The sequence below is a fragment of the Actinocrinis sp. genome, from assembly GCF_035938995.1.
Taxonomy (GTDB): domain Bacteria; phylum Actinomycetota; class Actinomycetes; order Streptomycetales; family Catenulisporaceae; genus DASZGI01.
This window is the reverse complement of the sequence record NZ_DASZGI010000041.1, coordinates 1-46179: the sequence shown is the minus strand read 5'-3', so window position 1 is coordinate 46179 and position 46179 is coordinate 1. Positions and strand designations below refer to the sequence as shown.

Genomic DNA, 46179 nt, shown 5'->3' with positions numbered 1-46179 from the left:
GGCGCTGGCTCGTCCGGCGGAGGGAAGCCCTCCGCGACAGCGACGCCTTCGCGCGCGGGGCACCTTGCCGTGACCGGCGCCGGCCCGCTGTTGCCTGCCGCTGCCGGTGCGGGCCTGTTCCTCTTCGGTGGCGCTGTATTGGCGATCGGCAGGCGTGCACGGCGACACTGAACCGTGTGAAGAATGTCGGGCCCGGGGCGGCCGAACCTCCGTCGCCCCGGGCCCGATGACACTCCAAGGCGGGATCCCCACCGGCCGGTCACGCCTGACAGCGATCAGAATATTGCGATTACAGGCGCCGCCGGCAGACGATGGCGCAGCCGAGGGTGAGGAATGCCTGGCAATGCGGCGGGTTTTGCCGTCACTCCTGTGCCGTCGAGGTACTTCGAACACGATCGTGCTCGATGACGGCGGTGTCGCCGACCCTGATGTCGGTCGTCTTCGATGGAGGCGGCTCAGGTGTCGAGTAGCTCCGCGCCGTGGTTCTGGAACATTTGGCGCGTCGCTTGGGGGCTGCGGTCCTCAACGGCGTGGATCGCCTGGATCGGGGCGCACGCGTGGCCCCATCGCCAGCAGGTAGCGGCCGGTTCGGGCAGGGGATTCCAGAACGCACGCGCGGTGCCGCTCGGCACGATGACCGCTCAGCCGAAACCCGATCGAGTTCTCCGGACGTCGCGCTGTAGGTGCGTGAGCTGAAACGAGGCAGCGAAGACGGTGGGCCACGCACGCAGTACGGGCTCTCGTTGTCGACGTGGGCACAGATCCGGATCGCGGCCGCCTACTACCGCGCGTCCGTTCGTTGCTGCTCAGCTTCGTCCTGGCCGAGGCCACCTCGGCGTATCAGCAGGCCATCACCGCGACAGACCCGTGCACCACCGGAGTCTTCACCTGGGCCGGCGTCTGCTACGCCGCGCAATAACCGGACGTGGACGTCACTTACCGAGGCATTGTCATCCATTCGGGTGGGCTTTGACGAAGTCTGGGGCGGTGGGTACGGCGAGACGTTAGTAATGACCGGGAAACGCGGATGCGAGCAGGCGGTGTGCCGCGAGGAGGGGGCCTGCGCCGATGGACCGGGAACGCACCGCGCGCGGCACCGGGACGGCTCGGAAGGCGGACGTCTACCCACCGGACGCCGTGCTGATCGGGCTGGTGCGCGCTGGGGACCCGGAGGCGTTCGACTCGCTCTATCGGCGGCACGCGGCCCGTGCGCTGAGGCGCGCACACTACTTAGCGCGCACCTGGGCCGGGGCCGAGGATCTTCGCGCCGAAGCCTTCACCCGGGTGCTGTCGGCCATCCGCCACGGCAGCGGCCCGACCACGGCGATGCTGCCGTACCTGGGCACTGTGATGCGGCACATCGCAGACGACTGGCAGCGCGGCGAGCGGCAGGTGTACCTGGCGGCGCGCACCGCGGACGTGACTGCGTCGGCGCAGCAGGGCGACCCGGTGCTCGCGGCCCAGGAGCGGTCCATGGCCGCAGTCGCGTTCGCGGCGCTGCCCGAGCGGTGGCAGAGCGTGCTGTGGCACACCGAGGTCGAGGGGCAGCGGCCGGGGCAGCTGGTCGGTGTGCTGGGCATCGAGGCCGGCGCGGTCGCGGCGCTGGCCAGCCGTGCCCGCGAAGGACTTCGAGCGGCCTATCTGCAGGCGCACATCACCGAGATAGACAATGCGGCGTGTCGGCCGTACGCGCTGCGCCTGGGCGTGTACGCCCGCGGCCGAGTCGGGCGGCGCGAACACGCGAAGCTGCACGCCCACCTGCGCCAGTGCGCCACCTGCGCTCGCCTGTACGCCATGGTCAGGTACGTCAACGAACAGCTGGGCGCCTTGACGCGGCCCGTGACGGTTCACACCGGGGCGAGCCGGGGTGGTGCTGTGGCCGAGACGTTCATTCAGACGGTCGGCAGCCTGGTCGACGACTTCGACGAGATCGAGTTCCTGCACACCCTGGCCGGGCGTTGTGTGCGACTGCTGGACGTGCAGGCCGCCGGTCTGATGCTCACGGACCATCGTGGGATATTGTCCGCGGCGGCCGCCTCGAGCGAGAACGCGCGCCTGCTGGAGCTGTTCGCGCTGCAATCCGATGCCGGCCCGTGCGTCGATGTCTGCCGTAGCGGAGTCGCGGTGGTCAACGCCGACCTGCGCGCAAACCGGCGGCGTTGGCCTCGGTTCGCCGAAGCGGCCCAGGCGACCGGTTTCGCCGCGGTGCACGCCTTGCCGTTGCGACGCCGCGAAAACGTGATCGGGGCGCTGAGCCTGTTCTGCTCACGCCCCGGGAAACTGAGCCTGGCCGATGAGCGCATCGGCCAGGCCCTTGCCGATATGGCCACGATCGGGATCATGGCCCAGCGCAGGGCGCATCAATCCGAACTTATAGCCGCCCAGCTTCAGCGGGCGCTGACCAACCGGGTGATCATCGAGCAGGCCACGGGCATGCTGGCAGAACGCAACGGCATCACCGTCGAAGTGGCCTTCACCCAGCTGCGCGAGTACGCCCGCTGCCGCAACCTGCACCTGTCCGACCTCGCCCGCGACGTCACCGAGGGCGCGGGCGCCGCTGAACTGCTGCGCGGCCCTTGACCCGACGGACTGCCCTAGCGTCGAAGTCTGCGATAGACGAGAGCGCCGATGAGCAGGAGGAGGATCAAACCGCCGACGAGTCCCAGGATCCAGGGAAGGTCGGAGCCGGTGGACTGCGGTTTGACCAGTGGGCCCGTGCCGGCGGCGGGGAATGTCAGGGTGGCCGTGGCCTCGTGCTGGACCAGTCCGCTGGAAAGGGTCAGGCGCGCTGTCCACGGCCCGTCGGGCAGCCGCTTATCCAACGGTACGGTGACCCGCTCGGTGTCGTTGATTCCCAGCGTCGTGCCGAGCTTCGCGGCGAAGGGCCCCGCGCTGAGGGATCCCGGGCCGTCGGCGAGTGACAGGGAGCCGGTCATGTCGAGGGCGCGCCCGCCGGTGTTGTGGACGTCGGCGACGACCTCGGGTGTTCCGTCGGCGGTGCGCGCACCGGCCAAGTCCTTGATCTGGAAGTCGGACGGCGGTTCGCCGCCCGGACCGATGTCGAGGTAGATGCGCAGCCCGACCCTGTTGATCATCTGGACGGTGCCGCCCGGGCCCGCCGGGCTGGCGTCCTGCGCCCAGATGACGGCGTACCGTTCGCCCGATGAGGCGGTCCGGGGCACCGTGATGGTGGCCTCGACCGGCGCGCGGCCGCCCGCCGGGATGTCGCGGCTGGTGGGATCGAGACTGACCCAGCTGGTCAGCTCGTTCGGGGTGCGATCCGGGGCGACCGCGAACGTGCCGTCCGCGACCGCGGCCGCGGCCGCGTAGAGATCAAGGTGCTGCGTGGTACCTGAGGTGTTGACGACCTGGAACTTCCGGTGGATGACGGTTCCGGGTGCGAGGAAGTCGACGATGTACGTGTGCGCGCGCGGATCGTCTTTCCGGTTTGCGGGCCCTTCCAGCAGCTGGATGCCGATGCTGCCGGGGGAGGTGGACGTGGACGCGACCAACTGTTGTGCGTCGGCGGGTACGACGCCGGGGTTGTGAAGGAGTACGAGCGCTACGAGTGCCGCGCACAGGAGCCATGTTCGCCTAGGCCACAGAATGGGTCACCGTTCCCGTGTAGGTGCCGACCACCGCAGCGGCGGGCACCGAGACGATCAGCGTGGGGTTCCAGGTCGCGGAGTTGCTGCCGGACCCCGAGGTGAGGGTGAACGCGGTACGGGAGCTCGCGAGCGTGACCGCCGCCGCCGTGTTCGCCTGGCCGGGGGTGAATGTGCCGGACCCGCTGGTCGCGGTGGCTGCCCCTGACCAGTAGGAGACGGCGGAGTTGGAAACCGTCTCGGGGCCGGTACCGCCGCCGGTGGTGAAGCTGGTGGCCGCCACCGAGCCGGTCCACGCGGCCGCGAGCAGGGCTCGGGCGTCGGTGACCTGGACCGCGCCGAGCTGCGCGGTGATCTGGGTGCCAGGCGTCCCGCTGCCCAGGCTCACGGTGCTGGGCGGCACCGTGATCGAGAGGGCGCCGCCCGTCACCGCGAAGGTGGTGGTGGTGTTGCCGGTCGTCGCGGCGTAGGCGGAACCCGCGGCGGTGGAAAGCATGAGGCCGACCGAAGCAGCCAAGGCGCGCCCGATACGCACGATCGCTCGTCCTCCAGGTGGCACGGCACAACGGATAAGCCTGCTGATCAATAATTGGCCCTTGGCGTTGAGAGATATACACCGTCAACCCTGCGCGCGGAATCGCGTGCAGGGGCCGTGGAAGTCATCGCGAGCGCTCTCACCTGCAAGTTTGCCCCAGCGGCGGGCTCTGAGCGACTCACCGAAAGATCACTCGTATGGTGGGACGAGGCCCACACCGCCGCGTGTCGTATCACACCTCGTATATGAAACCGGCTGCGCTGTTCTGGTGAAGCCCGCCGCAGACCGGTTTCGGGGCACAGCCCCGCTCCGCCGCTGATGCGGCGGAGCCGGGAACTGAATTGCCAGAGTGCTTCCAGACGAGTTATTCATATCTCCGCCGGACAACGCTAGAACGTGACTTTGTGCCGGGATCGCATGGCGGAGATAGGAATAACTCGTCTAGCGGTGGCAACTGCGGATCACGACCGCTCTTAGCATTTCAGCAGCGCTGTGGGTGCCGACCGAGTCGGTCACCAGACCCATCCGCGCCGCTTGGCACAGGCATAGCAATATCCGCCGCCGGGAATCCCAATGCCGTTGTGGCAGTCCCGGCAGCGGTTCTCGTTGATATCGAACATGTCGGTCAGCCAGTTCTGGAAAACCACGTTCTGCCGATTCGTCGCGGCCATGATCTGGGTGGTGTTGAAGGCGACCGCTCCGCGCATGATCCCGGCCAAGTTGGCCTCGTGCTGAACCTGGTTGTTGTACATGGAGATGTACACGTCACGCGCTTTGTAGATCTCCTGAAGCCGGGTGTTCAATTGTTGCAGCGCCGCCGGATACCCCTGTTGCCACAGCCACCCGGCGAGCGGCCGCAACTGCTCGATGGGCCACACCATGGCGGGAAACCCGTTGAGCCACTGGCCCATGGCGCCCGAGGGCACGCCGTATCCGGTCGGAAACGTATTCGCGTAGGCGCGCCACCGCTGGTCCTGCCCGTTCAACGTCGCCAATACATTGTTCTGCACGACCTCAGGCGAAGGAGCGAAATTCATCGCAAGCCACCTCTATGCCTCTATGTGGGCCACGCTGCACCGACATGCCCGTCCGAAGACGGTTTCCGACCCTGAAGCCGCTACTGGCCGTCGTCACCCAGGATACTGCGCCGTAACCGGATTGGGTTGTCCCGCTCGACCCGACGATTCGGCGTTGGCCTGAGGCTTTAAAGTCACGGTCGCAGTAAGACCGCGAGCGGGACACCCGGACCAGGCCCAGAATCCGAACCCCTGCGCGAATAGGCGGAGGGTGTCAATGATCCGTTCGTGACGATAGATCTAGACACCCTCCTCATCGCACTGTACTTGAAAGTCGACGACGACCTGACCGGATTGCGCAGACCAGGGCGGCCGCCCCGGTTGACCCATGCCGAACTGGTCACTCTGGCCGTGGCGCAGGCTCTGCTCGGCTGCCACTCCGAAGCGCGCTGGCTGCGCACCTGCTACGGCAGGCTCGGCCACCTTGTTCCCGTAACTGTCTAAACAGCCCGGCTACAACAAACGCCTCAGACGTTCGTCGCCCCTGGTCAAACGCATCATCAGGGAGCTGGCCACGGACAGCGACTTCTGGTTCGACAACCACTGGATCGTGGACTCCACCCCGGTACCCCGCGGCATGACCTTCGAGCAGGACCTGGCCGAACTGGGCATCGAACTGCTGCGCCCCTCGCGTAAGCGGGAGAAGAAGCGCTACGGCGAACCGATGCTCAAGAAGGTGCGCCAACTGATCGAATCGGTCAACGACACCCTCAAGGGCCAACTCGACCTGGAAGAACACGGCGGGCGCACCATCGAGGGCGTCGCCATCCGCGTCGCCCAACGTGTCTTGGCGATGGCCGCCGCGCTCTGGCACAACAACCACACCGGCCAACCCGTCACCCGGTCACTGATCGCCTATGACCACTGACCGGGATCGGGAATAACTCGTCTAGGCAACCGAGTGGGTCACCGTTCCGGAATAGGTCCCGGCGACCGCGGCTGCGGGGACGTTGACCACCAGCGTGGGATTCCAGCTCGCGGAGTTGCTACCCGCGCCTCCGGTGAGCGACATCGCGGTCAAGGGGGTCGTGTTGTTCAGGGGCGCCTGGCCCCCCGAGAGGGGCTGGCCGGGGGTGAACGTGCCCGACCCGGCGGTCGCGGTCGTCGGCCCCGACCAGTAGTTGACATCAGTGGCGGGAATCGTGTCGGCGGTGACGGCCGCGTTGGTGAAGTCGGTGGACGTCACCGAGGCCGTCCACGCGGCCGGGTTCACGGCCCGGGAGTCCGTGACCTGGACTGAGCCGAGGTGCGCGGTGATCGTGCTGCCGGGTGCGCCGGTGCCCAGGGCCGCCGACGCCGGAACCGTGATGGCCAGCCCGGTGCCGGTGGCCGCAACCGTGAAGGTCGTGGTGGTGTTGCCGGTCGTCGCGGCGTTGACCGGTCCGACGACCGCAGCGGCCAGCACGAACGCCGCCGTCACGCCGAGTGCGTGTCGTATTCGCACAATCGCTCCTGATCTAGGGGACGTGGAGGACGACTTTCAGCTCCACTGACTCAAGCCTTGACGCGCCGCGATCAGATCCGCTTGGTTCACCTGCGGGCGGGGCAAGCGCGCCTCAGGCGCCCTGAAAGTCACGATGACGGCTCCCACCTGCGAGCCGGTCGACGAGACAGCCCACCGAAAAGATCACCCATGTAGGTGACGGCGGCGTGAGTAAGTCCTCAACCGAGTCGAGCAGCACGGCGATCTGCTTGACGGCTCGCTCGCCCCTGCATTGGCCGGCCGTTGCTGCAACACGAGCTGGTGATGTTTGTAGGGCTCGAATACGGGATGCGGAGCATTCGATCAAGTGGCGCCCGTGGGGGATCTGGTGCGTCAGGCCGCTCTGCGGCGAGCCGGTATTCGTGGGTGATTCCGCCGAGGATGGCGCAGCGGCGCACGCGGTGATTCGGCGAGGTTGATCGGCAGGTGTTCCTCGCCCAGGCTGAGGATCTTGTTGAATAGTTCGCGGCGCAGGGTGCCGACCTGCGTTCGCAGACAGTGTTCGCGCGGGGTGCCTGCAGCGGGCCGTGCGGGATCTCGATGCCCCCGGCTTCGACCATGTCGAACGTCACGGTGCACCAGCTCTCGCGGTCCTGGATCGATACGTGATCGGGCCGAAGCGCTCCTACGGGTTCATGAGCGCGTTGCGGCGGCTCACGCCGTCGACTGTCAGGTCCGCGAGCGGCAGCCGAGGCATTCCTCAGGTCGCTGAATGCTTCTCGCCGGCGGGCGATGACCCTCGCGCGCAAGCGGCAGTGATTTGATCACTCGTTCCAGTGAATCTACCCGACGGGTAGGGCTAGTTCGCCTCTGTATGCGAGCCACCGGCCCAGGATTCGGATGGTGATCGTTGACGGGTTTCGGCTGTGCGGAGCACCGCCGAAGCCTCCGGGTGTCGTGATGGCGCGGAGGCGTCCTGTATGAGGGTTTGTGATGTGAAAAGTTCGCGGGGTAAGGCCGGGCTGGTCGTGGTCCTGCTCGCGGTGTTGATGGCCGTGGGCTTTCCGGGGGTAGCGTGGGCAACCGTTCCGACAATCACCAGTGCGAACCACGCCACCTTCGTCGACGGTGTCGCGTCCACTTTCACGGTCACCGCAACCGGCTCGCCGACGCCCACCTTGACCCGGACCGGGACCCTGCCCACCGGGGTCACCTTCACGGACAACGGCAACGGTACGGCGACCCTGGCCGGAACACCCAGCACCCCGGGCACGTTCACGCTCACCCTCACCGCCCACAACACCAGTCCCCCCGACGCCGCCCAGACCTTCACCCTGACCGTCATGACGCCCGCGACGTTCGCGACGAAGGTCGACTACGCCACCGGCATCACACCCGACCAAGTGGCGGTGGGTGATTTCAACGGTGACGGACACCTCGATCTCGTCGTGGTCAACAGTAGTTCGAGCACGGTGTCGGTGCTGATGAACAACGGGAATGGCACGTTTGCCACGAAGGTCGACTACACCACCGGTTTCGGGCCGCACGGCGTGGCGGTGGGTGACTTCAACAGCGACGGACACCTCGACCTCGCCGTGGTCAACGACGGCGCGAACACAGTGTCGGTGCTGCTCAACAACGGGAACGGCACGTTCGCCACAAAGACCGACTTCGCCACCGGATTCACTCCCATTGAAGAGACGGTCGGTGACTTCAACGGCGACGGCCGCCCCGATCTCGCCGTGGTCAACGAGGGCGCGGATACGGTGTCGGTGCTGCTCAATACCACCGCAACCTCCGCGCCGGAGATCACCAGCGCAAACGCCACCTCGTTCACCGCCGACACGGCGGGCACCTTCACCGTCACCGCGACCGGCTCACCGACACCTGCCCTGACCGAGACCGGAACCCTGCCCAACGGGGTTACCTTCACGAACAACGGCAACGGTACGGCCACCCTGGCCGGAACACCCACCGTCGCGGGCACGTTCACGCTCACCCTTACCGCCCACAACACCTCCGGCACCGACGCCACTCAGACCTTCACCCTCACCGTCATCGCAGGCACCCTGTCCATCACCGTGCCCGGCACGGCCAGCATCGGCAGCGGCGCACCCGGCACCAGCATCACCGGCCATCTCGGCTCTGTCCAGGTCACCGACAACCGCGGCAGCGCCACCGCGGCCTGGACCGCTTCGGTCACGACCACAAGTTTCACCACCGGCGGCGCCACCACCCCCGAGACGGTGCCTATCGGCGATATCTCCTACTGGTCGGGGCCCTCGACGGCGAGCTACCTCCCGAGCACGACCGGGACGTTCAACCCCGGCCAGGCCAACGCCGCGGCGGCGCAAGTCCTGAGCAGTTCGCGCACCGCGTTCACGCTCACCTCAGGCGTCGGGGACAACTCCCTGACCTGGAACCCCACCCTCATCGCCGCGGTACCCGCCGGTGCCATCGGCGGCACCTATACCGGGACCGTGACCCACTCGGTGGCGTAAGCGGGAACCCGGAATCCGCGCTGTAACTCAAGGCCCGAACCCGGGTTCTGAAGGGATTGCGGGATGCGTGTCCCTTGTCCTCGGATCTTGCCGTGCGCAGGGCGCTGAACTGCACAGAAACAAGGGCGGTCGAGACGCCGTCGACCCTGTGCCGCACAAGGACTGATTCACCGCGTGAACCGCGCCTTCACGCCTAGGGGCCAGACTCTGAGATTCGAACCATGTCGATCCGTCGTGCTGGCTGGCCTCGGGGCCCCGGGCAGCCGACACCGCGTGGCGCAGCGAAGGGCCCGCGCGGTTCGCCGGGGATAGGCGTTCCGCACGGGCCCTCGATAAGGACCGGACGTGATTTATCCGAGCTTCCGGATCAGGTCTCGTCGATCGGGTTCGGTTGTTCAGACGGCCTCGGTCTGCTGGCCGCGGTTGCGGCGGCGCAGGTACACGACACCGCCGACAGCGGCCATGGCGACGGCGCCGGCGCCCACGGCCGAGCTGATCATCGGAGTGGCCTGTACGGGCGGGGCCCCGCCGCACTGGGCTTGGCCGACGATGACGTCGGCTCCGTTGCCGCTCAAGACCTTGATGTGGACCGCGTTGACCGTGAGCACGCCGTTCGCGTCGGTCGACTGCTCGTTCAGCGTGACCGTCACGACCCCCGGGATCCCGAGGACGGTGTTCGGCAACGCATTGGCGGTCAGCGCGAGGGCGGGCAGGCCGAGGGCGGTGATGCTGCCGGCCGTGATGATGCCGTTGCCGGTCGCACCCGACGGTGTGGCGTTGCAGGTGGCGTTGACACCGGTGAGCGAGGCGCTGAGGGCGGGCCCGAGGTTGACGCCCAGCTGCTCCACCGTGGCCGAGGCGGAGGCGGTTCCGTTGGTCGGATCGCCGGCCGTGGTCGACGTGAGCGTGGAGCTGGTGGCGAACGGTCCTACGGTGAGTCCGACGAGGGTCTGGGTGCCGCCGGGGGAGTAGGTCGAAAACGGAGTCGGGGCGACAGCGAGGAAGCTGCCAAAGGCGTTGGCCGATACGACGTAGGCCTCCGCCTGCGGCGAAGTCAGGGCTGCTTGGGCGGGCGTCGCGGCGCAGAGCAGGCCGCCGAGAACAGCAGCGCCGGCGGCGAGCCAACGCCGTGAACGTGTACTCATCGGGCAGTGTCCTTCTACTCGAAGTGCGTGGCAGCGGTCTGCCGCGGCTGACGATTCCTTGGCGATCCCGGCGGGACAAATACTCCGGGGGCGAGCCGCAATTATTCGTACAGAGAAATCAATCTATTGGCTCAATGCACCCCCAGCAGCACCGCGGTGGCAGCGGCCAGCGGAAGGGACAGCACTGCGAGCGAAAGCGCGACGCGCCGCAGCACGAAGAACCGCCGTCGCCTGGCCGCATGCGCTGTGGTCACAGGGCGCTCCGCTCCGGTGCAGGCTCTGGCTGCGCCGCGAGCCTCTGGTCGAGCGCCGCCACGGCCGCGACCATAAGCGGTCCGAGCAGCATCGTGCCGAAGAGCGCGAACACCATGTGCTTCTCGATGTCGCTGTCCCCCTCGCTGAGCATGACCGTCCAGAACTGCGCCACGGTCGCCGCGGCGATCCCCGCGAGGACCGCGCCGACACCGCGTGCTCGCGGCGGCACGGCTCGGCGCTTGCCGGCCAGCCAGATCCCGCCGGCCAGAGCCACCGCCCACAGCCCGGGGATCACCACCCAGCGCAACGGCTGAGACAGGGTGAACAGGGCGGGCGCGACGCACACCCGGCACTCCCGTGCATAGGGCGCGGCCCCGCTGGAGGCCAGGTAGTTGCCCAGATAGGAGGGCCGGGTCGCCGCCATCCCGACCAGCCCCCGATCGGCTACGCCGGGAAGCCGCCAGGGGTGCGTGATATAGAAGGCGAGCACCCTGCCGAAGGACTCCTGCTGCACGAAGCGCGGGTAGTCCGGCAGCTTTGCCGCGGAGTTCGGCGCGACGATCGATGATCCCGCCGCGCTCGCGAGGTCGGTCGGCAGCCCGAGCGCCCGCAGGTCGGCGTGTACATGCGAGCTATGCCCGAGCACGTCACGGAATACGTCGTCATACAAGACGATCTCGTTCAGCCACCGGGATTGGTGTTGCTCGAACAGCGCCGTACCGCCCACGAGCACCGCGCAGGCCGCGAGCGCGGGCAGGCGTGTGGCGACCGCACCCATTGCGCGCAGCAGCCGCTTGACCGCGCGTCGCCGGCCGCGGTCCGTCTGGGCCCAGACGACGCGTGCCCACGGACGTAGCAGAAGGACCGGCACCACCGCGATCAGGATGCTGGCCATCTGCGTCTTGGCGCCGATCGTCCAGGCGGCGATGACGGCCACGAGCGCGATATCGCGGGCGCGCACCCGCTCCCGGCTCAACAGCCGCAGTGTGGCGGGGATCAGCAGGAGCAGGCCCAGCAGCGCGGCGGGTTCGCTGAACGGCGAGATGTAGTACGGGGCGATGGCGCTGTCCACCGCGGCCAGGCCGATGCCGGAGGCGGCCAGGACTGCGGCCCACCGCGGACCGGGCAGCTCCCGTACCGTCCAGCCGACCGCGACCGCGATCCCGGCCGCGAAGATCGGTCCGAGCATCCGCAGGTCCAGCGCGCCGGACAGGCCGAACAGCTGGGTGAGCAGCTTGGCGAGCAGCAGCGGGAAGTACTCGGTCGACAGGTAGGGCTGGCCCGTGCCGCCCGCACTGCACGCCTCGCCGTACCAGGTGTACGCGTCGTATGTCGGCGTCACGAACGCCCACAGCGGTTGCCCGGCCGGAATCGGGCGCGGCGCGACCCCCAGCTGACACAGCAGTCGGTGGCCGTCGAAGTTGTCGGCCATGCCCACCGCGCCGCCCGCGAACAGCCGCGCGAGCGTGATCAGGCCCCACACCGCGCCAGTGCTGATCGCCGGGTGGGCGCGTACCCACGCGAGCGCGGCGCGCGACGCGGCGGCCACCGGATCGACCGGTACCCGAACGCCGAAGGCATCTTCCCAGCCCTCGGATGTCAGAAGCCTGTTCACGCCGCGCCGCCGGTTCCCGTGCGGCGAACACTGCCGGTGGTCGGAAGGCCGCTCTTCGGGCCGACCCAGCAGTGCCCGACCCGGCTGTCCGGGCTCGGGTAGTCGCCGGGCAGTTCCGGCTGGAGGGAGAGGTCCGCCCGGCGGTCCAGCGGCATGCCGAGGTAGGCGGCGACCAGGCCGGCGCAGGCCCGGCGGACCTTGTCGAGCTTGTAGGCGTGGTCGCGGGTCAGCTCGGCGTCGGTGAACTTCACGTACGGGTACACCAACTCCGCGGTGTGCAGGCCGTCGCAGGACAGTTCGGTATCGCCCAGGCGGCAGACCCGGAACCGGGCTGCGGCGGGCGTGCGCACGATGCCGCGCAGCGACTGGGAGATGGTGGCGACCGACTCGGTGGTGCGTGGTCCGATCAGCGCGTCGCAACGCACCCGCCGTACACCCGCCCGCCATTCCGGCACGCTCGGCACGATCTGCAGGACGACGATGTCGCGGGTGACGTCCGGCGGCTCGTCGCCGAGGAAGTCGGCCATCGCGCCCCAGTCGCAGGCCCCGCGCAACGCCGACTCCAGCCAAAGCGGGCTCGGACGCTCGGTCTGGCGGGCGACCGGCCCGGTGATCGGGACGTCGGCGTAGGTCTCACTCTCGTGCGGGCTGGTGCAGGGCACCGCCGGCGACGTATCGGAGGCATAGACCGGGTCGGTCTCTACCAACTGGTCGAGCCGGTGACAGGAGCCGATCGTCCACGTGGTGGTGTACGAGCCCACGCCCATGCCGACATGGTCCAAGTCCTGCACGGACAACACGGACACGCACAACACGCCCAGGCCCAGCACCGGGAGTGCGGAGCGGCGCAGCGCGGTAGTCCAGCGCGGTGTCATCAGTGCACCGCGGTCGCACGCACGGCAGGTTGAGCGGGAACGGCGTCGGGCGCGACGGATGCCGCCATCTCGGCGTTGCGCCGGGTCTTCGGCCAGGACGAGCGGCGGGTCACCAGCCGGCCTAACGCCCGCCACGCGATGACGTAGCTGAGCCACGCGTACACCGTCAGCCCGATCCCGATCGCGGCGGTGTGACGGCGGCTGAGGCCGGGCGCGCACCGACGCCGGTACACCCAGGCCCAGACCGCGAACTCGCCGATCCCGATCAGCAGGTACAGCCCGAGCATCGCGGCCCCGCCGTCGCGCAGGAACTGCACGGTGAACTGCGGATAGCGCGCGGCGTTCGCGAACAGCACGATCAGCGGCGCGGGATAGGCCAGCGTGCCCAGGATCTGAAGCCACGGCTGCGCCATGAAGTACGTCACCTCGAGCAGACCCGCGTTGCTGAAGTGCCGCGAGGCCCACACCCGCGGCAGATACCCGAGACACTGCATCGAGCCCTGAGCCCAGCGGGTGCGCTGCACCAGAAGGCTGCGCAGACTCCACAGCGCCTCCTGATCGACCCACGCGTCCGTGGTGTAGGCGATGCGGCGCCCCGCGAGCATGAGGCGCAGCCCGATCTCGTAGTCCTCCAAGAGCGCATTGCCCCACGGGCGGTCCGTTCCCGCCGCGACCTCGTTCAGCGCGGCGAGCCTGGCCACCTGACCGTTGCCGCCGAGGTTCACCGTCGCGCTACGGGCACGCAGCATCTGCATCGCCGAGATGGGGCAGCGGAACTCGACGTCCTGCAACCGGGCCAGCAACATCGCGGACGCGTTGGCCACCGGTCCGCGGCCGCGGAGCGGATCGCGCTGGTCCCGGTTCGACATACGCACCTCGACCTGGCCGGCCCCGATCCGCGGATTCCCGAAGACCTCCGGTCCGGCGCAGACCTCGAGCAGGTTCCGCGACGGGCGCCCGTCCGCGTCCACGACGCACAGCAGGACGCGCTCGCGGTCCGCGTCGGCCGGGAGCGAAGCGCAGATCGCCTGGTACCCGGCGTTGAGCGCGTCCCCCTTCCCGGTGCGCGCTTGAGGCACGACGCGGCGCACGACGTGCACGCGGACGTCGCTCCCGGCGGCGGCTTCGACTATGTCCGCCGTGCGGTCCGCTGAGGCATCGTCGATGACCCAAAGATGCGCGCAGGGAAACGCGTCGCGCAGGTATTCGAGGGTCGCACCGATGACGGCTTCCTCGTCCCGGCACGGGATCAACACGTGCCACTCGAACGCCGCCGGGTCTCCGGCCGTGCCGGGCCTGTGCCGCAGGAGCGCCGCCACAAGCGCGACCACGTAACAGAGGAATCCGAACCCGAATACCAGCGACAGGATGATGCAGACTTCCAGCACGTTCACAGGCTCGTCACCTCGACACTCTTTGTCCCTCAGGCCGCACGGGCCCCGCCGCGCCGTTCCCGGCCGACCGCGACGACGAAGACGCCGAGGGCCACGGCCATCCCGGCGAGGGTGAGCACCGAGCCGAACAGGGTGTGCCCCCAACCGAAGCCGGTTTCCACGCCCCACCAGTCCACCAGCACGGCGATCAACACCAGCCGCAGCGTGTTGACGAGCACGACCACGGCCGCCGCGACCAATGCGGCGAGCAGTACGCGCGGGGCCGAACTGTGCCCGAACAGCAGCAGCAGGCCGGTGAACAGCAGGACAGGGGCGAGCAGAAGGTCGCTGCTGCAACCGAGGGTGACCTGCAGGCCCAGCATGTGCGCGGGACCGGTGCCGTCGAACGCGAAGAACACGGTGCGAAGCGGGCGCGAGATCATCACCGGGAAGCCGAGCAGCCCGGACAGCGCGCGTCCGGCGAGCGCCGCCTCAACACCCCGGTACCAGCCTTCACTCAGCAGGAGCAGCACTGCGGCGGACAGGGCACCCACACCCGCGAACGTGCGCGGCCCGCCGCGGTCTGTCGTCTGTCGGCGTCCGGGGTCACGGACCGCGTCAGCGGCGGCATCGGGGTCTGTCATCGCGACGACTTGCGCAGCACCAACTCGCTGCGTACCAAGCACACGCCGACCACGGTGAAGCCGAGCGCGACCGCCAGGAATACGGCGATGTTGGGAGCGCCGGTCGTGGCCAACGCGCCGCCGAGACCGCCCGCCTTGCCGATACCGCGGTACATACGCCCGTCTCCCATCCGTATGTCTCTACTGATCGCACGGAACATAACGGGCTACCGTGTGCCGAACCGTTGCGACACACGCAGTTATGGTCAAGTAATGAATATTGATATCGCCTGATGGCATGACCAACTGCGCCATCCGGCTGAATCTCAGCGGACTCTTTCGCGCGCGCCGCCGTCGACGGTGGCATACCGAGCACGATCCGCAGGAGACCCATCCGCCGACCGCCCGAGGACCGCGCCCGGTGCCCCCACTGCCCCCACCCCCGCCGCCCTGCCCGGGACCCGCCACCATCGCGCTCGTCGTCGGCACCCGGCCCGAGATCATCAAGCTGGCGGTGCTGTCCAAGCACCTCGGCGAGCGCGGCTACCTCGTCCACTCCGGGCAGCATTTCGACGAGAACCTGTCCGAGGCCTTCTTCGCCGCTTTCGGCCTCGCTCCGCCGGAACTGCGCCTCGACGGGGTCGGCGGGGCGAGCCGCGCCGAACAGTTCAGCCGGGTGCTCGGCCAGCTCGGACGGCATTTCAGCGACCGCAGGCCCGACACGGTCGTGGTCCAGGGCGACACCAATACCGCGGCCGCCGCCGCGCAGGCCGCGCACTTCGCCGGGATTCGGGTGGTCCATGTCGAGGCCGGGCTGCGCTCGAACGACCGCGCCATGCCCGAGGAGATCAACCGGATGCTCGTCGGCGTCGTCGCCGACCTGCACTGCGCCCCTACCGATCTGGCCGCCGACAACCTGCGCCGCGCGGGCGTCGATTCGCACAGCGTCCACGTCACCGGCAACACCGTGGTCGAGGCGACGCTCGATCGCCTACCCGGGCCGGACGAGGCCGAGCGGGTGTTGACCGCGTACGGTGTCGAGCCGGATCGCTACGTCCTGGCCACCATCCATCGGCCGGAGAACGCCGACCACGCGGGGCGGCTCGACGCGATCCTGACCGAGCTGGCGAAGCTTCCGCTGCCGGTCGTCTTCCCGGCGCATCCGCGCACCCGGGCCGCAGCACGGAGGCTGGGCCTCTCGGCGGCGCTGGAACGCCTCGCGCCGGTCGCGCCGGTCGGCTACGGCGCGTTCCTCGCCCTGGCGCGGCACGCCAGGCTCCTGGTCTCGGATTCCGGGGGGATCCAGGAGGAGTGCACGGTACTCAAGAAGCCGCTGATCGTGGTGCGCGATTCGACCGAGCGGCCGGAGGCGGTCGAGTCCGGGTTCGCGCACCTCGTCCAGCCCGGCCCGGCGATCGCCGCGGCGGCCCTGCGGCTGCTGGACGACGGTGGCCTGGCCGCCCGCCTCGCCGCGACCCCCAGTCCGTATGGCGACGGCTTGGCGAGTCGGCGCATCGCCGAGCTCATCACGGCGTCGCGTGCCTAGGAGTCAGCCCAAGCTGAGGGTGCCGAAAACTCATCCGCGTTGGTGAGGGCATTTTGAAGCTTCTGGGCCGCAGGCGCGGTGGGCAGTCATCGAACGTGTTGAGAAAGATCAGAAGATCGACTGAACGTGTTCAACTCTGTGCGCGGCCGAATGATCGCTACACCAGCCTTTATGTCCACTGACCTGCACGGACGATTTGTCGGCACGTATACGATCGGGTTCGGCAACTACCGGGTCGTCGCAGGGTTCGTGGTCGATCTGCCTTTCCTGTCCAGACCCGTATGCCTGCCCGTGTTCGCCCGCCTGTGTTTCCTGTAGGGCACCGGGACGCGGCCCCGCCCCGAACGCGCACGTAAGACTCAGTCCTCTCAAAGAGAGTTTGAACGTGTCGTCATGGGTCACTGGGGAACAGCAGTGGTTTCACTGCCCTCAAAGGGGCTGCACCATGCCGTACGAACGTTCCTCCGGATCCAGTCCCACGGCACGCTACGGGCGGCAAACCCGACCGGGAACCGCTACATCCATGCAAGCCGGCACATCATTTGATAGGGAATCGCAGCTGTTTGCGGCAGGATGACGGGGTGGAGCTGGACACTTTCTTGGCCGCGGCTGTCGCCCTGCTTGCCGTGCCGTCCACTGCGGATCGGCCTGAGCAGCTTCGGAGTGCTGTGGAGTCTGTCCTCGACTTCGTCGGTCCGGGTTTTCTGGTGGAGCGATTCGAATCCAACGGCAAGCCGAGCGCGCTGGTCTACGCTGACGGCCACGACGGTGCGCCGCGACCGGAGTTTCGGGTGATCCTCAACGGGCACCTCGACGTGGTGCCCGGCGACCCGGAGCAGTTCCGGCCACGCCGCGAGGGCGACCGGCTCTACGCACGCGGCGCGCAGGACATGAAGGTGTCCGCGTTGGTGCAGGCCGAGGTGTTCCGCGAGTTGGCTTCCACGCTGCCGTATCCGCTCGCGCTGCAGCTTGTCGCGGATGAAGAGGTCGGCGGGCGTGACGGCACGCTCCACCAGCTCCAACAGGGCGTGACGGGAACGTTTGTCATCATCGGCGAGCACAGCCGCCTGAACCTCGTGGCCGACTCCAAGGGGCTCGCGCAGGCGAGGCTGCGGGCCGTCGGCCGCGGTGGCCACGGTGCATACCCGTGGCTGGGCGACAACGCCATGGTCAAGCTGATGAACACCGTGGCTCGGCTGTTGACCAGATATCCTGTACCCACCGAGGAGGTATGGCGCACGACGGCGAACCTCGCCAGAGTGGAGACGCCCAACCGGTCCTTCAACCAGATTCCCGCCCAAGCCGAGGCGTGGCTGGACATCCGATTCCCGGCCGAGGACGGCGACCTGAACGGCAGGACGCCGGAGCAGATCGCCGAGTATCTGCGTTCCTTCTGCGAACCCGGCGTCACGGTCGCCGTCGATCGTGTGGAATCGCCGCACCACGCCGACCACGACCGCTCCGAGGTCAAGGAGCTGCGACAGGCTGCGCAGCGTCAGGGCTATCCGGCCGAGTTCCTGTACAAGCACGGCGGCAGTGATGCGAGCTACTACTCCGGACGCGGCATCGCCGCCGTCGCCTTCGGGGTCGGCGGCGCAGGGCAGCACGGACCCGACGAATACGCCGAGATCACCACCATCGTCCCGTACTACCGAGCACTGAAGGAGTTCCTCGAAGGCTTGAGGTCGAACACTGATGACTAATGGGATCGAAACCTCGCAAGCGCACGAAGTTCCCGTGGACGTGCGGCGGATGCGGGTGGGGTGCGAGTTCGTACACATCGCCGCCGTCGACACCCCGACCGTCTTCCAGGTCGAAGCCCAGGATGCGCAGCCAATCAGCGTGATCAAGCAGGAGTGGTCGGTGGAGCCGCAGCTACGCGTTCGCCGCTACACCGACTTGTACGGCAACAGGTGCGCGCGCGTGGTGCTGCCCGCTGGGCGGTCGGTGCTGCGGTATGACGCTTTGCTGCTGGTGCCGGACGCGGCCGAGGACGCCGACGAGTCGGCACGGGAACTGCTTCCGGACGAACTGCCCGACGACGTCCTGCTCTACACGCTGCCCAGCCGTTACTGCCTGCCCGACATGCTCGGGGACGAGGCCTGGTCGCGCTTCGGCCCGATGCCAACCGGTTACCGTCGGGTCCAGGCGATCTGTGACCACGTCAACAGCCATCTGACGTTCCAGTACGGCAGCAGCGGTTCGTGGTCGACTGCGGTGGATGTGAACGCGTCCGGGTACGGGGTGTGCCGGGACTTCACGCACCTGGCGATCTCGTTCTGTCGGGCGCTGAACATTCCGGCCCGCTACGTCTTCGGCTACCTGCCCGACATGGACGTGCCGGCGGATCCGGCGCCCATGGACTTCGCCGCCTGGATGGAGGTATGGCTGGGGGACCGCTGGTGGACCTTCGATCCGCGCAACAACGCTCGGCGCAAGGGCCGGGCCGTGATAGGGCACGGACGGGACGCGTCCGACGTGGCGATGGTCACCACCTTCGGCGCGCCGCTGCTGGAATCGATGACGGTGCTCGCGCAGGAGGAACCGGCATGAGTACGGGCTGCCGGCCGTGGCCGCGGCTCGGTCAGCCCAGGCGGGTGACCTCGACGGCGACGTCGAAGTGTTCCGCCGCGGGGCCGGAGTAGATGCCGGAGATCGGCCGAACGTCTGCGTAGTCGCGGCCGCGGGCCAGCAGCACGTGCTGGCTGCCGACGTCGGCGAGGCTGGTCGGGTCGACCGCGACCCAGTCGCCGGCCCAGAACTCCACCCAGGCGTGGCTTTCGCCCGCGGTCGTCTCCCCGACCTCGGCGTTGGCCACCGGGTGTAGGTAGCCGGACACATAGCGCGCGGGCAGTCCGGCCGCGCGCAACAGGGCGAGGGTGACGTGCGCGAAGTCCTGGCACACTCCCTTGCCGGCGGCGCGGGACTCCGCCGACGAGGTGCGCACGTGCGTCGCGCCCCGCTCGTACTGAAGCGCCTCGTGGGTCCACTCGGCCGCGCGCAGCCCGGTCTGCATCGGCGTCGATCCGACCCGCAGGGACCGGGCGACCTCGGTGAGTTCCGGTTCCGCCGGAACGTACGCCGAGGCGGCGAGCAACTCGGCGAAGCGATCCATCACCGCCGGATTCGCCAGTTCGGGCCAGTCGGCCCCGGTCGGCAAAGGCCGTTGCGCGGCGGTCTCGACCATCGACGTCGCCAGCACGACCAGCTCGGTGTGCGGGACGTGGATGTCGAACGCGTCCACGGCCGTGCCCCAGTAGTCGACGTAACGCGTGGGGCGGATCGCAGGCGTGATGGTGACGGCAGCCTGGAGGGTGTGCTGCCCGTCGACGCTGGGCGGGGTCAGCCGCGCCTCGTTGTAAGACGCCCGCACTGGTTCGGCATACCTGAAGCCGGTGCGGTGTCGGATTGAGATCCGCCAGCTCATCCGAGGACCTCCTCGATGCTCCAGTGCAGCGGCGCCGAGCCTGCGAACAGTCGCCGGGTCACCTCTTCGCTGACCGTCGACACGGTCCGTTGCAGTCCGAGCAGCCGCTCCGGCAGGTCGTCGAGGAGGCTCGCGGCGGACAGGAACTCCAGATCGGTGCGGGCCCGGCCGATCGCCCGCCGGGCGGCCTCGTCCACCGTGGAGCGCCCGGACGCCGGATCGAGCCGGGCCAGCGCATCCTCCCCGGCGCGCAGCGCGTGGAAGATCGACCGGGGGAAGAGCCGGTCCACCAGCAGGAATTCCAGTACCCGGGAAGCCTCGACATTCTGCCGATAGGTGCGCACGTAGGCCTCCTGGGCGGAGCAGGCGCGCAGCGTGGAGGTCCAGCCATCGCCTCCCCGCCCGGTGCCGATCCGCGCCGCGAGCAGGCGCGCGGTCATGTCCACCCGCTCCAGGCTGCGGCCGAGGACGAGCACGTCGTAGCTCGCGTCCCGGCTCATGCCCGCCTCGACGTATCCCGCGAAATTGGCCGCGCGCTCGCGCACGTGTGAGAAGAACGGCGCGGGGCCGAAGTCGCGGGCGGCGGTCACCCGGCCCGGCAGGGAGTTGTGGGTCGAGTTCAGGGACTCCCAGATCTCCGCGGACAGCGCCTCCCGCGCGCTGCGGGCGTTCTGCCAGGCGCCGACCAGCGCGCCGACGATCGAGACGGACGTGCTCTCGTCGTAGCCCAGCAGTTCGAGCACGGCTCTGTTGTCCCGGTGCCGCCGCGCGATGTCGTCCGGGACTCCCATCACGGCCAGCAGAACGGCGTAGGCGCCCGCCTCGTCCACGCCCGGGTCTTCGAGCACCTCGTGGAAATGCACGTCGAGCAGCCGGGCGGTGTCCTCGGCCCGTTCGACGTACCGCCCGACCCAGAACAGGGCCTCTGCGACGCGGCTCAGCATCCCGGACCCCGTTCCTCGGTCGCGCTCATTGCTGCGGCTGGTCGTGGCGCGGACCGTGGTCGGGGGCGGTGCCCCGCACCGCCTGCGCCGGGAACGCCGGCGGCCCGTCCGTCTCCGACGCAGGCTCCGGCCGTGTGGTGAGCACCCAGGTGTCCTTGGATCCGCCGCCCTGGCTGGAGTTCACTATCAGGCTGCCCTCCCGCAGCGCCACCCGGGTAAGTCCGCCGGGCAGCACGCTGATCTGCTCGCCGTCGTTGACCGCGAACGGCCGCAGGTCGATGTGTCGGGGCACCAGCCGGTCGCCGAGCTGCGCCGGCGAGGTCGACAGCATGACGGTCTCCTGCGCGATCCACGCCCGCGGCTCGGACAGCACCCGCTCGCGCACGGCGGCCAGTTCCGCGTCGGAGGCGTGCGGCCCGATCACGATGCCGGCCCCTCCCGAGCCCTCCACCGGCTTGACGACGAGCTGGTCGAGCCGGGCCAGGCACGCGGACCGGACGTCCGGATCGTCGAGCCGGTAGCTGGTGACGTTGGGCAGCAGCGGCCGTTCGCCGAGGTAGTACTCGATCAGCGCCGGGACGTAGGTGTACGTCAATTTGTCGTCGGCCACGCCGTTGCCGACCGCGTTGGCGATCGCGACATTGCCGACGCGGGCCACGTTCAGGATGCCCGGACACCCCACCACGGAGTCGGACCTGAAGTGCACCGGGTCCAGGAAGTCGTCGTTCACGCGCCGGTAGACGACGTCCACTCGCTGGAGGCCTCCGAGGCTGCGCATGTACAGGACGTTCTCCCGGCAGAACAGGTCGCGGCCCTCGACCAGCTCGATGCCCATCTTGCGGGCCAGATAGGCGTGCTCGAAGTAGGCCGGATTGTGCACGCCGGGGGTGAGCATCACCACGGTGGGCTGCTCGACACCGGCCGGCGCCGAGGACCGCAACGCGTCGAGCAGCCGCCCCGGGTAGGAGGCGACCGGGCGGACCTGCTGCTCCAGGAACAAGCCGGGGAACACGCGCGCCATGGTCCGCCGGTTCTCCACCACGTAGGACATGCCCGACGGCACCCGCAGGTTGTCCTCGAGTACCCGCAGGACCCCCGCCTGGTCGCGCACGAGATCGATCCCGGCGAGGTGGATCCGCACGCCGTTCGGCGGCCGGATGCCGTGCGCCGAGCGGCAGAGTCCGGCCGAGGTGGTGAGCAGCGCGCGCGGCACCACCCCGTCCCGGACCACCTCGGCCGGACCGCAGACGTCGGCGAGGAACGCCTCCAGGGCGCGTACCCGCTGCACGACGCCCGCCTCGATGAGTTCCCATTCGGCCGCCGGGATCAGCCGCGGAATCAGGTCGAGCGGGAAGACCCACTCCTCGCCCGCGTGGGAGAAGGTGACTCCCTGATCCTGATAGCTGCGGTCGCGCGCAGCCGCCCGCCGCGCCAGATCATCGCCGGTGAGCGTCTGCAGGGCGTCATACAGCGCCCGCATGTGCGGATACGGCAGCCCGTCCGCCGCGAACATCTCGTCATAAGCCGGGCCTTGCCGATATCCATCGAGGAGCCCGTCCATACAGAATTCGTATCACCGATGTGTTGCTGTGACATGTCGTTACCGTTGGGAAACATTGAACGTCCAGCATGGCGCAACGGCAGCCGCGTCGCGGCAGGTCCGGGCGGGGCGTGAATTCCGGGAGCGGGGAGATCGTATGACGCAGTCGGCCGACACGCTCCCGCGCACTCCGCCGCGCGGCGAGTTCGAGGGCGCCGACCGGCTGACGTACGTGCTGCATCAGCGCTTTGAATACTGCTATGACGCACCGATACGGGACTTGAACCATCGACTCGTCGTGGTGCCGCCGAACCGGCACGGCGACCAGCGCCTGCGGCGACACTCGATCACCGTTTCCGCCGCCGACGCGCGCACCATCCGCCGCAAGGACTCCGTCGGGAACACGGTCATCCGGTCCCGCGTGCCCCTGGTGCCGGATCGGGTCGAGTTCGTGGTCGAGGCCGTCGTCGAGCGGGATCGCTCCGGCCCCGGCGTGCTCCTGCCGGCCGCCGCTCTCACCGACCCGCGGCTGCTCCGGCCGACCCGCCTGACCGCGCCCGACCCGGCGATCCGGGACCTGGCGGCGGCCATGGCCGGCTCGGATGGGCTCGCCGCCGCCGAACGGTTCTGCGCGTACGTGCACGAGGCGATCAGTTATGCGCATGGGGTGACCTCCATCGCCACCACCGCTGCCCAGGCGCTCGCCGGCGGACGCGGGGTCTGCCAGGACTCGGCTCATGTCATGATCGCGCTCTGCCGGGCTTCGGGGCTGCCGGCCCGCTACGTCTCCGGGCACCTGCTCGGCGAAGGCGGCACGCACGCCTGGGTCGAGGTGATCATCGCCGAGGCCGCCGGCGCTCGCGCCGTGGCATTCGACCCGTGTAACGGCCGCCGCGCGGGCATGGACTATCTGACTGTCGCCACCGGGCGTGACTACACGGACGTCGCTCCTACCTCCGGCACCTACCTCGGCACCGCCCGCGGTGTGCTGACCGCCACCAAGACGGTCGGCGTCGCCCCGGCCCATCCCGCCCGGTAATCCGACTCCGCAGATCCTGGTTGCGCTCCGTGGTCGTAGTCGCCGCGGGACTTCCCGTATGCCGCGCAGGGGCGCGTCGATTGATTACCTCAGGTCCTGATCTAGCTAGCTATCGCCCATGGGCTTCGGCGTGAATCAGGCCTCGGAGAGCGCGTTCGCGGGTAAGTTCGCTGAGTAGCCTCCGCAACAGGACGAGCGGGCGCGGCGGCTGGCGTTAGGTGCCGAGGCGCGGATGCCGGGGCACGGGGATCGGGGTGGTGGCGCGCCGCCGGGGTGCGCGGATAGCAGTGATCCGGAAGAGGTCGGAGGTTCATGTCCTCCTAGGTCCACCAGAGCAACTCACGGCCTGACTCCGAACTCATGGGGTCAGGCCTTTGTCGTCGACGGACGACATGAGGACGAAGGACGAACCACCAGCCGACAACTGGACCCTGACGGGTTCTCAGCCCCGTCGCGGTTTCGCTACAAGCACCAAGTGACGGGCCGAGTCCTGCGACGGTTGGCCGCACCACCTGAGCCCCGACTGTTATCCTCTCCGCACGGGCAGGTGCTTTTTGCGGGCCCGTTCGGAACTAGAGATGAGAGGCCCGGTAGCCATGAAGAAGCTGCTCTTGGTCGCTTTGGTCGCCGCGGGTGGCTACCTCGTCTACCGCCAGGTGCAGGCGGACAAAGCCGAGCACGACCTGTGGACCGAGGCGACCGACCCGGTGCCCGCAGCCGCCCAGCACTGACCCGCACGCAGCCGGGCGCCGAACCCGAGCGCATACGGGTGGCGCCGCGGCGGCCGCTACCCCTAGCATCGATCAAGGCACCTGCCGCGCGTGTCGCGGCAAGTCCGGGGGCCATAGCTCAATTGGCAGAGCACTGCCTTTGCAAGGCAGGGGTTAGGGGTTCAAGTCCCCTTGGCTCCACGGTAGATAAGCCCTCCAGCGGTCGCACTGGAGGGCTTCGTCGTGAGGTCTGATGGGGCGATCAATCGGTAGTGGGCTATGGTGGCCGCCGCTCTGGCCTAGGGCTGCGGGTGGGCGGGTTGGGGTGCGGCTGGTTGGCTGGCGGCGGTGGTGGTGGTCGCTGCTGCTGTCGGCGTCGTCGTGGTGAAGCCGCGGAGGACGAGGGTGAGCCAGCGGTGGAGGATCGCGGGCGGCTGGTCGAGGGGGGCGGTGGCGAGGAGCAGGATGAAGTCGTCGGCGGTGACGTCCGGGTTCATGTCGCCGTCGGCTTGGGCTGCCGCGATGAGGCGGGACATGGCCGCTTTGCCGCGCTCCTCGTGTTCTTGCATGGATTCCGTGGCGCCGAGTCGTTGCGCGGCGGCTTTGACCGCGTGGTCGCGGGCTGCGGCTTCGAGGGTGCGGGCGACGAGGGCTTTGAGCTCGTCTATGGGGCGGGTGCCCTTTTTGACGCGGGCGCAGGCGGCCTCCACGTCGTCGGCAATGCGTTCCGCGTGTTCTGCGAGGACGGCGCCGACCAGGGCTGTTTTGGTGGGGTAGTGGCGGTAGAGGGTGCCGACCGCCACCTCGGCCGCCTGGGCGATCACTTCCATGGGCACGTCCGGTCCGCGCATCGTGATGAGCTCGCGCGCGGCTTCGAGAATCTTCGTGCGGTTGCGGACGGCGTCGGCGCGCTGTGGGCGCGCGTCGGTCATCGGCTGCGGCGGCGCGTCATCCATTGTTCCTCCGCTCCTCTCCGCTGTGCCATCCCGAAAGCCTAGTTCACGTGGGTGTTACCGCTGATCGGGCTGGGTTGCGGTTGACTTGCGGGAAGGTGAACCGTGCTTCATGATGGGCGGCGGAGAAAGTGAAGCATGGTTCACTTTCGCGTTCAGGTTTACGTTCGCGTTCAGTCCACATTGTCGCTTCGCCGCGCGGCGCCGTCGCAAAGGAACTCCGGACATGCCCACGCCCCCGCCTACACCCACGTCCGCCAAGATCGCCCTCGTGACCGGCGCCTCCTCGGGGATCGGCGAGGCCACCGCGCTCAAGCTCCAATCGCTGGGCTACACCGTTTACGGCGCGGCTCGGCGGGTGGATCGCATGGCGCAGCTGGCCGAGCAGGGCGTCCGGGTGTTCTCCATGGACGTCACCGACGACGCGTCGATGGAGGCTGGTGTCGAGCGGATCATTTCGGAATCCGGCCGCATCGACGTCCTGGTCAACAACGCCGGGTATGGGTCGTACGGGGCTGTGGAGGATGTTCCTCTGGACGAAGCGCGCGCTCAGTTCGACGTCAACGTATTCGGCGCCGTCCGGCTTATCCAGCTTGTCTTGCCGCACATGCGGGCGCAGCGCAGCGGCACGATCATCAACATCTCGTCGATGGGCGGCAAGATATACACGCCCTTCGGCGGCTGGTACCACGGCACCAAGTTCGCACTCGAAGCCCTCAGCGACTGCCTGCGGCTGGAGGCGCAACCGTTCGGGATCTCCGTGGTCGTCGTCGAGCCCGGCGGCATCCAGACCGAGTGGGGCGGGATCGCCGCGGACAACCTGCGCAAGGTTTCCGGCCAGACCGCCTACGCCCGCCAGGCCCAGGCCATGGCGAACGCGCTGAACGACGAGTCCAGCTCGCGGCTTTCGGCGCCTTCCGTCATCGCGGACGTCATCGCCAAGGCCGTGACGGCACGCCGGCCCGCGACCCGCTACGCGGCCGGCTTCGGGGCCCGGCCGATGATCTTCCTTCGGTGGATCCTGCCCGACCGTGCCTTCGACGCGCTGATAAGAAGGGTGGTCAGGGTTCCTGCTCGGTAGCGCGGGTGGTTGGCAACGGCCATCCATTGGCGTGCTCAGTGGCGGGCGCGGGCGTGCTTACGTACTTAGTGGCGGGCGTGGTGTTCGGCGCGGGACTGGTCGGTGGCGTCGCCGCCGTCGGGGTCTGACGGGTCGTCGGAGTGCGAGGACGACGTGTCCGTGCTCAGGCCGTGCTCGCCGTGCTCGCGGTCGCCCTCGAGCGTGCTGTGCACGGCGTCGTCCTCGACCCAGTCGTGGCTGCGCGAACGCTGCCAGAGCACGAGGGCCACGCCTGCTGCGGCGCCCGTGACGGTGGCGCACAGCATGAACCAGAGCTTCTTGTGGCCGCTGCGGGCCTGGGCCTTGGCCATCTTCTCCGCGTACGCCTGGCCGCGCGCTGCGGCGAGGACGGCGTTCGCACGGTGCACCGCCTCGGCCCGCGCGGGTGCCGACTTGGTCATCGCCTTCGTGCCGATGCGCGACGACATCTCGGCCGCGGCGGGCAGCAGCTCCTCGCGCACCCGGTGGGTCGCATCGACGACGACCGGGACGACGACGGCTCGGGTCTGGTTCAAGCGCGGCGTGGCGCCATTGCGAAGCGCTGCATAGTGATCGCGGATCCAGGGCTGCATGGCGCCCATCCGGGACGACACGGTTGAGGTTTTAGCGGACACAGCTCGACCCTCCTCGTTCGGACTTTCCTGCGTCTTCCCCGAGTCGGGCCAACTATGCGGTTCTTGCGCTATTCGGACGATCGGACGATTCATCCGCGGTTCACGGATCGTTCGCCGGCGGCGGTCCCGTCACCGGACGGAAACAGTGCCGACCGCGCGGCACGATAAGCATCCGCGGCGTGGGAGGATGTCCGGGGCAGTCGGGACTGGGGTCGGGATCGGGCACCCGGCGGCAGCGCGGGGCGTTCAGGAAGTAACAGCCGAGTCGGAAGCGAGGGCCGTGATGGCCGAGGAGACCTACGCAGTCATCAAGACCAACCACGGGGACATCACCGTAAGGCTTCTGCCGAACCACGCGCCCAAGACGGTGCGCAACTTCGTGGAGTTGGCCGAAGGCACCCGTGAGTGGACTGACCCGCGCACCGGGCAAAAGACGAATGCGCGCCTCTACGACGGGACGGTCTTCCACCGGGTGATCTCCGGGTTCATGGTCCAGGGCGGCGACCCGCTCGGCCAGGGCGTCGGCGGCCCGGGCTACAAGTTCGACGACGAGATCCACCCGGACCTGGCCTTCACCAAGCCGTACCTGCTGGCCATGGCCAACGCCGGCAAGCAGGGCGGCCGGGGCACCAACGGCTCGCAGTTCTTCATCACCGTCGGCACCCCGACCTGGCTCAACGGCAACCACACCATCTTCGGCGAGGTCGAGGACGCCGCCAGCCGCAAGGTGGTCGACGCCATCGCCACCACGCCGACCGGCCCGAACGACCGCCCGCTGAGCGACGCGGTGATCGAGTCCGTCGTGATCGAGCGGCGCCAGTCCTAGAGGCGTCCGTTTCCCAGCCGGCGACGGCCTTCGCCACCGCCTCGCCCTGACCGCGGCCAGCCGCGATTCTCATTCCCGGGGATTGGATCGTGAAGATGCCGTCCGACGAGTCGCCCACGGCGGCGCCCGACACCGAAGGGGTGTCGGGCCCGCCGGTCTGTTTCCGCCATCCGCAGCGCGAGACGTATCTGCGCTGCGCACGGTGCGACAGGTCCATTTGCACCGACTGCATGGTGGCGGCATCGGTCGGCTTTCACTGCCCTGAATGCGTCCGGGACGGCAACCGGGTCGTCCGCCAGCCGCGCACGGTCGCCGGCGGGCGGGCGCAATCCCGCAACGGTGTCGTCACGGTGGTCCTGATCGCCATCTGCGTCGTCATCTTCGGGTTGCAGCAGATCATCGGGGCGGCGTTCACCAACCGCCTGGACCTGCAGGCGATGGCCCCGCACATCGAGTCCCTGCCGAGCAGCAGCGACATAGGCGTGGTCTACGGGGACTGGTACCGGCTGGTCAGCTCGATCTTCGTGCATGCCAACATCGCACACCTGGCGATGAACATGCTCTCGCTGTGGTTCATCGGCCTGCCGGTGGAGGCCAGGCTCGGCCGCACCCGCTATGCGCTGACCTTCTTGACCTGCGGGATCGCGGGGTCGGCGGCGTCCTTCCTCTCCCTGGGAGAGTACGGCAGCAGCCTGGGCGCGTCCGGGGCGATCTTCGGCCTGCTCGGCGTGCTGGCGGTGCTGGCGTTCCGGGAGAAGCTGGACCTTCAGCCGATCATCACCGTGATCATCCTCAATCTGATTTTCAGCTTCACAGTGGGTGGGATCAGCTGGCAGTCGCACGTCGGCGGCCTGGTCTGCGGACTGCTGCTCGGGGTCGCCCTGGCCTACGCACCGCGGGCGCGGACGGTCGTCGCCTGGTTCCGCAACCCGCAGATCGTCATCCCGTCAGCGGTTGGCACCGGACTGCTGCTCATCTCCGCCGTCGCCGTGATCGTGCACACCAAGCAACTCCAGGACACCTACTCGGCGAGCATCCTCGGCGGAAACTGGATCAACCTGCTGCGCTGACGAGAGCGGAGGTCAGCGCGGCAGGACACGGGGTACCGTCACCCGAGAGCTTGATCATTCAGGGTTATCCACAGATGGTGTGAACTTATCCACACTGTGGATACTCCTGTGGAAAATTGCCCGGCGAAGCTGTGGAGCGCGCACTCCGACGACACAGGAGTGCAAGGCGGGGCACAGGAGCCGGTCGTCAGCGCCAGCGGGTCGAGATGACGAAGCCGCCCGCGATGAACGCGAAGCCGATGACCACGTTCCAGGCGCCCAGCGAGGCCGTCCAGTTCAGGCCGAGGTAGTACGCCACCATCCAGGCCAGGCCGATGACGAAGAACGCGACCATGAAGCGGGGGATCCAGGTCGAGGACTCGACCTTGATCTTCTGGACCTTCTGCTCGGGCGGGGTGAAGACCGCCTTCTCCCGGGTCTTCGACTTGGGCACGGAACTCTCCTGGTCACTGACTCATCGACAAGCTGTGCGGCAGACATAGCGTATCGGGGCGGCGGCCATTGGCACAGCGCCGGGGCACTATTCCCCGACCCCGACACGGCTTCGGCTCGAGCACGCGAAGGCCGATTCCTCTAGGTGACCGAACGACTACGCGAATCGTTGTGAAGGTAAGCGATTCGCGAGCACGGAAGGCGGCGGTCCCTTGTACGGCTGGGTCTGGCGGCACCTGCCCGGGGCGGCGTGGGTGAAAGCGCTGGGGATGCTGCTCCTGTTCGCACTCATCGTTTTCGTGCTCTTCCAGTTCGTCTTCCCCTGGGCCGAGCCGCGTCTGCCCTTCGACAACAACGGTTCGCTGAACCAGTAACGCGGACCGAGGCCGGCGCCTCCCGCGCCGTTATCCTGTGCGCATGGCGCGCATCCTGGTGGTCGACAACTACGACTCGTTCGTGTTCAACCTTGTCCAGTACCTCTACCAGCTCGGCGCCGAATGCGAGGTACACCGCAACGACGCGGTCGCCGTGGAGGCCGCGGACGATTTCGACGGCGTGCTGCTCTCCCCGGGGCCGGGCACGCCCGAAGAGGCCGGGATCTGCGTGCCGATGGTGCGCCACTGCGCGCAGGTCGGCAAGCCGCTGTTCGGCGTCTGCCTCGGGCTCCAGTCCATCGCAGTCGCCTTCGGCGCCGTCGTGGACCGCGCTCCGGAGCTGCTGCACGGCAAGACCAGCCCGGTCACGCACGACGGCTCGGGCGTCTTCGCCGGGTTGCCCGATCCCTTCACCGCGACGCGCTACCACTCGCTGGCCATCGAGCCGGACACGGTCCCGGACGAGCTCGTCGTCACGGCTCGCACGGACAGCGGCGTGATTATGGGGATTAGGCACACCGCGCTGCCTATCGAGGCGGTGCAGTTCCACCCGGAGTCCGTGCTCACCGAAGGCGGCCACCGAATGCTGGCCAACTGGCTCATGGTCTGTGGCGACGACAAGGCCGTGGCCCGCTCGGTGGGTCTGGCGCCCGTCGTGCCCGCGTAACAGCTTCGACGAGCCCATGCGACGCAGTCGGCGCCGCCCGAGATTTCGGGCGGCGCCGGTGTCGTTGTCGTCGCGTACTCGTCGTCCCGCGCGGTTAGTTGCCGCCGCCCTTGGACGCGCTCGCGGTCGGCGAGGGGCAGTTCAGGCCGAAGAACGTGCAGGTCGAGGTCGCGCTCGGGGTGTCGGTCGGCGGGTTCTGGTTCGCCGGGCCCTGTGAGACCACCAGGTTGATCGCGGTGCCCTGCTGCTGCTGGCCGGTCGGGCTCTCGCTGATCACCGTTCCGGACGGGTAGGTGTCGCTGTTCTGGTATGTGATCCCGCCGACCGTGAACCCGGCGGTGGTGATCGCGTTCTGCGCGTCGGTCAGCTGGTGCCCGACCACGTTCGGCACGTTCCCGGACTGCTTGCCGTTCGACACGACCAGCACGATCGGGGTGTTCACCGCGACGTCCTTGCCGGCCAGCGAGTTGCCGTTGGTGTCCTGGACGTCGATGACGTTGCCCGACGGGACGGTCTGGCTGGTGGTCGACTGCTCGGTGATGGTGGTGAAGCCGTACTGGGTCAGCGTCTGCTTCACGGCGTCGGCGGTGCGGCTGTTCAGGTCCGTGGTGGCCGGCATCTTGTACTGCTGCGCTCCGGAGGACACGCAGTAGTTGACCGCCTCGCCGGACGTCGCCGCGGCGCCGTTGTTCGGGTTCTGCGACAGGATCTGGCCGTTCGGGTACTGCGTGCTGGACTGGCCGGTGCCGCAGGTGGAGGTGCCGAGCTTGAGGCCGGCCGAGGTCAGCTTCGCGTTGGCGTCGTTGACCGAGAGGCCCACGATGTTCGGGACCGTCGAGGCCTTCGCCCCGCCCCCGCCGCTGCCGAGGATGTTGGCCAGGACCACGGCCGCGACGATGGCGATCACCAGCACGACGCCGAGGATGATGTACCCGGTCTTGTCGCTCTTCTTCTGGCGGCCGCCGCCGGGGCCGTCGGATCGGCGGCGCGGGCCCGGCTCGGCCTCTTCGTCGGCGTACGCCGCGGCCGCGGGCTGGTATTGGGTCGGCTGGTAGCGGGTCGGCGGACCGTAGCCCGCCGTGGCCTGGCCGCCGCCGTACCCGGCAGCGTTGGAGACCACCTGGGTCGGCGCGTTCGCGGCGCCGTATCCGGCGACGAGAGTGGGCGCGGCGGCGATCGGCCGTCCGTCCAGCGCCCGCTCGATGTCCGCGCGCATCTCCTCGGCCGACTGGTAGCGCTCGTCCGGGTGCTTGCCCAGTGCCTTGAGCGTGATCGCGTCCGCGACCGCCGGAACCTCCGGGTCGTGGTGCGACGGCGGCAGCGGAGCCTCACGCACGTGCTGGTACGCCACCGCCACCGGGGAGTCGCCGACGAAGGGTGGCCGGCCGGTGAGCAGCTCGTAGAGCAGGCAGCCGGTCGAGTACAGGTCAGAGCGGGCGTCCACCGTCTCGCCCTTGGCCTGCTCGGGCGACAGGTACTGGGCGGTGCCGATGACCGCGGAGGTCTGGGTCATCGTCATGCCCTGGTCGCCCATGGCGCGTGCGATGCCGAAGTCCATCACCTTGACCGCGCCCTGCCGGGTGAGCATGACGTTCGCCGGCTTGATGTCGCGGTGGATGATCCCGTTGCGGTGGCTGTAGTCCAGCGCCTGGAGTACGCCCGCGGTGATCTCGAGGGCCCGCTCCGGCAGCAGCCGCCGGCCCGAGTGCAGCAGATCGCGCAGGGTGGAGCCGTCGACGTACTCCATGACGATGTACGGCAGGGACAGCCCGCCGATGTAGTCCTCGCCGGTGTCGTACACCGCGACGATCGCCGGGTGGTTGAGCGACGCCGCCGACTGGGCCTCCCGCCGGAACCGAGCCTGGAACGTCGCGTCGCGCGCCATGTCCGCGCGCAGCGTCTTGACCGCGACGGCCCGGCCCAGCCGGATGTCGCGGGCCATGAACACCTCGGCCATCCCGCCGCGACCCAGTACCGCGCCGAGCTCGTACCTGTTGCCCAGGCGACGCGGCTCTTCCATCAGTTCAGCCCTTCCCCTGCCGCCGGCCGCCCGGGCACCTCGCCCGGCCTGATCGGCGATCTTCTGGGTCTTTAGTCCTCGTGTAGCTGCAGTTTTCGGGTGACACTGTTCGTCATGGTGCTGCTTGTGCGGTTGTGCTCCGTCGTGCGGTCGGCGTGCCGCCGGACCGTGCGACCGTACTCAACCCGGTCGGCGCGATTGTTTCACGCCCGGCGCGCGGCGCAGTAGGGAACGCCGCAGCCGCCGCGCGCACCGCGCCACGCGCGGCGCATCAGGCCGACCGCCGCGCCTCACTGCGCGCCGAGCACCGCCTGGATCACGCTCTTCGCGATCGGAGCGGCGAGGGTGCCGCCGTAGACGTCGCCGGCGTTCGGGTTGTTGTCCTGGACCAGCACCGCCACCGCCACCTTGGGATCGTTTGCGGGGGCGAACGCCAGGAACCAGGCCAGGGCGTTCTGCCCGGCGCCGCGCTGGGCGGTGCCAGTCTTCCCGGCGACTTGGACGCCGTTGATCTGGGCCGCGGTTCCGGTCCCGTTCTGCACGACCGAGACCATCATGTCCCTCAGCTGGTTCGCCTGGTCCGACGTGATCGGGTTGTACAGCTGATTCGGATTCGTGGTGGACAGCACGTTGCCCTTCGTGTCCAGTTCCTGCTTGACCAGGTAGGGCTGCATGATCACGCCGCCGTTGGCCACGCCCGCGGCGATCATCGCCCCTTGCAGCGGGGTCATCCGGTCGTTGAACTGGCCGATCGCGGACTGCGCGGCCTGGGCCTGGGACAGCCCGGTGGGCACCACGGACTGGGCGGCCGGCATCGGGACGCTCGGGCCGGCCTGGTCGAAGCCCCACTTCTGCGCCTCGGCCTGGAGCTTGGCGCCGCCGAGGTCGAGGCCGAGCTGCCCGTAGATGGTGTTGCAGGACTGGGTGAAGGCGTCGATCAGGACGGTGCTGGCGCAGGTCTCGCCTTGGTCGTTCTGGATCGTCGCGGTGCTGCCCGGCAGGTTCAGCAGGTCGACCGGGGCGTTGATGTTCGTGTTCTCGTTCACCGGGTTGCCGCCGACGCCGTTCTGCATCGCCGCCGCCGAGGTGATGATCTTGAAGGTGGAGCCGGGCGGGTAGGTCTGCGCGAGCGCCCGGTCCAGGTTCGGCTGGAGCGGGTCGGCGTTGAGCGCGTTGGCCGCCTGGGCCGCGGCCGAGGTGTTGTGCGAGGCCAGCGCGTTGGGGTCGTAGGTCGGTTCCGAGACCAGGGCCAGGATCGCTCCGGTCTTCGGGTCCAGCGCCACCACCGCGCCCTCGACCTCCTTGCCGCCGCCGACGTTCGCCAGACCGTTGGCCGCGGCCTGCTGCGCGGCGCCGTTGAGGGTCAGCACGACCGATCCGCCGCTGCGGCTCTTGTCCTGGATCTGGTTCAGGAACTGCTGCGTGGAAAGCCGGGGGTCGGTGCCCTGAAGCAGCGCGTTCTCGTACTTCTCGATCGAGGTCGAGCCGTAGTTGATGGAGAAGTATCCGGTCGCCTGCGCGTAGAGCTGACCATCCGAGTACTGCCTTAGGTACTTGAGCGTGTCACTCGTCGCGACTGATGTGGCGATCGGCTTGCCGTCGACGATGATCGAGCCGCGCGGGTACTTGTACGCGTAGATCAGGTTGCGCGCGTTGTCCGAGTGCTGCGAGTACGAGGAGGCGCTGACCACCTGGATGTAGTTCGCGTTCACGAACAGCGCGGCGAACAGGGCGAGGCAGAAGATCGCCACCTTCTTGATCGGCCGGTTCACGCCTTCACCACCTGGGTCATCTCGTCGCTGAGCGGGATGGCCGGCGGGAGCGGCCGCCGCGCCGCGTCGGAGATCCGCAGCAGCAGGGCCACCAGGATCCAGTTCGCGATGAGCGCCGAACCGCCGTATGCGAGGAACGGCATCGGCAGGCCGGTCATCGGGATCAGCCGCATCACGCCGCCCGCCGTGATGAAGACCTGGAGGCAGAAAGTCACCGCGAGGCCCGCGCCGAGCAGCTTGCCGTAGGGGTCGCGCACCAGCATGGCGGCCTTCACGCCGCGCACCACGATCATCGCGTAGGCGATGAGCAGGGCGGTGAGCCCGACCAGCCCCAGCTCCTCGCCGACCGTGTCCAGGATGAAGTCGGCGTTGTTGGCGAAGCCCACCTGGGTCGGGTAGCCCTGGCCGAGCCCGGTCCCGAACAGCCCGCCGTTGGCGAAGGCGTACATGGACTGGGCGATCTGCCGGGTGGTGTTGTGCACGTCGGAGAACGGGTGCAGCCAGGAGGTCACCCGGACCATGACGTGCGGGGAGATCTTCGCCACGATCGTGGCGCCGCCGACGAACAGCAGGACGCCGAACAGCAGCCAGCTGGTGCGCTCGGTGGCCATGTACAGCATGATCACGAAGGCGCCGAAGAACATCAGCGAGACGCCGAGGTCGGTCTCCCGGATCAGCACCAGCATCGCGAACCCCCAGCAGACCAGGATCGGCCCGAGGTCGCGGCCGCGCGGCAGGTAGACGCCCAGCACCCGGCGGCTCGCCAACGCCAGCGCGTCCCGCTTCGCGTGCAGGAACGCGGCGAAGAAGCTGACCAGCAGCAGCTTGCCGAACTCGGCCGGCTGCACCGAGAAGCCGCCGAGCCGGATCCAGCTGCGGGCGCCGTTCACCTCGGAGATGCGTGCGGGCAGCACCGCCGGCAGGCCGACCAGGAACAGGCCCACGAGCGCGGAGATATAGGTGTACCGCTGCAGGACCCGGTGGTCGCGGATGATGATCAGGACCGCGATGAACACGACGAGACCGACGACGGTGTAGATCGCCTGGGTCGGCGCCGCCCCGCCCTTGGGCGCGAGCTTGTTGGCGATGTTGTAGGGGTCGAGCCGGTGGATCAGGACCAGTCCGAGCCCGTTGATCATCGCGGCGACCGGAAGGATCACCGGGTCGGCATAGGGCGCGAAGCGGCGCACCACCAGATGCGCGGCGAGCAGCACGACGCCGAATTCGACGCCGAGGGCCGTCAGGTTCGACGGGTACTTCCCGGTCATCGCCTGATCGACGTTCGCGTACGCGAACAGGCCGATGGCGAGCGCCAGCAGAAGCAGCAGGGCCTCGACGTTCCGGCGCTTGGGGATCTCCGGCTCGTTGGCCGACACCGCGAGCGGCGGCGGCACGGCCGGCCCCGGCGGTGTGGTGGTCATCGACATCGCGTTCCTGTCATCCCTCAAGTGCGGACGTCACCGGACCCTCGGGCGGTTCCGGCCCCCGGCTCAGCTCGGGCCCACACCCGGGCAGCCGGCGGCGAGCTGGTTGGCGGTCACCGCACTGGGGCTCACGGATGGGGAGGGGGTTGGGTTCGCCGTCGGGCTGTTGGCCGCCCCCTTGCCGCCCGGCGAGACCGGCGGCGTCGAGCTCTTGCCGAGCGCCGGAGACCCGGGAGTCGTCCGCGGGGCGCCGGTCGGACCAGTGCTCGGCGGGACCGGCGGCGACGACGAGGGCGTGGCTGACAGCGCTGCGCAGGTGGCGCCGAGCACGGAAAGGGTGTGCACTATCGACTGCGCGTCGGAGAGGCTGGTCGCGGTGATGGAGCCGCGCACCCGGGTCTGGTTGGCGGTCGGCAGGGTGCTGACTTCGACCTTCGGGTCCGTCGAGTACACGTGGGAGAGCTTGAACCCGACGACCGAGCCCGTGACGCCCTGGTAGATGGCGACCTGCCCGTTGTCGTCCGCGACGTAGTACTGCTGCTGGGTCCAGTAGTACGCGCCGCCGCCCAGCGCGCCGAGCACGGCCACGCACACCACGGTGACGATCGTCGGCTTGATCCAGCGGTTGCGCCTGCGCTCCTCGGCCTCCTCGCCGGCGACCGGCTCCCCTGGATTCCGCGCGGCGTCGTTCTCGCGCCGATTCGTGCGCCGCAGCCGGGCCGCGCGACCGGCCGGAGTGTCGCCGGGGATCTCGTCCCCGGCCGGCGCCGCATCCTGACCGGGGGGAACGGCCGGCATAACAGCGGTCTGCGACTGGGGAGAGCCGAAGGTCGGCAGCCCGCCGCGGTGCTCGGCCGCCGCGCCCACGACGACCGGCATCTCGATGTACTGGGTGTCCGCGTTGGGCGACGCGCCCTGGCCGTGGAACGAGGAGTCGAACAGGTCCGCGATGATGCAGGTCACGTTGTCCGGGCCGCCGGCGCGCAGGGCCAGCTGTATGAGTGCTTCGGCGGCTTGGTGCGGGTCGGCGTATCCGGCGAGGGTCTGCTCGAGGGTGTCGAAGGACACGAAGCTGGACAGGCCGTCGCTGCAGAGCATCATCCGGTCGCCGGGCTGGGCGTCGGTGAGCGACAGATCGGCGTCGGCGACCTGGCCGCGGCCGTCCAGCGCCCGCATGAGCAGCGAGCGCTGCGGGTGGTGGCCCGCCTCCTCCTCGCTGATCCGGCCCTCGTCGACCAGCCGCTGCACCCAGGTGTGGTCGGACGTCAGCTGTTCGAGCCGCCCGCCGCGCAGCCGGTACGCCCGCGAGTCGCCGATGTGCGCGAACGCGATGCGGTCCTCGCCGAACAGGAAGGCGGTGAGCGTCGTGCCCATGCCCTCCAGCTGCGGGTTGTCGGTGATGATCGTGTGCAGCCGCTCGTGCGCCTCGTGGATCCGGTCGGCCAGCGCCTGGATCGGGTCGCCGGGCAGCGGCCCGCCCGGCGCGTCGAGCTGCGCCATCGTCCGCACCACGACCGAGGAGGCCAGTTCGCCGGCCGCCTGGCCGCCCATGCCGTCCGCGACGACCAGCAGCCGGGGCCCGGCGTAACCCGAGTCCTCGTTGCCGTCGCGGATCAGGCCGACATGGGAGCGGGCCGCATAGCGCAGGGACAGGCTCATCAACGTTTTCTTCCGCTACTTCCGCAGCTCGAGGACGGTTTTGCCGATACGGATCGGCACACCCACCGGGACCGGGGTGGGAGCTATGATCTTGGTCCGGTCCAGGTACGTGCCGTTGGTGGAGCCGAGGTCTTCGACCACCCACTGTCCCGAGGAGTCCGGGAAGATCCGGGCGTGCCGGCTGGAGGCGAAGTCGTCGTCGAGCACGATCGTGGAGTCGTGGGCGCGGCCCAGGGTGATCTGCTGGGCGCCGAGCGGGACGCTGGTGCCCGCCAGGGAGCCGGCGGTCACCGCGAGCTGCGTGGGCACGCCGCGCCGGGAGCGGCCGGGCGTCTGCTGGCCGGCCAGCGCGGACGGCGGCAGCGGGCGGGGCGCGGTGCGGCCGCCGCGGACCCGGTTGAGCCGGGCGCCGGCCGCGCCGAACAGGTCGGTGCGGATCACCGCGAGCGAGAACAGGACGAAGAGCCAGAGCACCACCAACAGCCCCAGCTTCATCACGGTGAGCGTGAGACCGGTCATCGTCCTAACTCCTCGGGTGCCGCGTTACTGCCCTGCCTGCCGCTGCCGGGTCCGCCGACCCTATCGCCTTACGCCTGCCGGAAGACGATAGTCGTGTTGCCGAGATGGATCACCGACCCGTCCCGCAGCTGAGCCTGGCGCACGTGCTGGTCGTCCACCACGATCCCGTTCGTCGAGCCCAGATCCGAGATGACCGACGGCGAGCCGGTGCGGATCTCGGCGTGACGGCGCGACACGGAGGGGTCGTCCACACGCAGGTCCACGTCGGTTCCTCGGCCCATAGACGTCACCGGGCGGGTGAGCGGATGCCGGACGCCGTTGATTTCCACCCAGAAGGCGGGGGCCGCGGGCGCGACAGGGGCGGGCGGCGGGGGGTATCCGCCGGGAGCAGGGTACTGAGGTGCGGGCGGCATCTGCATCGGGGCCTGTGGCGGCGGGGGGTAGCCACCCATCCCGCCCATCGGGGGTTGCGCACCATAGGGCGGCGGATACCCCGCAGGCTCCGGATAACCCCCTCCCGGACCGGGCATCTGCACCACTCCGGCCAGGGCCTGCGACCGGATCCGGAACATGCCGGTGGCCAGGTCGGGGGCGCGCTCGAACTTCACCTCGACCGGCCCGACGAACATGTAGCGCTGGTCGCGTCCGTGCTCCTGGACCAGGTCGGCGAGTTCCGCCGACAGCGCCGCCGCGTACGTCGTGAGCCGGTCGTAGTCGTGGTCGCCCAGCTCGACGGTGAAGTCGTTCGGGACCATGGTGCGGCCGCGGCTGACCACCGCCGCGCGGTCGTCGCACTCGCGTTGCAGGGCGCTGGCGATCTCGACGGGCTGGACCTCTGACTTGAAGGCTTTCGCGAAGGCGCCGTTGACCAACCCCTCAAGGCGACGCTCGAAGCGCTGTAGAACTCCCACGGACACCCCCTTCAGGCGTATAGGCGGTCGGCGCTCCGGCGTCGCGACGGATGTCGCGGCCGCGGGGACGACCGGGCGGCTGCTGCGTTTTGCAACTCGTACTCTCTCATTCTGGGAGCGTCCGCGGCACCGTCGCGCCCGATCGGGTGAGCTCACCGTGTCAAAAAGGGCATGACGAGCTGACGACCCGCCACTGATCGTATCGGCGGCGCGGCGCCGGGGCCCATCAGACTGTCCTCCTCCTGCCCCTTCCCGGCTCCGTCAACGCGCTCTCACCCGGAGAAACGCCCAGCTCCGCGCCCAGGTTCCAACCCTCCCCCGACCCCCGCAAACGGATTGGGGCCACGGCCGGTCGACATGCTATGGTCATTCCCGTTGCGCGCGAGTGGCGGAATGGCAGACGCGCTGGATTCAGGTTCCAGTGCCCGCAAGGGCGTGGGGGTTCAACTCCCCCCTCGCGCACCAGCAGATTCGAATCTCTCAGCGGAGGCGGCGGTGACCACCTCCGCTTGAATTTTGGCCTTTCCCGGCCACCGGTCTTCGGCGGCAGAGTTCTGATTGTCGTCTCCGCCCGATTCATCCCTCGGAGCGGTTTTCGGATCGGGATCGGTCGGCCGCCAGGGTCTCGTCCACGACGGTCTCGAGGGGGACGTCGCGCGCTTCCGCTGTGACTGCGGTGGCGCGTTGACCGAGTGCTGCGTGGGCTTTCGCGAGGGTCTGGTCGCGGTCGGCGATCTCGTCCTGCACGAAGAGGGGGGCGCCGAGGCGGACGCGTTCACGTTCGCAGACGGTCAGGAGGCGCAGGGCTTCGGTTGCGTGGCCTTGCTCCGCTTCCAGACTGGCTAGAGCCTCGAGCATGTCGAGCATTCCCTCGGCCAGATCGAGGTCGCGGTAGAGGGCGAGGCTCTGCGTGTATTGGCATCGTGCCTGTTTTTGGTTCCCGGAGAGGCGGGCGATGCGGCCGAGGTTGCTCAGCGTCGCCGCCTCGCCGCGGCGGTCGCCGATGGCTTGGCAGTTCTCCATCGCGGCGCCGAAGGTCTCGCCTGCCTCCTCGATCCTGCCGAGGCAGCGCAGCGCCAGACCGATGTTGTTGAGGGCTGACCCGTAGCGCAGCCGGTCTCCGGCCTCCTCGGCCAGGCGGCAGCTCTCTCTGCCGTAGCGCAGCGCCGCGTCGAAGTCCTGGAGCGCGATCGCGGTCACGCACAGTCCGCCGAGCGCCGAGATGAGGCCGGTCCGCTCGGACAGCGCCTGGTAGACCGCCAGGCACTGCTCGCCGAGGTCGCGGGCTTCGGCGTAGTCGCCGCTGTTGCGGGTCAGCGCGGCGGCGGCGCGCAGAGCGGAGCCGCGCAGCCTGGTGGGCGTCGGGTCGGTCGCGGCGAGGGCTCGGCGGAGCCAGCCGCGCCCTTCGCTCATCAGCCCGCGCGTCCACCAGTACCACCACAGTGGACTGGAGATCTCCAGCGCGCGCATCGGGTCGGCGCCCTCGCCCAGGCACCACTCCAGCGCGGCGCGCAGATTGCCCTCTTCGAGGTCGAGGCGCCGCACGAGCTCCGCATGGTCGTCGCCGCCGAACTGCGCAGCGCCCTCCGCCAGCGTGACGCACCAGGCGGCGTGCCGGTCCCGGATGTCCTCCGTCTCCCCGGCCTCGGCGAGGCGTTCGGCGGCGTACTGGCGCACGAGCTCCAGCATCACGAAGCGCACGCCGTCCCGGCCCCGGTCCGCGGTGAGAACGGACTGGTCGACCAAGCGGGCGAGGACGTCCAGTGTCGCGTGCATGTCTGACGTCGTCTCGCCGGCGACGGTTTCGGCGGCCTCCTGGCGAAAGCCGCCCGCGAAGACCGACAGCCGCCGGAAGAGCGCCTGCTCCTCCGGGGCGAGCAACTGGTAGCTCCAGTCGATCGCCGCGTGCATGGTGTGATGTCGGTCCGGTGCCGTGCGCGAGCGGCGATCAGCCAATGTGAGCCTGTGCTCCAGCCGCTGACCGATGTGGGTGGCCAGCTCGGGCAGCGACATCGTGCGCAGCTGGGCCGCCGCCAGTTCGATGGCGAGTGGCAGGCCGTCCAGGAGTCGGCACAGCCGTCCGGCCGCGGCGGCGTTCCGCGCGGTGACGGCGAACCCTCCCAGAGCGGCGGCGCCGCGGTCCGAGAGAAGCCGGATCGCCTCGCTGTGCACGGCAACCGCCGCCTCGTCCTCCTCGGCCGGGACGCGCAAACCGGTCAGCGGCCAGACCTGTTCGCCGTCGATGCCGAGCGGCTCGCGGCTGGTGGCCAGGATCCGCAGCCCGGCGCACCGGCCTAGGAGCCGCGCCGCCAGCGCCGCGCTGCCGTCGATCACGTGCTCGCAGTTGTCCAGCACGATCAGTGCCCGCATTCCGCGCAGCTGGTCCGCGACCGCCTGCGCCGGGGACAGTCCGGGGCGAGGGCGCACGGAGAGCTCCGCGGCGAGCCGTTCGGCCACCGCGCCGCCCGGCGGCAGCGGCGCGAGTTCTATCACGAACACGCCGTCCGGATGGTCGATCACGGTGTCCCTGGCCAGCTCCAGCGCCAGCCGGGTCTTGCCGCACCCACCGGGCCCGGTGAGGGTGAGCAGCCGGGACCGGCCGAGCCGGTCGGCAAGGCGCTCCAGCTCCCCGCGGCGGCCGATGAACCGGCTCGGCGGGGTGGGGATCGCGGTCGGCGGATCGAGCGTCGGGTCGCGCCGGGAGATCGCCCGGGCCAGCGCCGTGACGGCTGCGGCCGGCTCGGTACCGAACTCGTCCGCGAGGCGCTGCAGCAGCATGTCGTACGCGGCCTGTGCGTCGTTGATCCGTCCGCAGCGATAGAGCGCGAGCAGATACAGCCCGGCCAGCCGTGGCCGCCCTGGATACTCCGCGACCAGCCCGGACAGCTCGGGTGCGGCCTGCGCGTGCCTCCCGAGTCCGAGTTCCACCTCAAGCTTGTCCTCGAGTGCAGAGAGGCGCAGCTCGGAGAGCGTTACCCGGGCCGCGGCCACGTCCGACCCGGCTGCCACACCTCCGTAGGGCTCGCCGTGCCAGAGAGCGAGCGCGGAAGACAGGTCAGCGGCGGCCTGTGCCGGACGCTGCGTGAGGAGCGGGCCGACGTCTCGCAGAGCGGACTCGAACCGGTGCGCGTCGATCTCCTCCTCGGCGACGTCGACGCGGTAGCCCGAAGTCGTGGTGACCAGCCGGTCGCGCAGCACTCTGCGCAGCGCCGAGATGTGCATCTGCAGCGCGGCGACCGCGGTCGGCGGTGGGTCCTCGTCCCACACCTGGTCGATCAACCGCTGCACGGAGACAGCCCGGCCCGCATGGGTCAGCAGCGTGCCCAGCACGGCGCGAGGTCGCGGTCCACCCAGGCGCGCTGGTACCCCGTCGACCAGGACTTCCAGCGGCCCCAGCACACGGAATTCCACCCAAGGCCCTCCCTGAGCCGAGATCTTTGGTCGATCTTTGGTCGGGACGCGGAGGCTGGGCGCGCCAGGGGGGATGCCGCGTGGGGCGGCATTTAGGTCAGGCGGGCGCCTACCGCCGGTCGCGTAGCAGCTTCAGTGTAGGCGCCTGCCTGGCGGCACTCCCGGAATTGCTGGGGGGAAGAAGCCTGATGCGCGTTCGGCCTTAGCCGGCCTGGGAGCGCTTGGACGCGATGCCGTCGGCCCGTGCGGAGGCCGGCGGCTTTTCGCGTCACCGTTCGGGCCACCTTTCGCGTCACGGGCTCAGCCGGTTCAGGTCGCGCGGGAAGAGCGTGACCCGCCGGACGTTGTCCGCGCCGACCAGCCGGGCGGTCCACCGCTCCAGACCGAGGGCGAAGCCGCCGTGCGGGGGCATGCCGTGCCGGAACGCGTCGAGGTAGCCGGCGTACGGCTCGGGCGACTCGCCGCGCGCCGCCAGCGCCGCGAGGTAGTCGTCGTAACGGTGCAGCCGCTGGCCCCCGGTGACCAGCTCCAAGCCACGGAAGAGCAGGTCGAAGCTGTTCGAGTACTCCGGCCAGCCGGGCTCGGGGTAGGTGTAGAACGGCCGCTTGGCCATCGGGTAGCCGGTCACGAAGAGAAACTCGCTGCCGTACTCACGCTGCGCCCATGCCGAGAGCCAGCGCTCGTGCGCCGGGGCGAGGTCCGGTTCGCCGCGCGGGTCTTGTTCAACGTGCTCGGCGAGCAGTTCCTGTGCCTCGACGAAGTGGATCTCCGGGATCCGCTGTGGCACCTCGGGCAGCTGAACGTCCAGCAGCGCGCACTCCGCACCGGCCCGCCGCGTGATCTCTTCCACCATGCCCACGAGCGCTTCGCGCAGGACGGCCATCACGTCGCGGTGGCCGGTGATGAAGCCCAGCTCGGCGTCCAGGGAGGTGTACTGCGCCAGATGCCGCGCGGTGTCGTGCGGCTCGGCCCGGAAGACCGGGCCGGTCTCGTAGACCCGCTCGAACACGCCGACCATCGCCTGCTTGAAGAACTGCGGGGACTGAGCCAGGTACGCGCGGGTGCCGAACCAGTCGAGCCCGAAGACGTTGGCGCCGGACTCGGTTGCCGAGGCCACGACCTTCGGGGTGTGGATCTCGGTGAAGCCGAGAGTGTCGAGCGCTGTCCGGAATCCCGCCACGGACGCGGCCGAGATGATGTGGGGGGCGCGCAGCAGCGGGTGACGCAGCGCGACGGGGGCGTGGTCGAGGATCGTCGGCAGGGTCGCGGCCACCGTCGGCCGATAAAGGTCGAATGGCGGAGCGGCCGCCGGCCCGGACAGGACCGTCACGGTGGGTTCGGTCACCTCGACACCGCCGGGTGCCTGCGCGTTGGCGGTCGCGGTTCCGGTGATGCGCACGACGGTCTCTTCGGGGATCTCCTCGAGCGCAGTCGTCTCAAAAGAAGCCGTCTCAAAAGCAGCCGTCCCGTGCGGACCGGTGAACACCGCCTGGGCCAGCCGGGAGCGGTCGCGCAGGATGAGGAAGGTCACCGCCTTCAAGACGCGTCGACGGTGCAGCCAGCCTTCGAGGGTGACCGGGTGGCCGACGCGGCGGGGGAGTTCGGCCGCCAGCGCGCGGGCGGCTGGTTCGGTGGAGATCATCACAAGCCTCTGGTGAGTGAGTGGTGATCCCTTGGAAGCGCGGGCGAGAAGGGGACTCGCGGTGCCACCGCACTTTCGCCGCCGCCGGTGAGCGGCGGCCTCGAGGAGCCCGGTGACGGGGGCAGGCCGGCGGGGCATTGGACGCCGGACCGTCGCGGCGGGCGTCGTTCCTCCCCGCGCTCGGGAGGGTCTTCGCCGCCGGGGCAGGGCCGCTTTTCCAGCTGCGGGCGGCTCTCTCTGCCTGCCTGATCCGTCGGTTACTCGTCTCCGTCAGCGCTTTGACGTGAGGATAGGCGGCTGCGCCGGGCGTGGCCAACCTATTTTCCGGTCGGCAGTGGATCGCAAGTACGCCGCGCGGACCGGCTCGGCGAGATCAGGGGTAGCTGATGCTCGGGCTGTCCTGGTTGTGCGTGTTGTTGTCGGCATTGACGCCGGCTGTCACGAAGTAGGTGCTGGACGGCGGACCGAACGGGCCGGTGACCAGAGTGCACGGAGATCCGTTGCAGTTCGTCACGGTGTTGTCGACGATGTTGCCGGTGTTCGCGTCGATCAGGCTCACCGAGATGGTCTGCATCTGGACGCCTCGCGTCGAATCGAAGTCGCCGCGCCCGTAGAGCATGTGGTCGGTGCCCAGGCCGATGCAGGAGGTCTTGCGGATGCCGATGTTGTTGGAGCTCGACTGGCAGTGCCAGGTGATGGTGATCTGCCCCTGAGGGCTGGTCGCGACGGACGTGGGCGACGGGGCGACGGGTGGGGCGTTGTCGGCGGTCACCGACGGGCTTGGCGAACTGGTCGGGCTCGCCGAGGCGTTGACCCCCGGTATGAGCCCGAGCCCGGCGGTTATCGTGCCGGTCGGAGCGGGTGCGGCCACGATCTTGGCAGGGCCGCCCGGAGCCACTCCGCGGCCGGAGTTCTCGACCAGCGCCGCGGCCACGATGCCGACCACGACGATGAGCGCCCCGATCCCGAACTCGGCCCGGCGTGAGCGGCGTCTTCGCCCGCCGCTGACGCTCGCCACCGGTTCGGCCGTCCGGCGCGCGCCGAGCCCCGCGGATTCCATCATCGCGCCGCTGGTCAGTGCCATGGTGGCGCTGGCCAGGGCCCGGTCGATGAGCGCGCTGTCGAGTATCGCCGTGGGGGCCCCCGAACCCGCGGCCGGCATCTCGGCTGCCGACACCGGGCCGTCGAGGCCGGCCGTCGGGAAGTTGAGCGGCAACATGCCCGGCGCCGAGACGTCCAGCGCTGAGGGATCCAGGGCGGCGACGTTGAGCACCGTCGTGGGAGCGTCGATGCCCGCCTGTGGCATGTGGAATACCGCGGTCGGGAGATCGGGAACGGGCCCTGGAACACCGAACGCCCGGGTCGGCTCGTCGCCGGTCTCCCGCCGCGGCAGCGGCACCGGGTCGCTGAGCGGGCCGACGTCACGCAGAAGCGCGGCGAGCTCGGACGCGCTCGGCCGGTGTTGCGGGTTCTTGTCGAGGCAGGCCGCGATGGGAAGCCAGAGCGGATTGGGCAGGCCCGGAATCGACGGCGGCTGAGCGACCTGGTGCAGCTCGGCGATGACGGCCGGGTCGAGCCCGACGAACGGCGGACGGCCGGAAAGCACCTCGTACAGGATGATGCCGACCGCGTAGATGTCGGACGCCAAGGTCGCCGGTGCGCCCGGCGGCAGTTCGGGGGCCCGATACTCGGCGGGCGGCATGGCCATGTCCCGCACCAGGTGCGCGATGCCGAAGTCCGACACGTACACGGTGGGGAAGCCGTCCGCGACCGATTCGACGATCACGTTGGCTGGCTTGAGGTTCCCGTGCGCGATGCCGACAGCGTGGGCGGCGGCCAGCGCGTCGCAAAGCTGCGCCATGATCTGAGCGGCGATCGCGGGCGGCATCGGGCCGTTGCGGTAGAGCAGCGTCATCAGGCTCTCGCCGCGCACCAGGCGTGAGACGAGGGCGAGCTGGCCTTCGCGCGCCACCACCTCGTCGGCGGCGAGGATGTTCGGGTGGTGGAGCGTGCTGATGGCCGCGAGCACCGTGTAGAAGCGGCTGACCGCGACGGCGTCCATCACCAGCTCTGGGCGCAGCGCCTTGACCGCGCAGTCGGCTCCGGTCCTCAGGTCACGGGCGCGCCATACCGCGCCCGAGGCACCCGACCCGATGCCTTCGAGAACTTCGTAGCGATCGCTGAATCGCCACTCCGGATGTGCCATGCGCCGCCCTGTCGTTCGTCGAGCGCCGTTGTGGATCGCGTGCATTCTATGGAGCGCGGCGCGAAACGTGAACGCAGACTCATGAAAATTCGGGAACATCCTGGCATCGGCGTCGCGACCAGCGCGTCCTGCAGAAAGAAACTCAACAGGTGTCTTATCGGTCCCTTCCTTGACACCGCCGGGACTGAATCAGGGCCACCCCGCGCCGCCCGCACTCGGTCTCCACACGTGGAGGACCTACTATGCGGCATCGGAATCCACGTGTCGAGAAAGGACCCTGATCTCCTCCCGCAGCTGCCCGGCCCGCTCGCTCCGACCGGCCTGTTC

At 69.2% G+C, this 46179-nt stretch carries 40 protein-coding genes, 2 tRNA genes and 1 pseudogene; 17 read left to right on the top strand and 26 right to left on the bottom strand.

All coding sequences use genetic code 11. The features are described from left to right. The first annotated feature begins 751 nt into the window (after positions 1 to 751). Together VGZ32_RS02920 and VGZ32_RS02915 are read left to right on the top strand one after the other, a co-directional pair. Positions 752 to 919, top strand: coding sequence for a hypothetical protein (locus tag VGZ32_RS02920; RefSeq protein WP_326884212.1), 168 nt, complete (start codon positions 752 to 754; stop codon positions 917 to 919). 149 nt (positions 920 to 1068) lie between these two features. Continuing rightward, on the top strand, positions 1069 to 2580 hold the full coding sequence (locus VGZ32_RS02915) for an ANTAR domain-containing protein (protein ID WP_326884211.1): 1512 nt from the start codon (positions 1069 to 1071) through the stop codon (positions 2578 to 2580). Between the two features lie 14 nt (positions 2581 to 2594). On the opposite strand, the gene VGZ32_RS02910 is transcribed toward VGZ32_RS02915, so the two are convergent. From VGZ32_RS02910 to VGZ32_RS02900, 3 genes are all read right to left on the bottom strand, one after another. Then, positions 2595 to 3512: a hypothetical protein gene (locus VGZ32_RS02910; RefSeq protein ID WP_326884210.1), complete on the bottom strand. Its 918-nt coding sequence runs from the start codon at positions 3510 to 3512 to the stop codon at positions 2595 to 2597. Between the two features lie 82 nt (positions 3513 to 3594). Then, positions 3595 to 4140: a hypothetical protein gene (locus VGZ32_RS02905; protein ID WP_326884209.1), complete on the bottom strand. Its 546-nt coding sequence runs from the start codon at positions 4138 to 4140 to the stop codon at positions 3595 to 3597. Positions 4141 to 4652: 512 nt separating this feature from the next. Next, positions 4653 to 5177 carry a hypothetical protein gene (locus VGZ32_RS02900; RefSeq protein WP_326884208.1) on the bottom strand — a complete coding sequence of 175 codons (525 nt, stop codon included), beginning with the start codon at positions 5175 to 5177 and terminating at the stop codon, positions 4653 to 4655. Positions 5178 to 5444: 267 nt separating this feature from the next. Between VGZ32_RS02900 and VGZ32_RS02895 the strand changes: the two are divergent. After that, positions 5445 to 6084, top strand: a pseudogene (locus tag VGZ32_RS02895) (IS982 family transposase). A gap of 21 nt (positions 6085 to 6105) precedes the next feature. Here the strand turns inward: VGZ32_RS02895 and VGZ32_RS02890 are convergent. Beyond that, positions 6106 to 6660, bottom strand: coding sequence for a hypothetical protein (locus VGZ32_RS02890; RefSeq protein ID WP_326884207.1), 555 nt, complete (start codon positions 6658 to 6660; stop codon positions 6106 to 6108). Positions 6661 to 7634: 974 nt separating this feature from the next. Between VGZ32_RS02890 and VGZ32_RS02885 the strand changes: the two genes are divergently transcribed. After that, positions 7635 to 9140, top strand: coding sequence for an FG-GAP-like repeat-containing protein (locus tag VGZ32_RS02885; RefSeq protein ID WP_326884206.1), 1506 nt, complete (start codon positions 7635 to 7637; stop codon positions 9138 to 9140). Positions 9141 to 9535: 395 nt separating this feature from the next. Here the strand turns inward: VGZ32_RS02885 and VGZ32_RS02880 are convergent, their stop codons facing one another. The 7 genes from VGZ32_RS02880 to VGZ32_RS02850 form a co-directional block, all read right to left on the bottom strand. Continuing rightward, positions 9536 to 10285, bottom strand: a complete 750-nt coding sequence (locus VGZ32_RS02880) for a choice-of-anchor P family protein (RefSeq protein WP_326884205.1) — start codon at positions 10283 to 10285, stop codon at positions 9536 to 9538. Between the two features lie 131 nt (positions 10286 to 10416). Next, complete coding sequence (locus VGZ32_RS02875) at positions 10417 to 10539, bottom strand: hypothetical protein (RefSeq protein ID WP_326884204.1); 123 nt, start codon at positions 10537 to 10539, stop codon at positions 10417 to 10419. Next, positions 10536 to 12155 (bottom strand): hypothetical protein, encoded by a 1620-nt coding sequence (locus VGZ32_RS02870; protein WP_326884203.1) that lies wholly within the window; start codon positions 12153 to 12155, stop codon positions 10536 to 10538. The genes VGZ32_RS02875 and VGZ32_RS02870 overlap by 4 nt, the downstream gene beginning before the upstream one ends. Then, the gene (locus VGZ32_RS02865; protein ID WP_326884202.1) at positions 12152 to 13030 is read right to left on the bottom strand and encodes a septum formation family protein; all 879 of its coding nucleotides are present in this window, start codon (positions 13028 to 13030) and stop codon (positions 12152 to 12154) included. The genes VGZ32_RS02870 and VGZ32_RS02865 overlap by 4 nt, the downstream gene beginning before the upstream one ends. After that, the gene (locus VGZ32_RS02860) at positions 13030 to 14424 is read right to left on the bottom strand and encodes a glycosyltransferase family 2 protein (RefSeq protein ID WP_326884201.1); all 1395 of its coding nucleotides are present in this window, start codon (positions 14422 to 14424) and stop codon (positions 13030 to 13032) included. The genes VGZ32_RS02865 and VGZ32_RS02860 overlap by 1 nt, the downstream gene beginning before the upstream one ends. Positions 14425 to 14453: 29 nt before the next feature. Then, positions 14454 to 15047, bottom strand: a complete 594-nt coding sequence (locus tag VGZ32_RS02855) for an archaeosortase/exosortase family protein (RefSeq protein ID WP_326884200.1) — start codon at positions 15045 to 15047, stop codon at positions 14454 to 14456. Then, a complete protein-coding gene (locus VGZ32_RS02850; RefSeq protein ID WP_326884199.1) occupies positions 15044 to 15217 on the bottom strand; it encodes a hypothetical protein in 174 nt (57 codons plus the stop codon). Before VGZ32_RS02850 ends, VGZ32_RS02855 begins: the two co-directional genes overlap by 4 nt. Before the next feature lie 107 nt (positions 15218 to 15324). Between VGZ32_RS02850 and wecB the strand changes: the two genes are divergently transcribed. The 4 genes from wecB to VGZ32_RS02830 all read left to right on the top strand — a co-directional run bounded on the left by wecB (position 15325) and on the right by VGZ32_RS02830 (position 19125). Continuing rightward, positions 15325 to 16572, top strand: coding sequence for a non-hydrolyzing UDP-N-acetylglucosamine 2-epimerase (gene wecB, locus VGZ32_RS02845; protein ID WP_326884198.1), 1248 nt, complete (start codon positions 15325 to 15327; stop codon positions 16570 to 16572). Positions 16573 to 16743: 171 nt separating this feature from the next. Then, positions 16744 to 16890 (top strand): hypothetical protein, encoded by a 147-nt coding sequence (locus tag VGZ32_RS02840; protein ID WP_326884197.1) that lies wholly within the window; start codon positions 16744 to 16746, stop codon positions 16888 to 16890. 263 nt (positions 16891 to 17153) lie between these two features. Continuing rightward, entirely contained in the window at positions 17154 to 18275 is a 1122-nt protein-coding gene (locus tag VGZ32_RS02835) for a M20 family metallopeptidase (protein WP_326884196.1), read from the top strand. Beyond that, positions 18268 to 19125, top strand: coding sequence for a transglutaminase family protein (locus VGZ32_RS02830; protein WP_326884195.1), 858 nt, complete (start codon positions 18268 to 18270; stop codon positions 19123 to 19125). The genes VGZ32_RS02835 and VGZ32_RS02830 overlap by 8 nt, the downstream gene beginning before the upstream one ends. Positions 19126 to 19156: 31 nt before the next feature. Here the strand turns inward: VGZ32_RS02830 and VGZ32_RS02825 are convergent, their stop codons facing one another. From VGZ32_RS02825 to VGZ32_RS02815, 3 genes are read right to left on the bottom strand one after another with little or no spacing between them, the layout of a single operon-like run. Further along, on the bottom strand, positions 19157 to 19999 hold the full coding sequence (locus VGZ32_RS02825; RefSeq protein ID WP_326884194.1) for a transglutaminase family protein: 843 nt from the start codon (positions 19997 to 19999) through the stop codon (positions 19157 to 19159). Further along, on the bottom strand, positions 19996 to 20943 hold the full coding sequence (locus tag VGZ32_RS02820; protein WP_326884193.1) for an alpha-E domain-containing protein: 948 nt from the start codon (positions 20941 to 20943) through the stop codon (positions 19996 to 19998). The genes VGZ32_RS02825 and VGZ32_RS02820 overlap by 4 nt, the downstream gene beginning before the upstream one ends. A gap of 25 nt (positions 20944 to 20968) precedes the next feature. Continuing rightward, positions 20969 to 22504, bottom strand: a complete 1536-nt coding sequence (locus tag VGZ32_RS02815; RefSeq protein ID WP_326884192.1) for a circularly permuted type 2 ATP-grasp protein — start codon at positions 22502 to 22504, stop codon at positions 20969 to 20971. A 136-nt stretch (positions 22505 to 22640) separates the two neighbouring features. Here VGZ32_RS02815 and VGZ32_RS02810 point away from each other — a divergent pair, with 136 nt between their 5' ends. The 3 genes from VGZ32_RS02810 (at position 22641) to VGZ32_RS02800 (ending at position 24433) form a co-directional block, all read left to right on the top strand. After that, entirely contained in the window at positions 22641 to 23522 is an 882-nt protein-coding gene (locus VGZ32_RS02810; RefSeq protein ID WP_326884191.1) for a transglutaminase family protein, read from the top strand. A gap of 596 nt (positions 23523 to 24118) precedes the next feature. Beyond that, positions 24119 to 24253, top strand: a complete 135-nt coding sequence (locus VGZ32_RS02805) for a DLW-39 family protein (protein ID WP_326884190.1) — start codon at positions 24119 to 24121, stop codon at positions 24251 to 24253. A gap of 107 nt (positions 24254 to 24360) precedes the next feature. Continuing rightward, a tRNA-Ala gene (locus VGZ32_RS02800) sits at positions 24361 to 24433 on the top strand. A 98-nt stretch (positions 24434 to 24531) separates the two neighbouring features. Here the strand turns inward: VGZ32_RS02800 and VGZ32_RS02795 are convergent. Further along, positions 24532 to 25188: a TetR/AcrR family transcriptional regulator gene (locus VGZ32_RS02795; protein WP_326884189.1), complete on the bottom strand. Its 657-nt coding sequence runs from the start codon at positions 25186 to 25188 to the stop codon at positions 24532 to 24534. A gap of 223 nt (positions 25189 to 25411) precedes the next feature. On the opposite strand from VGZ32_RS02795, the gene VGZ32_RS02790 reads away from it, so the two are divergent. Continuing rightward, positions 25412 to 26266 (top strand): oxidoreductase, encoded by an 855-nt coding sequence (locus tag VGZ32_RS02790; RefSeq protein WP_326884188.1) that lies wholly within the window; start codon positions 25412 to 25414, stop codon positions 26264 to 26266. A 65-nt stretch (positions 26267 to 26331) separates the two neighbouring features. On the opposite strand, the gene VGZ32_RS02785 is transcribed toward VGZ32_RS02790, so the two are convergent. Beyond that, entirely contained in the window at positions 26332 to 26919 is a 588-nt protein-coding gene (locus tag VGZ32_RS02785; RefSeq protein WP_326884187.1) for a DUF5324 family protein, read from the bottom strand. 283 nt (positions 26920 to 27202) lie between these two features. Here VGZ32_RS02785 and VGZ32_RS02780 point away from each other — a divergent pair, with 283 nt between their 5' ends. Next, entirely contained in the window at positions 27203 to 27745 is a 543-nt protein-coding gene (locus VGZ32_RS02780; RefSeq protein ID WP_326884186.1) for a peptidylprolyl isomerase, read from the top strand. A 95-nt stretch (positions 27746 to 27840) separates the two neighbouring features. Then, on the top strand, positions 27841 to 28815 hold the full coding sequence (locus tag VGZ32_RS02775; RefSeq protein ID WP_326884213.1) for a rhomboid family intramembrane serine protease: 975 nt from the start codon (positions 27841 to 27843) through the stop codon (positions 28813 to 28815). A 187-nt stretch (positions 28816 to 29002) separates the two neighbouring features. On the opposite strand, the gene VGZ32_RS02770 is transcribed toward VGZ32_RS02775, so the two are convergent. Next, on the bottom strand, positions 29003 to 29248 hold the full coding sequence (locus tag VGZ32_RS02770) for a cell division protein CrgA (protein ID WP_326884185.1): 246 nt from the start codon (positions 29246 to 29248) through the stop codon (positions 29003 to 29005). Positions 29249 to 29459: 211 nt separating this feature from the next. Here VGZ32_RS02770 and VGZ32_RS02765 point away from each other — a divergent pair, with 211 nt between their 5' ends. Both VGZ32_RS02765 and VGZ32_RS02760 read left to right on the top strand, forming a co-directional pair. After that, positions 29460 to 29621 (top strand): hypothetical protein, encoded by a 162-nt coding sequence (locus VGZ32_RS02765; protein WP_326884184.1) that lies wholly within the window; start codon positions 29460 to 29462, stop codon positions 29619 to 29621. Positions 29622 to 29664: 43 nt separating this feature from the next. Continuing rightward, complete coding sequence (locus tag VGZ32_RS02760) at positions 29665 to 30288, top strand: aminodeoxychorismate/anthranilate synthase component II (RefSeq protein WP_326884183.1); 624 nt, start codon at positions 29665 to 29667, stop codon at positions 30286 to 30288. A gap of 94 nt (positions 30289 to 30382) precedes the next feature. Here VGZ32_RS02760 and pknB read toward each other — a convergent pair whose 3' ends face one another. From pknB to VGZ32_RS02730, 6 genes are all read right to left on the bottom strand, one after another. Next, positions 30383 to 32308: a Stk1 family PASTA domain-containing Ser/Thr kinase gene (gene pknB, locus VGZ32_RS02755; protein ID WP_326884182.1), complete on the bottom strand. Its 1926-nt coding sequence runs from the start codon at positions 32306 to 32308 to the stop codon at positions 30383 to 30385. A gap of 290 nt (positions 32309 to 32598) precedes the next feature. After that, the gene (locus tag VGZ32_RS02750; protein WP_326884181.1) at positions 32599 to 34080 is read right to left on the bottom strand and encodes a peptidoglycan D,D-transpeptidase FtsI family protein; all 1482 of its coding nucleotides are present in this window, start codon (positions 34078 to 34080) and stop codon (positions 32599 to 32601) included. Further along, positions 34077 to 35507, bottom strand: a complete 1431-nt coding sequence (locus VGZ32_RS02745; protein ID WP_414642460.1) for an FtsW/RodA/SpoVE family cell cycle protein — start codon at positions 35505 to 35507, stop codon at positions 34077 to 34079. Before VGZ32_RS02745 ends, VGZ32_RS02750 begins: the two co-directional genes overlap by 4 nt. Before the next feature lie 63 nt (positions 35508 to 35570). Beyond that, positions 35571 to 37163: a PP2C family serine/threonine-protein phosphatase gene (locus VGZ32_RS02740; RefSeq protein ID WP_326884179.1), complete on the bottom strand. Its 1593-nt coding sequence runs from the start codon at positions 37161 to 37163 to the stop codon at positions 35571 to 35573. A gap of 15 nt (positions 37164 to 37178) precedes the next feature. Beyond that, on the bottom strand, positions 37179 to 37682 hold the full coding sequence (locus tag VGZ32_RS02735) for an FHA domain-containing protein FhaB/FipA (protein ID WP_326884178.1): 504 nt from the start codon (positions 37680 to 37682) through the stop codon (positions 37179 to 37181). A gap of 68 nt (positions 37683 to 37750) precedes the next feature. After that, the gene (locus VGZ32_RS02730; RefSeq protein ID WP_326884177.1) at positions 37751 to 38593 is read right to left on the bottom strand and encodes a DUF3662 and FHA domain-containing protein; all 843 of its coding nucleotides are present in this window, start codon (positions 38591 to 38593) and stop codon (positions 37751 to 37753) included. Between the two features lie 379 nt (positions 38594 to 38972). Here VGZ32_RS02730 and VGZ32_RS02725 point away from each other — a divergent pair. Next, positions 38973 to 39058 (top strand) — tRNA-Leu (locus VGZ32_RS02725). Positions 39059 to 39169: 111 nt separating this feature from the next. On the opposite strand, the gene VGZ32_RS02720 is transcribed toward VGZ32_RS02725, so the two are convergent. The 3 genes from VGZ32_RS02720 to VGZ32_RS02710 form a co-directional block, all read right to left on the bottom strand. Continuing rightward, positions 39170 to 42004: a BTAD domain-containing putative transcriptional regulator gene (locus tag VGZ32_RS02720; protein WP_326884176.1), complete on the bottom strand. Its 2835-nt coding sequence runs from the start codon at positions 42002 to 42004 to the stop codon at positions 39170 to 39172. A 292-nt stretch (positions 42005 to 42296) separates the two neighbouring features. Beyond that, entirely contained in the window at positions 42297 to 43646 is a 1350-nt protein-coding gene (gene aspS / locus VGZ32_RS02715) for an aspartate--tRNA(Asn) ligase (RefSeq protein WP_326884175.1), read from the bottom strand. A 373-nt stretch (positions 43647 to 44019) separates the two neighbouring features. Then, positions 44020 to 45852: a serine/threonine-protein kinase gene (locus VGZ32_RS02710; RefSeq protein ID WP_326884174.1), complete on the bottom strand. Its 1833-nt coding sequence runs from the start codon at positions 45850 to 45852 to the stop codon at positions 44020 to 44022. Positions 45853 to 46179: the final 327 nt, after the last annotated feature.

Excerpts from the sequence above, each read along its gene's own strand:
- VGZ32_RS02915 (WP_326884211.1), top strand. The coding sequence starts at position 1,069 with ATGGACCGGGAACGCACCGCGCGCGGCACCGGGACGGCTCGGAAGGCG.
- VGZ32_RS02900 (WP_326884208.1), bottom strand. The coding sequence starts at position 5,177 with ATGAATTTCGCTCCTTCGCCTGAGGTCGTGCAGAACAATGTATTGGCG.
- VGZ32_RS02880 (WP_326884205.1), bottom strand. The coding sequence starts at position 10,285 with ATGAGTACACGTTCACGGCGTTGGCTCGCCGCCGGCGCTGCTGTTCTC.
- VGZ32_RS02865 (WP_326884202.1), bottom strand. The coding sequence starts at position 13,030 with ATGACACCGCGCTGGACTACCGCGCTGCGCCGCTCCGCACTCCCGGTG.
- VGZ32_RS02855 (WP_326884200.1), bottom strand. The coding sequence starts at position 15,047 with ATGACAGACCCCGATGCCGCCGCTGACGCGGTCCGTGACCCCGGACGC.
- VGZ32_RS02850 (WP_326884199.1), bottom strand. The coding sequence starts at position 15,217 with ATGGGAGACGGGCGTATGTACCGCGGTATCGGCAAGGCGGGCGGTCTC.
- wecB (WP_326884198.1), top strand. The coding sequence starts at position 15,325 with ATGACCAACTGCGCCATCCGGCTGAATCTCAGCGGACTCTTTCGCGCG.
- VGZ32_RS02840 (WP_326884197.1), top strand. The coding sequence starts at position 16,744 with ATGTCCACTGACCTGCACGGACGATTTGTCGGCACGTATACGATCGGG.
- VGZ32_RS02830 (WP_326884195.1), top strand. The coding sequence starts at position 18,268 with ATGACTAATGGGATCGAAACCTCGCAAGCGCACGAAGTTCCCGTGGAC.
- VGZ32_RS02825 (WP_326884194.1), bottom strand. The coding sequence starts at position 19,999 with ATGAGCTGGCGGATCTCAATCCGACACCGCACCGGCTTCAGGTATGCC.
- VGZ32_RS02820 (WP_326884193.1), bottom strand. The coding sequence starts at position 20,943 with ATGCTGAGCCGCGTCGCAGAGGCCCTGTTCTGGGTCGGGCGGTACGTC.
- VGZ32_RS02815 (WP_326884192.1), bottom strand. The coding sequence starts at position 22,504 with ATGGACGGGCTCCTCGATGGATATCGGCAAGGCCCGGCTTATGACGAG.
- VGZ32_RS02810 (WP_326884191.1), top strand. The coding sequence starts at position 22,641 with ATGACGCAGTCGGCCGACACGCTCCCGCGCACTCCGCCGCGCGGCGAG.
- VGZ32_RS02805 (WP_326884190.1), top strand. The coding sequence starts at position 24,119 with ATGAAGAAGCTGCTCTTGGTCGCTTTGGTCGCCGCGGGTGGCTACCTC.
- VGZ32_RS02795 (WP_326884189.1), bottom strand. The coding sequence starts at position 25,188 with ATGGATGACGCGCCGCCGCAGCCGATGACCGACGCGCGCCCACAGCGC.
- VGZ32_RS02790 (WP_326884188.1), top strand. The coding sequence starts at position 25,412 with ATGCCCACGCCCCCGCCTACACCCACGTCCGCCAAGATCGCCCTCGTG.
- VGZ32_RS02780 (WP_326884186.1), top strand. The coding sequence starts at position 27,203 with ATGGCCGAGGAGACCTACGCAGTCATCAAGACCAACCACGGGGACATC.
- VGZ32_RS02775 (WP_326884213.1), top strand. The coding sequence starts at position 27,841 with ATGCCGTCCGACGAGTCGCCCACGGCGGCGCCCGACACCGAAGGGGTG.
- VGZ32_RS02760 (WP_326884183.1), top strand. The coding sequence starts at position 29,665 with ATGGCGCGCATCCTGGTGGTCGACAACTACGACTCGTTCGTGTTCAAC.
- pknB (WP_326884182.1), bottom strand. The coding sequence starts at position 32,308 with ATGGAAGAGCCGCGTCGCCTGGGCAACAGGTACGAGCTCGGCGCGGTA.
- VGZ32_RS02745 (WP_414642460.1), bottom strand. The coding sequence starts at position 35,507 with ATGTCGATGACCACCACACCGCCGGGGCCGGCCGTGCCGCCGCCGCTC.
- VGZ32_RS02740 (WP_326884179.1), bottom strand. The coding sequence starts at position 37,163 with ATGAGCCTGTCCCTGCGCTATGCGGCCCGCTCCCATGTCGGCCTGATC.
- VGZ32_RS02735 (WP_326884178.1), bottom strand. The coding sequence starts at position 37,682 with ATGACCGGTCTCACGCTCACCGTGATGAAGCTGGGGCTGTTGGTGGTG.
- aspS (WP_326884175.1), bottom strand. The coding sequence starts at position 43,646 with ATGATCTCCACCGAACCAGCCGCCCGCGCGCTGGCGGCCGAACTCCCC.
- VGZ32_RS02710 (WP_326884174.1), bottom strand. The coding sequence starts at position 45,852 with ATGGCACATCCGGAGTGGCGATTCAGCGATCGCTACGAAGTTCTCGAA.